This window comes from Paenibacillus sp. NPDC058177, assembly GCF_042883835.1.
Classification (GTDB): Bacteria; Bacillota; Bacilli; order Paenibacillales; family Paenibacillaceae; genus Paenibacillus_AQ; species Paenibacillus_AQ agri.
In genome coordinates this window covers 622,810-680,480 of record NZ_JBHVVB010000003.1, presented here as the reverse complement: position 1 = coordinate 680,480, position 57,671 = coordinate 622,810, and the positions used below count along the sequence as shown (strand labels likewise).

The 57,671-nt window shown below is 47.0% G+C and carries 49 protein-coding genes and 2 pseudogenes (2 of these 51 only partly in view); 37 read left to right on the top strand and 14 right to left on the bottom strand.

Annotated elements, in window-relative coordinates; all coding sequences use genetic code 11:
* Positions 1-6,298, top strand: partial view of a hemoblobin-interacting domain-containing protein gene (locus ACFVU8_RS16995; protein WP_387428670.1) — the 3' portion only. 3,029 nt of this gene lie to the left of the window's left edge; the window shows 6,298 of its 9,327 coding nt (coding positions 3,030-9,327); the start codon falls outside the window, past its left edge; it ends in the stop codon at positions 6,296-6,298.
* A gap of 211 nt (positions 6,299-6,509) precedes the next feature.
* Here ACFVU8_RS16995 and ACFVU8_RS16990 read toward each other — a convergent pair whose 3' ends face one another.
* The 4 genes from ACFVU8_RS16990 to ACFVU8_RS16975 all read right to left on the bottom strand — a co-directional run bounded on the left by ACFVU8_RS16990 (position 6,510) and on the right by ACFVU8_RS16975 (position 9,049).
* Entirely contained in the window at positions 6,510-6,818 is a 309-nt protein-coding gene (locus ACFVU8_RS16990) for a hypothetical protein (protein ID WP_387428668.1), read from the bottom strand.
* On the bottom strand, positions 6,818-7,471 hold the full coding sequence (locus ACFVU8_RS16985; RefSeq protein WP_387428665.1) for a hypothetical protein: 654 nt from the start codon (positions 7,469-7,471) through the stop codon (positions 6,818-6,820). Before ACFVU8_RS16985 ends, ACFVU8_RS16990 begins: the two co-directional genes overlap by 1 nt.
* Before the next feature lie 181 nt (positions 7,472-7,652).
* On the bottom strand, positions 7,653-8,072 hold the full coding sequence (locus ACFVU8_RS16980; protein ID WP_066377698.1) for a MarR family winged helix-turn-helix transcriptional regulator: 420 nt from the start codon (positions 8,070-8,072) through the stop codon (positions 7,653-7,655).
* Between the two features lie 80 nt (positions 8,073-8,152).
* Entirely contained in the window at positions 8,153-9,049 is an 897-nt protein-coding gene (locus ACFVU8_RS16975; RefSeq protein WP_387428664.1) for a LysR family transcriptional regulator, read from the bottom strand.
* 139 nt (positions 9,050-9,188) lie between these two features.
* Between ACFVU8_RS16975 and ACFVU8_RS16970 the strand changes: the two genes are divergently transcribed.
* Positions 9,189-9,860, top strand: a complete 672-nt coding sequence (locus ACFVU8_RS16970; RefSeq protein ID WP_387428661.1) for an O-methyltransferase — start codon at positions 9,189-9,191, stop codon at positions 9,858-9,860.
* Between the two features lie 773 nt (positions 9,861-10,633).
* Here the strand turns inward: ACFVU8_RS16970 and ACFVU8_RS16965 are convergent.
* Positions 10,634-11,536 carry an ABC transporter substrate-binding protein gene (locus ACFVU8_RS16965; protein WP_175370052.1) on the bottom strand — a complete coding sequence of 301 codons (903 nt, stop codon included), beginning with the start codon at positions 11,534-11,536 and terminating at the stop codon, positions 10,634-10,636.
* A 298-nt stretch (positions 11,537-11,834) separates the two neighbouring features.
* On the opposite strand from ACFVU8_RS16965, the gene ACFVU8_RS16960 reads away from it, so the two are divergent.
* Both ACFVU8_RS16960 and ACFVU8_RS16955 read left to right on the top strand, forming a co-directional pair.
* Complete coding sequence (locus ACFVU8_RS16960) at positions 11,835-13,295, top strand: aromatic amino acid lyase (RefSeq protein ID WP_387428659.1); 1,461 nt, start codon at positions 11,835-11,837, stop codon at positions 13,293-13,295.
* 11 nt (positions 13,296-13,306) lie between these two features.
* A complete protein-coding gene (locus ACFVU8_RS16955) occupies positions 13,307-14,641 on the top strand; it encodes an aromatic amino acid lyase (RefSeq protein ID WP_387428657.1) in 1,335 nt (444 codons plus the stop codon).
* Between the two features lie 121 nt (positions 14,642-14,762).
* Here ACFVU8_RS16955 and ACFVU8_RS16950 read toward each other — a convergent pair whose 3' ends face one another.
* Positions 14,763-15,299 (bottom strand): DoxX family protein, encoded by a 537-nt coding sequence (locus ACFVU8_RS16950; protein ID WP_379469783.1) that lies wholly within the window; start codon positions 15,297-15,299, stop codon positions 14,763-14,765.
* Positions 15,300-15,546: 247 nt separating this feature from the next.
* Here ACFVU8_RS16950 and ACFVU8_RS16945 point away from each other — a divergent pair, with 247 nt between their 5' ends.
* From ACFVU8_RS16945 to ACFVU8_RS16920, 6 genes are all read left to right on the top strand, one after another.
* On the top strand, positions 15,547-15,963 hold the full coding sequence (locus tag ACFVU8_RS16945) for a MarR family winged helix-turn-helix transcriptional regulator (RefSeq protein WP_387428654.1): 417 nt from the start codon (positions 15,547-15,549) through the stop codon (positions 15,961-15,963).
* Between the two features lie 70 nt (positions 15,964-16,033).
* Positions 16,034-16,483 (top strand): GNAT family N-acetyltransferase, encoded by a 450-nt coding sequence (locus tag ACFVU8_RS16940; protein ID WP_387428651.1) that lies wholly within the window; start codon positions 16,034-16,036, stop codon positions 16,481-16,483.
* A 138-nt stretch (positions 16,484-16,621) separates the two neighbouring features.
* Entirely contained in the window at positions 16,622-17,464 is an 843-nt protein-coding gene (locus ACFVU8_RS16935) for a protease complex subunit PrcB family protein (RefSeq protein WP_387428649.1), read from the top strand.
* Positions 17,465-17,640: 176 nt separating this feature from the next.
* Positions 17,641-18,186, top strand: coding sequence for a hypothetical protein (locus ACFVU8_RS16930; protein ID WP_379469812.1), 546 nt, complete (start codon positions 17,641-17,643; stop codon positions 18,184-18,186).
* A gap of 319 nt (positions 18,187-18,505) precedes the next feature.
* Positions 18,506-18,859 (top strand): hypothetical protein, encoded by a 354-nt coding sequence (locus ACFVU8_RS16925; protein ID WP_175370059.1) that lies wholly within the window; start codon positions 18,506-18,508, stop codon positions 18,857-18,859.
* Positions 18,860-19,075: 216 nt separating this feature from the next.
* Positions 19,076-19,450, top strand: a complete 375-nt coding sequence (locus ACFVU8_RS16920) for a hypothetical protein (RefSeq protein ID WP_387428647.1) — start codon at positions 19,076-19,078, stop codon at positions 19,448-19,450.
* 26 nt (positions 19,451-19,476) lie between these two features.
* Here ACFVU8_RS16920 and ACFVU8_RS16915 read toward each other — a convergent pair whose 3' ends face one another.
* Positions 19,477-21,678 (bottom strand): YhgE/Pip family protein, encoded by a 2,202-nt coding sequence (locus ACFVU8_RS16915; RefSeq protein ID WP_387428646.1) that lies wholly within the window; start codon positions 21,676-21,678, stop codon positions 19,477-19,479.
* Positions 21,679-21,876: 198 nt separating this feature from the next.
* On the bottom strand, positions 21,877-22,767 hold the full coding sequence (locus tag ACFVU8_RS16910; protein ID WP_387428643.1) for a LysR family transcriptional regulator: 891 nt from the start codon (positions 22,765-22,767) through the stop codon (positions 21,877-21,879).
* Between the two features lie 210 nt (positions 22,768-22,977).
* On the opposite strand from ACFVU8_RS16910, the gene ACFVU8_RS16905 reads away from it, so the two are divergent.
* The 15 genes and pseudogenes from ACFVU8_RS16905 to ACFVU8_RS16835 all read left to right on the top strand — a co-directional run bounded on the left by ACFVU8_RS16905 (position 22,978) and on the right by ACFVU8_RS16835 (position 38,409).
* Positions 22,978-23,550 carry a sigma-70 family RNA polymerase sigma factor gene (locus ACFVU8_RS16905; protein WP_379465511.1) on the top strand — a complete coding sequence of 191 codons (573 nt, stop codon included), beginning with the start codon at positions 22,978-22,980 and terminating at the stop codon, positions 23,548-23,550.
* The gene (locus ACFVU8_RS16900; protein WP_387428642.1) at positions 23,547-24,509 is read left to right on the top strand and encodes a DUF4367 domain-containing protein; all 963 of its coding nucleotides are present in this window, start codon (positions 23,547-23,549) and stop codon (positions 24,507-24,509) included. Before ACFVU8_RS16905 ends, ACFVU8_RS16900 begins: the two co-directional genes overlap by 4 nt.
* Positions 24,510-25,083: 574 nt before the next feature.
* Positions 25,084-26,169 carry an outer membrane lipoprotein-sorting protein gene (locus tag ACFVU8_RS16895; protein WP_387428639.1) on the top strand — a complete coding sequence of 362 codons (1,086 nt, stop codon included), beginning with the start codon at positions 25,084-25,086 and terminating at the stop codon, positions 26,167-26,169.
* A 214-nt stretch (positions 26,170-26,383) separates the two neighbouring features.
* Positions 26,384-27,565 carry an alanine racemase gene (gene alr, locus ACFVU8_RS16890; protein WP_379465508.1) on the top strand — a complete coding sequence of 394 codons (1,182 nt, stop codon included), beginning with the start codon at positions 26,384-26,386 and terminating at the stop codon, positions 27,563-27,565.
* A gap of 214 nt (positions 27,566-27,779) precedes the next feature.
* Positions 27,780-28,061 carry a CopG family ribbon-helix-helix protein gene (locus ACFVU8_RS16885; protein ID WP_066367449.1) on the top strand — a complete coding sequence of 94 codons (282 nt, stop codon included), beginning with the start codon at positions 27,780-27,782 and terminating at the stop codon, positions 28,059-28,061.
* A gap of 3 nt (positions 28,062-28,064) precedes the next feature.
* Positions 28,065-28,415 carry a type II toxin-antitoxin system PemK/MazF family toxin gene (locus ACFVU8_RS16880; RefSeq protein WP_066367250.1) on the top strand — a complete coding sequence of 117 codons (351 nt, stop codon included), beginning with the start codon at positions 28,065-28,067 and terminating at the stop codon, positions 28,413-28,415.
* 192 nt (positions 28,416-28,607) lie between these two features.
* Complete coding sequence (locus tag ACFVU8_RS16875) at positions 28,608-29,204, top strand: TetR/AcrR family transcriptional regulator (RefSeq protein WP_387428793.1); 597 nt, start codon at positions 28,608-28,610, stop codon at positions 29,202-29,204.
* Between the two features lie 184 nt (positions 29,205-29,388).
* Positions 29,389-30,591 (top strand): MFS transporter, encoded by a 1,203-nt coding sequence (locus ACFVU8_RS16870; RefSeq protein WP_379465507.1) that lies wholly within the window; start codon positions 29,389-29,391, stop codon positions 30,589-30,591.
* A gap of 162 nt (positions 30,592-30,753) precedes the next feature.
* On the top strand, positions 30,754-32,955 hold the full coding sequence (locus tag ACFVU8_RS16865; RefSeq protein ID WP_387428792.1) for a Tex family protein: 2,202 nt from the start codon (positions 30,754-30,756) through the stop codon (positions 32,953-32,955).
* Positions 32,956-33,351: 396 nt separating this feature from the next.
* On the top strand, positions 33,352-34,047 hold the full coding sequence (locus tag ACFVU8_RS16860; protein WP_379465506.1) for a response regulator transcription factor: 696 nt from the start codon (positions 33,352-33,354) through the stop codon (positions 34,045-34,047).
* Positions 34,040-35,140 (top strand): annotated as a pseudogene (locus ACFVU8_RS16855) (sensor histidine kinase). The gene ACFVU8_RS16860 and the pseudogene ACFVU8_RS16855 overlap by 8 nt, the downstream one beginning before the upstream one ends.
* Before the next feature lie 116 nt (positions 35,141-35,256).
* Complete coding sequence (locus ACFVU8_RS16850) at positions 35,257-36,102, top strand: M15 family metallopeptidase (RefSeq protein ID WP_379465504.1); 846 nt, start codon at positions 35,257-35,259, stop codon at positions 36,100-36,102.
* Between the two features lie 32 nt (positions 36,103-36,134).
* The gene (locus ACFVU8_RS16845; protein WP_387428636.1) at positions 36,135-36,710 is read left to right on the top strand and encodes a VanZ family protein; all 576 of its coding nucleotides are present in this window, start codon (positions 36,135-36,137) and stop codon (positions 36,708-36,710) included.
* Between the two features lie 18 nt (positions 36,711-36,728).
* Positions 36,729-37,715 (top strand): zinc-dependent alcohol dehydrogenase family protein, encoded by a 987-nt coding sequence (locus tag ACFVU8_RS16840; protein ID WP_387428634.1) that lies wholly within the window; start codon positions 36,729-36,731, stop codon positions 37,713-37,715.
* Positions 37,716-37,791: 76 nt separating this feature from the next.
* Positions 37,792-38,409 (top strand): histidine phosphatase family protein, encoded by a 618-nt coding sequence (locus tag ACFVU8_RS16835; RefSeq protein ID WP_387428631.1) that lies wholly within the window; start codon positions 37,792-37,794, stop codon positions 38,407-38,409.
* 139 nt (positions 38,410-38,548) lie between these two features.
* Here ACFVU8_RS16835 and ACFVU8_RS16830 read toward each other — a convergent pair whose 3' ends face one another.
* From ACFVU8_RS16830 to ACFVU8_RS16815, 4 genes are all read right to left on the bottom strand, one after another.
* Entirely contained in the window at positions 38,549-39,313 is a 765-nt protein-coding gene (locus ACFVU8_RS16830) for an amino acid ABC transporter ATP-binding protein (RefSeq protein WP_387428789.1), read from the bottom strand.
* A gap of 37 nt (positions 39,314-39,350) precedes the next feature.
* The gene (locus ACFVU8_RS16825; RefSeq protein ID WP_175370075.1) at positions 39,351-40,034 is read right to left on the bottom strand and encodes an amino acid ABC transporter permease; all 684 of its coding nucleotides are present in this window, start codon (positions 40,032-40,034) and stop codon (positions 39,351-39,353) included.
* 64 nt (positions 40,035-40,098) lie between these two features.
* Complete coding sequence (locus ACFVU8_RS16820; protein WP_387428628.1) at positions 40,099-40,968, bottom strand: substrate-binding periplasmic protein; 870 nt, start codon at positions 40,966-40,968, stop codon at positions 40,099-40,101.
* A gap of 258 nt (positions 40,969-41,226) precedes the next feature.
* A complete protein-coding gene (locus tag ACFVU8_RS16815) occupies positions 41,227-41,655 on the bottom strand; it encodes a MarR family winged helix-turn-helix transcriptional regulator (protein ID WP_387428625.1) in 429 nt (142 codons plus the stop codon).
* A gap of 133 nt (positions 41,656-41,788) precedes the next feature.
* Here ACFVU8_RS16815 and ACFVU8_RS16810 point away from each other — a divergent pair, with 133 nt between their 5' ends.
* Together ACFVU8_RS16810 and ACFVU8_RS16805 are read left to right on the top strand one after the other, a co-directional pair.
* Positions 41,789-42,376: an NAD(P)H-dependent oxidoreductase gene (locus ACFVU8_RS16810; RefSeq protein WP_387428623.1), complete on the top strand. Its 588-nt coding sequence runs from the start codon at positions 41,789-41,791 to the stop codon at positions 42,374-42,376.
* Positions 42,377-42,476: 100 nt separating this feature from the next.
* The gene (locus ACFVU8_RS16805; RefSeq protein ID WP_387428621.1) at positions 42,477-42,959 is read left to right on the top strand and encodes a MarR family winged helix-turn-helix transcriptional regulator; all 483 of its coding nucleotides are present in this window, start codon (positions 42,477-42,479) and stop codon (positions 42,957-42,959) included.
* A 426-nt stretch (positions 42,960-43,385) separates the two neighbouring features.
* Here the strand turns inward: ACFVU8_RS16805 and ACFVU8_RS16800 are convergent, their stop codons facing one another.
* The gene (locus ACFVU8_RS16800) at positions 43,386-44,342 is read right to left on the bottom strand and encodes an IS30 family transposase (RefSeq protein WP_387428618.1); all 957 of its coding nucleotides are present in this window, start codon (positions 44,340-44,342) and stop codon (positions 43,386-43,388) included.
* Positions 44,343-44,446: 104 nt separating this feature from the next.
* On the opposite strand from ACFVU8_RS16800, the pseudogene ACFVU8_RS29990 reads away from it, so the two are divergent.
* From ACFVU8_RS29990 to ACFVU8_RS16785, 4 genes and pseudogenes are all read left to right on the top strand, one after another.
* Positions 44,447-44,630, top strand: a pseudogene (locus ACFVU8_RS29990) (ISL3 family transposase); the annotation flags it as partial.
* 253 nt (positions 44,631-44,883) lie between these two features.
* Complete coding sequence (locus ACFVU8_RS16795) at positions 44,884-45,345, top strand: hypothetical protein (protein ID WP_387428615.1); 462 nt, start codon at positions 44,884-44,886, stop codon at positions 45,343-45,345.
* 828 nt (positions 45,346-46,173) lie between these two features.
* Positions 46,174-46,404, top strand: coding sequence for a hypothetical protein (locus ACFVU8_RS16790; protein ID WP_387428613.1), 231 nt, complete (start codon positions 46,174-46,176; stop codon positions 46,402-46,404).
* A gap of 263 nt (positions 46,405-46,667) precedes the next feature.
* Complete coding sequence (locus ACFVU8_RS16785; RefSeq protein WP_387428610.1) at positions 46,668-47,441, top strand: Cof-type HAD-IIB family hydrolase; 774 nt, start codon at positions 46,668-46,670, stop codon at positions 47,439-47,441.
* A gap of 100 nt (positions 47,442-47,541) precedes the next feature.
* Here the strand turns inward: ACFVU8_RS16785 and ACFVU8_RS16780 are convergent, their stop codons facing one another.
* Positions 47,542-48,513 carry an S-layer homology domain-containing protein gene (locus ACFVU8_RS16780; RefSeq protein ID WP_387428607.1) on the bottom strand — a complete coding sequence of 324 codons (972 nt, stop codon included), beginning with the start codon at positions 48,511-48,513 and terminating at the stop codon, positions 47,542-47,544.
* Between the two features lie 104 nt (positions 48,514-48,617).
* Here ACFVU8_RS16780 and ACFVU8_RS16775 point away from each other — a divergent pair, with 104 nt between their 5' ends.
* The 6 genes from ACFVU8_RS16775 to ACFVU8_RS16750 all read left to right on the top strand — a co-directional run.
* Positions 48,618-50,594 carry a GTP-binding protein gene (locus tag ACFVU8_RS16775; RefSeq protein ID WP_387428605.1) on the top strand — a complete coding sequence of 659 codons (1,977 nt, stop codon included), beginning with the start codon at positions 48,618-48,620 and terminating at the stop codon, positions 50,592-50,594.
* A gap of 818 nt (positions 50,595-51,412) precedes the next feature.
* Complete coding sequence (locus ACFVU8_RS16770) at positions 51,413-52,426, top strand: TIR domain-containing protein (protein ID WP_387428603.1); 1,014 nt, start codon at positions 51,413-51,415, stop codon at positions 52,424-52,426.
* A complete protein-coding gene (locus tag ACFVU8_RS16765) occupies positions 52,423-52,647 on the top strand; it encodes a hypothetical protein (protein WP_387428601.1) in 225 nt (74 codons plus the stop codon). Before ACFVU8_RS16770 ends, ACFVU8_RS16765 begins: the two co-directional genes overlap by 4 nt.
* A 159-nt stretch (positions 52,648-52,806) precedes the next feature.
* Entirely contained in the window at positions 52,807-54,393 is a 1,587-nt protein-coding gene (locus tag ACFVU8_RS16760) for a response regulator (protein ID WP_387428598.1), read from the top strand.
* Complete coding sequence (locus tag ACFVU8_RS16755; RefSeq protein ID WP_387428595.1) at positions 54,390-56,186, top strand: cache domain-containing sensor histidine kinase; 1,797 nt, start codon at positions 54,390-54,392, stop codon at positions 56,184-56,186. The genes ACFVU8_RS16760 and ACFVU8_RS16755 overlap by 4 nt, the downstream gene beginning before the upstream one ends.
* Before the next feature lie 233 nt (positions 56,187-56,419).
* A protein-coding gene (locus ACFVU8_RS16750) for an ABC transporter substrate-binding protein (RefSeq protein WP_387428593.1) crosses the window boundary here: on the top strand, positions 56,420-57,671 show its 5' portion. 35 nt of this gene lie beyond the right edge of the window; only the first 1,252 of its 1,287 coding nucleotides appear in the window; its start codon is at positions 56,420-56,422; the stop codon falls past the right edge of the window.

The window sequence follows — 57,671 nt, the reverse complement described above, 5'->3', positions numbered from 1 at the left end:
TTATGAGATGACTTTCCAGATGGATAAGGATTCAGATCCGTTAGCGAGATTGGAATTGAATATGGGCCTCAGCCCATCCACAGTCTGGATCGGCAATGTGAAGCTGGTGGAGACAGAAGCACCTGAAGCCTACCCTGATCAGGCTAAAGAGCCACTGGCCGATGGCAACCATGTATACAACGGTTCTTTTGATCTGGGACGTATGGATCGCATGACTTACTGGCATTTCAATGCTGATCAGGCCGTAGCATCCGCATCGGTAGATCCTGAAGCCCGTGAGTTGTCTGTAGCTATCAAGGGTGGTGGCGATAAACCGGAAGCGGTTACACTGAGCCAACCGGGTATAAATCTCGTGGCAGAGAACAAGTACCAGCTCACGTTCAAAGGAAGAGCGGATGTGCCGCATGAGATTCAGGTGGCTGTTCGCAGTAAAGATGGATTGAGAAGTTACTTGGAAGCTGAGAAGGTCTCTCTGACAGAGACGATGGCAGAGAAGACAGTAACCTTCGACATGCCGGAAGTCACCGATCCTGAAGGACAGTTGATTTTCCTGCTCGGCGGCAATAGCGGCAATCTTGTGTTGGATGATATCTCTTTGCTACGCCTGACCAATAACAACATGGGCGAACTGCCGCTGGAAGAGCAATTCCCGCTTAAAAACGGCGATTTCTCCAATGGTACAGCGAGCTGGAACGAGCATGTGCAAGGACGTTATGACGGTTGGGATAAGGTCACGAAGTTCTCCGTGGAAGGTGGAGAATTGAAATTCCATATCGCGGGCCAAGGCAATAACCCTTGGGATGTCATGCTGATGCAGAATGATTTCCCGCTGCGCAAAGGCAACACCTATACCGTCTCGGTTGATGCAAGATCAACCAAGAGCCGGGACGTTGAAATCGTGGTTGACGCAGCTAATGAGCGCTATATCAATCAGAAGGTGCGGCTGACACCGGAAAAGCAGACCTTTACTTACGAGCTTCCGGTTACCGCAGATCTGATAGCCTCCTTTAAAATGCTGCTAGGAAAAGTAGAGGGACTGGCCGTATCTGGAGAGCATGAAGTCTTCGTCGATAATGTGAGAGTAGAGCTGAAGGGCGCTCGGGCGAAAGCCTTCCTGCTGAACAACGGCGAATTCACCGATGGATTGAACGGATGGGATACCCATTGGCAGGGCAAGTATGATCCTGGCACCTCAGAGGCCGACTTTGACGGCAGCGGGCATGCAGCCCAAATCACCGTTGATAAGACGGGCGCTAATCCATGGGACATTATGTTGATGCAGGGTGACAAACCCCTCGAGAAAGGCAAAACCTACGTGCTGTCCTTCTTCGCGAGATCGACACTGCCGCGGAGTATTGAAGCAGTAGTCGAAAGTACAGACAACGTCCGTTTTCTGAATGAAAATGTGGCATTAGATGCATCGACTCAGCATTATACCCTGGAGTTCACAATGAAGGGCAACAGTATTGGAGCCCTCAAGTTCCTTCTTGGAAAAGTTAATGGAGAAGAACTTGCAGCACATAAAGTCTATTTGGATACGATTACCCTGGAGGTCAAAGGAGCGAAGGCCGCAACGGGGGAGAAAGCACAGGAAGGTAATGATATATCCTTGCCTAAAGGACCTGTGCTGTCCCCGGATGCATCAGCCAATCAGCCGGGAGCACCGGTTCAGCTTACTTTTGCTGATCTACCTGCCTGGAGAACGGCCGTCACTGAGGTGTTGGTGAACAACGTCCGTCTGCCGGATTCCGCGTACTCGTTGACAGCAGGAGTGCTGACATTGAATGCCAGTATCTTTGAGCACACAGGGGAATACACAGTGACTGTTAAGGCGGCAGGTTTTGAGCCTGTGTCCGTGACCCAGAGTATTGTGGGAGAAAGTGAGTGGAGCCTGGTCTGGAATGATGAATTTTCCGGCACGGGTACGCAGCTGGATACCAACGGCGTGGATTTGAGCAAATGGGCATACCAGAACGGAACTGGCCAAGAGTTCGGACTCGACGGCTGGGGTAACAATGAGAAGCAGTATTATCAAAGGGACAACATTAAGGTGAAGGATGGTCATTTGGTCATCGAGGCGAAGGAGCAGAATGTTGGCGGTAAGCCTTACACCTCGGGCCGGCTGTGGACCAATCCTACTTTCACCAAAGCTTATGGAAAATTCGAGGCCCGGATCAAGCTGCCGGAAGGCCAGGGACTGTGGCCGGCGTTCTGGATGATGCCAAAGGATCAGGCGTACGGCACTTGGGCGGCTTCCGGTGAGATTGATATTATGGAAGCGCGCGGCCGAGTTCCTAATGTCGTGGACGGCACTCTCCACTATGGAAAGAGTAGTCCCAACAACAAGGCCAGCGGGGGACATTACACTTTCCCTGAGGGGGAATCCTTTACGGATTTTCACACCTATGCGGTTGAATGGGAGCCGGGAGAAATCCGCTGGTATGTGGACGGTGTTCTTTTCTTCAAGGAAAGTAACTGGTACAGCTGGAGCACAGGACAACCGGAGAAAAATGCTTATCCGGCACCGTTCGACGAGCCATATTACATGATTCTCAATTTGGCTGTTGGGGGCAACTATGACGGTGGTTTGGAACCGCCTGCCTCGAAGCTGCCTGCACAGATGTTAGTCGATTATGTTCGTGTCTATGAGCTGACAGGACGTGAATACAAGACACCGGTGGAGCCTGAGCTGGTTAAGGAGCCAATTCCGGACAATGCGAAGAAAGCAATTAACGGAAACTATGTATACGATACTGCCTACGAGAAGGGATTCAAGGCGATTACACCTGACGATACTCTTGATCCTTTATATTGGAACGCGGTGACCGGAACAGGAGGGGCGGCAACTGCAAGTGTCGAGACCATCGATGGGACACCTTACGCGAAGATGAACATCACCGCCGGGGGCAACAACGATTATTCGGTACAGCTGATACAGAAGGTCTCTTTGGTCTCCGGCCACTATTACAAAGTGAGCTTCGATGCAAAGGCCGGCGCAGCCCGGAACCTGAACGTCAAGCTGTCCGGTGGAGCGGATAGAGCATGGGCGGCCTACTCGGATGTGTTCTCTGCGGCGCTGAAGGGGCAGCCGGAGAACTACAGCTTTATTTTCCAAATGACGGAGAATACGGATCTTGGGGCCCGCTTGGAATTCAACATGGGGCAGAGCACCCTTCCGGTATGGATTGGCAACGTCAAGGTGGAAGAGACAGAAATGCTGGTTGATCTGAATGCGCCTAAGGCGCCATTGGACAATGGAGATCATGTCTATAATGGCGGCTTCGAGCTTGGAACGATGGACCGGATGATTTTCTGGAATTTTGCAGCGAAGAATGATGCTTCTGCTGAGGCGTCGGTAGATCCTGCTACTAAAGAACTGGCGGTCTCGATCAGTAAACCGGGTTCGGGGCCAGATGATATCCAGCTCACGCAGAAGGGGATCAATCTGTTGCAGCGGGATAGCTATAAGCTGACCTTTGATGCCAAATCAGCAGCGGATAGAAGCTTGAAGACCTCACTGCTTAGTAAGGATGGCGGTACGGTCTATGCTGAACAGAGCTATACACTAACACCGGATATGAAGACTTACACGCTGGAATTCACGATGACTGCTGGAACAACGGATATAGAAGCGATACTGGCCTTTGGTCTTGGCGGGGAGCTGGGAAATATCACCCTCGACAATGTCCGCCTCATCCGTACGACCAATAATAATGTGGATTACTCGGGCGTGAAGCTGTTCCCGCTGGTCAACGGTGATTTCGCGCTCGGTCTGGAAGGCTGGGAGCCATTCGTTCAAGGCGGCGCAGCAACGTTCTCTGGTGAAGGTGGCAAGGCCAAGATCACAGTATCCAATCCCGGAGGCGAAGCCTGGAATGTAATGCTGAACCAATCCGGCTTGCCGCTGTCGAAGGGTTTCGAATATGTACTGTCCTTTGATGCCAGCTCCACGATTGCCCGTAATATAGAGGTATCGCTGGAGAATGCGGGCTACACCCGGCGTTTTGAGACCGGACCGATTGATCTGACTCCGGAAACGAAGCATTTTGCGTATACCTTCAGAGCTGGATCAGATGATTTGGTTGCGTTGAAGTTCATTCTGGGCAAGACCTCGTCCAGCCCGTCTGCTATTCATGATATTGTGATTAGTAACGTTGTGTTCGAGATCAAGGATGCACCAGTCAAACGTCCACCGACACTGGTACCGAGCCGGACCGGCAATGTTGTGGGCGCACCGGTGGTGATCACTTATACGGGAACAGAAGCTTGGAGCCAGGCTATTCAATCTGTGAAGATTGGAGAGAGCGTCGTTCCGGCAAGCAAGTATACGGCCTCTGGCGATCGTTTGACGCTGGCAGCGGAGCTTTTTGAAACGGATGGAACTTATACGATTACGGTAGAAGCGAACGGGTACGCTCCAGCTACTGTTAAGCAATCAATATTCAGCAGTGATGGCAACCTCGTTTACAATGGCTCCATGTCTAATGGAAAAGCAAACTGGGATGTCTGGAAAAATGCTGCCGATTGGTCCGACTGGAACGTTGTAGACGGAGTATCCAAGATTGATATTCATTATGATGGCGGCAACCAGAATGAATGGGGCGTTCCATTTAGCTGGTCAACCCAACTAATGCAGGAAGGTATCAAGCTGGAAGGCGGAAAGGCTTATGAACTTAGCTTCAAAGCATGGTCTACGCTAGATCGTCCAATTGTCGTTGAACTGAACGGCTATGCAGGTACGAATAAGCTAACTTACAACATTAACGGTGATCGTGAAGCAGTGTATAAGGCTGCGATTACTCCAGGTAATGCAACGACGCTGAAGCTGATTTATCTGCTAGGTAATGTGGATGGTACGACCAATGGCAAGGAGCATAGTATTTTTATCGACGATGTAGCGATTAGGGAAGTGAAGGCTTCGCCTGCACTCGCGGAAAATACAACAGATAACAAAGTGGGTAGTCCCATTACACTCCGTTTTGCGGACAACGCGGTATGGCGGGAGGCCATCCAAGGGGTGAAGATCAATAATGTTGTTGTCGCCAAGGATCAATACACAGTCAGTGCCGGGGCAATAGTGCTGAATGCTGGATTATTCCCTAGCGCGGGCAGCTATACAATTACAGTCTCGGCTACTAGCTATGCTGATGCCACTGTAGTGCAGAAAATCAAGACTGACGCAGAGAATTTGGCACTTCATAAACAAGCCACAGCCTCCAGTGCGAAGCAGCCGGCAAGTAATGCTTTTGACGGCAATGCGCAGTCCCGCTGGGAGTCGGATGCTACGGACCCGCAATGGATCGCCGTTGATCTTGGCGCTATCTCTAAACTGGAGAGCATTGTGCTGAGCTGGGAAGGTGCATTCGGCAAGGCATACCGGATTCAAACTTCTACGGCGGCGGTTCCCGGTGAAGGGGACTGGAAAGAGGTATACACGAAGGAGAATGGTCTCGGAGGTCTGGAAGAAATCACATTGAACGGTGTGGAAGCGCGTCATGTCAGACTGTATGGAATTACACGCGGGACGCCGTATGGGTATTCTTTATGGGAATTTGAAGTGTTTGGCACCCGTGATGGAAGCGGAGAACCAGAAGGGCCGGAAGGCCCCGGTCAGCCGGAATTGAAGACGGCCCCGGTCCTGACGGCGGATTCCTTGAGCAATATTGTCGGTCAGCACATTACGGTGAGTTTTGCCGACAATGTTACTTGGCGGGAGGCCATCTCATCGGTGAAAGTAGATGGTGTCACTCTGACTCAAGGGTACACGATTGCAGCAAGCACCCTTTCATTTGAGCCTACGGTATTTACCCAGGCCAAGGATTATACGATTAAAGTATCAGCGGCGGGTTACGCAGATGCAACTGTCGTTCAGACGCTCAAGGCAGCGCCTTCGACTGCCGTGAACGTGGCGCTTCACAAAACGGCGAGCTCATCTGCAGCTCTTACTCCTGCAGCTTTGGCTTTTGACGGTGATCCAGGTACCCGCTGGGAATCTGAACACTCTGAAGATCACTGGATCGCAGTAGATCTAGGGGCAATCTATCTTTTGAACGGAATTGAACTGAACTGGGAAGGGGCATACGCCAAAGGCTACCGGATTGAAGTCTCTACCGCGGCGGAGCCGGGGGATGGAGAATGGCAAACCGTGTTCTCCACGGACAACGGAGTTGGCGGATTGGAGAAACTCCCACTACAGGATGTTCAGGCTCGGCATGTACGCCTGGTAGGTACGAAGCGTGGTCTGCCTTACGGATATTCGTTATGGGAATTTGGAGTGTATGGTGTTCCACAGTCCTAGTGCTCTCTGCTACAGACTGTTTAGTTGAGTAAGTAGTATCTTTTTATAGAAGAAGGCCAATCAGCGATTTTGCTGGTTGGCCTTTTTTACAGCTAAATAAAACGTACTGAAAAGATATAAGAGATAAGAAATGGAGGGGGAATTTGGAACTGTAGAGTCGGTAGTGTCTGGCTGAAGGTGTTCCTAGTTAGGCCGCTGAGAGATCCTAAGCTCAGGATTTAATAAACTGTAGGGACTTTTTCAAGAAACGCCGAGTGTAATAGGAAGACAAGACCAGCAGAAAAGCGAGTAGCAAGCCCGCTGGAAAGCCGAGGATTCCAGGCAAGGCATACCCCGGGGAGATGTTCATAGCGATACCGTTCCAGCCGAAAAGCCCCAGCAGGGCAGCGATCAGAGAGATTGCTGCACATATTAGGCTCCCCACCGTCCAAACACTGAGGATGGGTACACAGAAGAGGATTAGGAAACTTTTAAACGTAAGTTTAAATAGGTTAGCTTTGGAATAGATACTGCTGTTCATCACGTTGCCTCCCTGTCAGGTAGGAATACCACTTTTTTAACTTTTGATTTAGATTCTACCGTCAGACTTTTACTGTAATGGAGTTCTTGAATAATACAGCCCGGCCCAATGGTGACATCCTCGCCGCAGACCAGATTAGCAGTGGTCCGTTCCAGCCTGATCGTGGTTCCTGTAATGGAACAGCAGTTCATTTTACGAAAGGGGCCCATCAGGAAGCTGAAAGGTGTGGATGATAGAAGGACCGATATTTCTCCGCCTGCGCTCATCTCATCAATGGAACACGCATTTCCCAGACGGATTTCGATGGAGTTTCTGGCTGTCAACCTCTTCATCCGCACAGCACCTTCGGCATAAAAAGATCCCGTCGTCGTCTCCTGCGTTGCAGACAAATAACCGGATGAACTAATGTTCTCAGCTTGAAGACTGCGAGTTCGCAGACTCCCGAGATTTTTGACTTGACGTGCAACACAGGCATTAGCAACAGAGCACTCGCCGGAGACCTTCAACCTTGCTGTTGTAATGCTCCCCCGGGCAGTCAGGACTCCCAGCACTTCCACCGAGGTAGCCACAATATCGTCTCTTCGTAAGAGTGAGCCTTTCACCTTTAGCGGAAGCTGACTAAATGCAGGTTCAGACGGCATGTCATCGTGCATCGTACAGTTCACCACCTCAACAGTATTTTATTTCAATGATTAAAATATATAACAATTATAATATATATTCAATATAACATTATTTTGACCGTGGGCATGCCAAAAAGCACTGCATTGTGACTTAAAGCCACACAGTGCAGTGCTTTGCTTGTAATGATCGATCTATGGGGGCTCAGAGAAGTTAATCTACAATGTTATTCATTAGCTTTTGGACCTTTTGAAGCGTTACGGCGATTCGATCCAGCTCTTCTGTTTCAAACCTGTCAAAAAGCTGCCGGATGCGCTGCTCTCCCTGAGCTGTAATCACAATATGGACCACTCTGCGATCTTCCTTGGTACGGACTCTTTCAATTAGGCCATCGTCTTCCAGCTTATTGCACATGAAGGAAGCTGCTCCAGGTGTAATAACGAATCGTTCTGCTATATCCGTAATATTCAGGCTTCCGGTTAGTTGAAGCTGAAACAGCAGCATGATTTGATTTTGTGTCAGCGACTCCGTTTGGATTATTTTTTCAACAAAAGCCTGGGAACTCCGCTGCACACTGGCCATGGTATCCATAACAGCATGGATGGCCTGGTCCTTGTTTGTTTTTGTACTCATAAGCCCACTCCAATTTGGCAATATTCCTATAATTCCTAAAATATATAGAAGCTATAACTTTGTTGTCAAGCCACTGTAGTCTAAACCTCCGTAGGATATTGCTTGCAGATCTCTATGAACTGCTGAACAATCGCCGATTGCTGTTCATTGCTGCGGGTACAGATCGCCAGATTGTTCGTGAGATGAATGTCCTCCACCCATACCCTTGCAAGCAGCCCGCGCTCTACGTATTCACGAACGACCAGTGAGGAGACAAAGTTCGCCCCGTATCCCGCCATCACCGATCGGATCGCCTCGTTGAGACCATTGAATTGCAGCGCCACCTGCGGTGGTTTCAGATCATAGGTCCTGCACAGGGAAAATAACCGCTCCCGCGTAGAACTTCCTTCTTCACGCATGATGAACGGTTCCTTCATCATCTCAGCCAGGGTCACCGAACGATTGGCAAAGGGATGAGAAGGAGACACAACAAACCACAGCTCATCTTCAAAAAGCTCCACCCAGTCCATGTTCTCCGGCCTGCCCTCCAAGCCACCCCCATAAATGGCAACGTCAGCTTCGTGCCGGTTCAGCTGTTCAAAAGCTTGCCGCGAATTCGTGGTCGTAATGACGACCTCAATCTGGTCATAGCGGGCTTTGAAGCGGGCGGCCCAGCTAGGAATCAGGAAATTCGCCGGAAGATACGTAGCGGCAATGCGGATTTTGCCGATTCGGCCCTGCCGGTAATCCTCAATGAATTCATCAATCTGTTCCTCATACGTAAAAAAGTTTCCGGCCTGCTTCGCCAGCTCCATGCCAAAGGGAGTCAAGGATACGCCTCGCCCGCTCGGCGTGAACAAGGGAAGTCCGAGGTCCTTCTCGAACTTCTTGATCTGACTTGTAACCGCAGGTTGGCTGATTCTGAGTTTGGCGGCCGCCTTCGTCACGCTGCCCGTCTCAGCAACATAGTAGAACAGCCTGAGTGCATGTATATTCATCCTGTCTGCTACTCCTTATATAACCAAAATATATGAATGGGTTAAAAACATATATTAGAATTATGATTCCTTTCATCATAAGCTGTAATCAGGAACAAGACAAATACTTGAGTCAACGATTATGAGGAGGAATGAAACGATGGAAAGAACACAGAGATGGAGCGAAGTGGATAATTATTTTAACAGCAAGCTGTTGCTCGAAGATCACGTGCTTGATGGCGTGCTGGCGGCCAATTCAGGAGCGGGTCTGCCCGCCATTGACGTTGCACCGAACCAGGGCAAACACCTGCATCTGCTGGCCCGCATGAAGGGAGCGAAGCATATTCTGGAGATCGGAACGCTGGGTGGTTACAGCACCATCTGGCTGGCTCGGGCGCTACCTGCAGAGGGGAAGCTGGTGTCACTAGAGTTTGAACACTTGCATGTGCAAATAGCGGAGGATAATCTGCGGGCGGCAGGACTGGCTGACAACGTACAGGTTATCGAAGGACCGGCACTGGAATCTCTGGCTGCTTTGGCGGATCAGGGTGTGGAGCCATTTGACTTTATTTTCATAGATGCCGACAAGCCGAACAATCCTCATTACTTGCAGTGGGCGCTGAAGCTGGCCAGCCCGGGCGCAGTTATCATTGCCGATAATGTGGTTCGTGACGGTGAAGTCGTGAATGGAGACAGCGGGGATGATCGGGTTCAGGGAATTCGCCAGTTCACCGATCTGCTAGCCGCCGAACCGCGAATCGATGCGACTGCGCTACAGACCGTAGGCAGCAAGGGATATGATGGATTTATACTCGGTGTGGTGAACGGCTAAAAGACGTCTCGTAACTAACAAATTAACTCACTAGCAACAAACAAACACAAACACAAACACAAACACAAACACAAACACAAACACAAACACAAACACAAACACAAACACAAACACAAACACAAACACAAACACAAACAAACTCACTAGCCAACAAACAAGCTATATAGAACGCATTAAAAACAAACGTAGCCATGAAAAAAGAAAGTTTATATAGGAAGGATCGAAGGATAATTAACGGCATTTTCGTACCTTAAATCCTCTGCAGCTGCTGGTTAATGGAGATTAGGTGCAATATTGTACCTTAAATCTTCCAGAATACCCGTCCGAGCGTGCTTTTTCGAAAAATAAGATACAATAATGCCCTTATATCCCTCATTTACCTAGAATAAAGAAAAATAAGGTACAGAAATGCACTTAGTTGAGGAGGGGGCCCCTATTATCACTGTTAAGACGACCGGTGAAGTGGAATATGCCGCCATAGGTTGCAATCTATCGGCACTCTATGTTACGTTGCTAGCTTTTTTCGTGGAAATTGCCGTCCAAAGAAATCAACACGGAAGCCAAAGAAGGCTTCCAGACCTAGCTTTCCTCCTGAATGTTTTCAGGCGAACGCTTTGCGCCTACAGTTCCAAACTTCCCCGTTCGATCATCTTCGCTGTTTGTTAATTTCTTTTGTTCGACATATATAACTTGCTTATGTGACTGGCTTATATAACTAAAAAACAGCAGCTTCTCCCGCTACTCGCACTTGGGGAAAAGCTGCTGTTTTTGTTTTATTTTATAAGACCAGAATCTTTAAGGAACTGCTTGGCTACATCTTTATATTCTTTCTTATTAATATCTACTTCGCCATTCAATTTCTGCATAGTTGCATCATCCAGCTTCGCGGATATCGCATCCAGGAGTGTGCTTATTTCCTTATCCTGATCTAAAGCTTCTTGACGGATAACCGGGGCAACATTATATGGAGGCCATAGATGCTTATCATCCTTCAGAACCACCAAATCCGGGTTAAGCAGTTCGCCGTCTGTTCCAAAGGCCATGGTAGCTTGAGCTTCATCATTCAATACTACGCGATATTTGACACCATAATCGAACAGCTTAAGGCTCTTGAATTTGAATTCACCATATACACGATTCATTCCAAGTAATCCATCTTCGCGCTCCTCGAACTCAGGTACACCGGCGAAGTTAATCTCGCCTGCTTTGGCTTGCAGCTCTGAGAGAGTTGTGATGCCATATTTCTCGGAAGCGGAGCGGGAAATGGCTATTGCCTGAGTGTTGTTGGCTTGGGAAGGCGCTAACCAGACGAGGTTAAATTCCTTCTTATAATAGTCCGAGACAAGATCAAACACTTGCTTAGGATCTGTGAGCGGCTTCTCATTCAGGATGTTTTGCAGGGCTGTGCCTGTGTATTCTGGATATACATCGATATCGCCTTTTTTGAGTGCTTCATGCGCGATCAACGTTCCGCCAAGGTTAAGCTTTCTATCTACTTTAATGCCGGCATTCTCAAGGACTAATGCATACATTTCGCCGAGAATCAGCGATTCGGTAAAGTTCTTGGAACCCACCACAATCTTCTTCTTGGAGGAGCCGTCTCCGCAACCGGCAGCAATACTCATTAAAGCAATGATTAGTGTGAGCAGCAGTAAGCTTGATTTCTTCTTTTTCATCTCAATTCCCCCTGCAATCATAATTAGACTTTACTCATTATTATCACTTGGTAATAATGGATTATTACTTTACAGGGCCAATAATAACATTACTTCCAAATAAATTCAATCACATTTGTTTACTGGGGATTAAAAAATTTTTTATGGGAATTTAAACCGTTTAACACCGCGAATTAATCCTTATAAGAATACTTAATATTTATTGACAATCAAAACGATGCCACTTACTATCTATTTAATAAATTGTTATCATTTTGTAATAATGAACTTCAATAAATACTTTGTGAGGAGTATGAACATGAGTGCCTCATTACAATTAGACGGATCAAGCTTGAAAATGGAGGATATGGCTGCAGTATTGGCGGGGAAGATTTTCAAAGTAAACATTGTTAAACAGCATCGCCAAACCTCAGAGCGCTCATTCCAACAGTCGGATCTCCCAACAAAGTCGTTTGTAGAACAGGGAGAGAGCTTCTTAGATTCATTAAGGGACTGGGTACAATCCGATGGCGAGTTATTGCCAAAAGAAGTAGGTCTTTTAAGTTTATATCTTCTATTGAATCATTCAGTTAAGCATAGTGATGTGCTGAGTGATGGATTGCTCCAAAGAGTTTTATTGTTCGTGAATCATGGGATCGAGCCTTGCTTACATAAAGAAAACAGAACTGAAACCTCCGCGATGAGTGAACTTGCCTTGATTCTCTATGGCGAAGAAGAATTGCTTTGTTATCACCAAGGACAATTTAAAGCTGTTGGATCATTGTTCGAGGAGCTAGGGCTCACCAAGCTTCAATATACTCGCGAAGATGCAGCGTTTATTACGGGGCTGTGCTGTGTGTCTACAGCGATGTCTATTTACGCAGCTGCTGAGGCTTCCAGGTTGACGAAAACTGCAGATATTTGTGTTGCAATGCAGCTTGAAGCCATACGGGGGGAGACTGGTGCTTTTGACCGGCGTCTGCATGAGCTTGGCAGGCCGTATAATAGCCAGATCGAAGTTGCGGAGAACGTACGAAGAATCATTAAAGATAGTGAATTTACCACTGAAAGAGGCCGGGAAGCTTATGGCGGAGACAATGGCCCCCGCTGCCAGGATGCCATCAGTATTCGGGCTGTACCCCAAACGCATGGGGGAGTCAGAGATACTGTGAAGTGGTTGAAGGAGCAGCTCGACAAGGATATCAATGATATCGCGGAGAAGTCGAACCCATTGTTAGGGTATTTGCTGGATTTGGTCATCGTCGGTTTAATAGATCTCGGCAATATCAGTGAAAGAAGAAGCTTCAGACTTTTGGACAGCAAAATGTCATATGGGCTGCCTATGAATCTTGTCGGAGAAAACCCGGGTTTCAATCATGGATTCCCGGTCATCCAGGCTGCTGCAACAGCTATATTGGCTGAAATGAAACTGCTGGCCCTTCCGAATACTGCTTTTTCAAAGATCGATCATATCACCCAAAAATATGTGTGCACGACACTGGAATCCTCGCTGAAGATGCTCGATGCGATATCGCTGCTTAACAAGATTTTGGGGATCGAGATGTACATGGCTGCTCAAGGGATGGATCTTGCTAAGAGTAAGCTGGTGGACTTTGAGTTTGGCGTGGGATCGAAAGAAGCACTCCATGTATTCAGAAACTTTGTGCAGACGGTGAAAGTGAATCGCTTTGCTTCCCCGGATATGGTTGCTGCGGAGAAAGTCGTCACAGATGGCATCGTGCTTCAGGCAGTAGAAGATATTGTCGGAAATTTAAAGTAAGGTGTGAGCCTATGAAGGATGCAAACTTATATATCGATGGTTATAGCTTAACTGTAGAACATATTATTGAAGCTGTGCGCGGGGAATGGAAAAGTGTACGCTTGGAGGCAGAAGCAAAAGCAAGATGTGAGAGCAGCAGGGCGCAAGTATCTCGCTGGCTCGGATCAGATGCTCCTGTTGTTTACGGTGTGAATACGGGGCTTGGTAATCTGAAGGATACGGCATTGTCCCCGGAAGAGCATCTGGATTGGAATAAAACGATCCCCTATCCTCATGCCGTAGGTGTGGGGGAGTATCTGAATCCCGTTATAACCAGAGCATCTATGCTTATTCGTGCCAATGTGCTGAGCAGGGGCTACTCTGGCGTAAGACCACAATTGATTGAAAGAATGCTGGAGATTTTTAACCATGGGATTGCTCCAGCGGTTCGTGAGTTAGGCTCTACTGGGTTAAGTGATCTTGGCCCGCTTGCTCACAACGCTATGGTCGTCGGGGGATTGGAAGAAGCAGAGGTGTTCTACAAAGGCAGACACATGAGTGCCCAGGCTTGTTTTCAAGAATTGGGCATGGAGGATGTATTTCCTCTGGAATGTAAAGAAGTGCTGTCGCAGATGAATGGTTCAACCATGACACAAGCGATCGCTATCTTTGCCTGCCATAATATGCAGCAGTTGCTGGAGATTGAAACAAGAATCGAAGCCATTCTAAATAACGGCCAACCGATCATCATTGATTCGAAAGAACGGGTGGATATGGCTGTTGAGAAAGCCTTCGACATTATCCTGAACACCGTGAACTTCGAGAATAACATCACCTGTGACAATCCGCTTCTATTCGAAGTGGAGGATGGCTACGAAGCTGTAATGGGATGCAATTGCAGTAATACGCAAGTAGGATATGTAATGGATCTGCTTAATTTTCTCATTGCCGATAAGGCAAACTATATTATGGAATTCATCAACAGGCTGGACTTGGAAGAAGGCGGAAGGCTGAAGGCAATCCGCGAAGCAGCTACGGCAAGAGTCAGACTCATTCATTCCTTAAGCCTCCCTGCTAGCGCCGATTCTATATCTACCAAGGCCAACCAGGAGGATCATGTTGAATTTAGTTTTGGGGCGGCAAGAAAGGCGCTTAAAGCGCTGACTGCCTACCAATCACTGTTGTCATATCTGCTTGCTGCGGCTACAAAGACAGATGCCGTTCGTAAGAACACAAGTAAGGTGCTGGAGGTATTCCCTGATTTGAATGTGAACACAACGGGTTCCTCTGCTAATCTGGCAGCTAGCATCAATCACTATTTGACTGGAAAATTCGATTTGGTTTCACTCGTTTTAAAGACGGATTGAGATCAAAGCTTAACTTCTGTCAAAGAAGTCATTCGTGCGATGTATCGTTCTGAAATCAAATAACCCGTAAGGAACGAAAGTGTTTCTCTCCATTCCTTACGGGTTATAGTATGCATTCATGTTATACAGTACGTTTCAGTGGCGTAGCGGCAGGGCGGATGACGTTCGTGTTGGTATCTTTTCTATGGAACAGCTTGCGCAGGTACGGAAGGACGAAGTAATCAAGGCCGATTTTACCAGCATTAGCGGCCGATACGATGATGATCACTTCCATGAGCAGTAATTGTACATTCGTGCTGACGGTACCCGAGAGCAGGTAAGCAGCGTTCATAACCAGACCCATAAGAGCAGCGAAGGTAGTGAATGTTCCTAGAATCAATCCCAAGCCAACCAGGAATTCACCAGCCGGTACCAGGAAGTTAAAGAAGTCTACGCCAGGGAGAGCTGCATGTTGGAGGAAGCTTCCCCACCAGGCTTGCACCGTCGCACCTTCACCAGCGCTCTTGGCAATAGCCCCTTTGATAAATCCCGAAGCATCAAACCCGCCGCCAGTCAGCTTATGCCATCCGGCAGTTAACCATTCATATCCCAGATATACCCGTACTATAGTGAGCAGCAGCATAGCGGCTTTATTTGTTCTGAACCAATTGTTAAACATATCTCTTCACTCCTTGTGTGTGGTCTTTCTTTTGTCTGTATCGGATGATCATCTTCGATAGCTTTATAATAAGTGATTTATTTCACAATAGGTGTGATAAATATCACAAAATACGAAGAAATTTTGATATCAAACTAAAATTGTGAATATTTTGTTTTGAAATATGTCGAAGGGGACATAAGTGAGGAACCGGTACCGCTTTCAAATGGTTCTTGACAGAGTTTTTGCATAAAATTAACATACAGATATGAATGAAAAAGCTATTGTAGCCGTTATAGGCCGAATCCATCGCAGAAGTAATCGATTTATCGAGAAGGAATTGAAGAAGCATCATATTCACGGAATTGCTCCATCGCATGGGGACATTCTGTTTCAGCTGTATGGACAGGAATCCATTACAATGAATCAGCTATCCTGCCTGATCGACAAGGACAAATCAACCATCACTGCATTAGTCGAGAAATTGGTGCGTCTGGAGTATGTTAAGAAGGAGCAGGACCTGAACGATGGCCGCATCTTCCGCTTATCCATTACAGATAAGGGAAGAGCGCTGAAGCCGATTTTTGAAGCGGTGTCCGAGTCTCTACTGGCTGCGGTGTATGAAGATTTTGCACCGGAAGAGAAGGAGCAGCTGCTTCGGTTGTTGGGGAAGATTAACATGTGAAAATGACTAAGACAGCCTGGTAGGAGCCGGGCTGTTTTTAGTATATAAGGGATTAGAAAGGAGCAAAGAAATGGACAATACTGCTGCTATAAGACACATCAAACAAGATGAGCTTCCTCAACTTTTGGAACTTTACATATGTTTGCATGAGGCTGATCCTGAACTTAACCCATGCGATGTAAATCCAATTTGGATAGAAATCTGTACAAGTAAAAACATGCATTACTTGGTAGTAGAGGTAGAAGGTCGATTAGTTGCATCCTGTGTGTTAGTGCTCATTGCTAATTTAACAAGAGGTGCCCGTCCCTATGGAATTATTGAAAATGTTATGACGCACAGTGGATTTCGCCGCAAGGGATATGGTACTGCAATCCTGAAAAAGGCATTGGAGATTGCTTGGGAACATCAGTGTTACAAAGTAATGCTGCTTACCGGATCGAAGAAAGAGAGTACCTTAAGGTTCTACGAACAAGCTGGTTTTAAAAGAGGAGTGAAAACAGGATTTATAGCCAAGCCCTAGTTTTCTAGTACCTTATTTGCATGATTTTTTTTGAACCCCGCAACCTTTTCGAACAATTCCCGTCTAGAGTGTACCAATTGGGAAATAAATCATGACAAACACAACCAGTAACCAAACACAATACACGGAGGAATGAAGATGAAGAAACGATTTTTAAAACCGCTGCTCCTAATAATGATGATTGCCGTTTTTAGTTTAAACGTTACGGGAGCGGCCTTTGCTAAGAGTGGCGGGTCCAAGAATCCCCCTAAGAATGGTATAGATATAGCGACTGCAGTAAGTATGATCGTAAAGGGGCTAGACCTGAACCTGAATGCCATCGATTTTATCAAAATGCCAGTGGCAAGCGATCACTATACAAAAGTGAAGGATAACGCTTCATATGCCAAGGATTTCATTAACGCTTATTACAATGGAGTACAGCTTCCGAAGGATATTAATCCTTCCGCCACAATCTCCAAGGAATACTTTGCTGAGCTTCTGTACCAGGCTATGAGTCATAAAGGCGATTTTGTCTGGATTGAAACATTCCAAAAGGTGGCAGACGGAAATCAAATCAAAAAAGAATACATGAACAGTATTCAGAAACTGATGCTCGCCAAGATCGTTACGCTCGACAGCAAACAAAAATTTTATCCGAAGAATAGTATCAGCCGTGACGAAGCAGCCAATATGATCAGCAAAACTGTGAAATTCATTAACAACTACAAACCAGTGCCTACACCTGCTCCAATCGAGGTTACATTAACCACGGGCAAGGAGACAGATGCTGTCACTAAGGTTACGCTTGCTGCTACGGTGCCGACTGGCGGTTATGGACTTGAAATTACGAGCATTCAATTCACGAAAGATCAGGCATTGATCAAATACAAGCTGGTGAAGCCGGCCCCAGGCTCCATGAGCGCCCAAGTCATTACCGAAATTAAAGCCGTAACCTACATTCCTTCGACATTCAAACCTGTTCTTCAGGCCAATAAATAATACGGATACTCGAATAAAAGCATTATTAGCAACGGATGGACTCGATAGGAGCCATCCGTTGTTTTTGTATGGACGGGTAGGGAGAGTGAAAAATAAAGAAGTGAAATGGAGGATTCTGTAATAATATCTCGAATATATAAGGGATGTACGTATGACTAGCTAAGGGGGATATCACTATGGCTCTTCAGGCAGAAACTCTTGTGGAAGAATGGCTGAACAAGAACGGGTATTTTACGATAAGAGGCATCAAGGAGAAGCTAAATGAGATTGATTTCCTCGCGGTACGGCGAAATGGCGAAGGCGAATGGGAGTATGTCCATTGTGAAGTTCAGGTTAGTGTGCGACCTGTGGCCTATATCAGCAAGTTGACCAAGCAGCAGATGGAGAAGCTAGGCGTAAAGTCGAAGACAAGTGCCAAACTGCGCAATTCTGAAAGTCTAAAGGACAGCGTAAAGGCCTGGGTAGAGATCAAGTATACCTCCGACAAAAAGAAGAAGCTGCGCAGCTCCGTGATTGACACCGACCAGTGGCAGTATTGGTTCGTACACGGAAGAGTGAAGGATCAGAATGAGTTGGAGCAAATCAGCAGCGAGGGTGTCAAGCTGGTAGCCATCAAGGATATTTTGCAGGAACTAACGGCCAATACGACGGAGCATAGTTTCTCTGCGGCTTCTGCGGGCGATTTGGTAGAGTTGATTAATCTGTTAAATGCGGAAGAGTAGAGCAGTCCGGATACCCTTTTCTTTTGTTCAGTCGTCCATATGAGTCTTGGAACCCAATGGCAATGATTGAGATAGAGGACCAACTCTTTGGAGAAGATGTTGGTCTTTTTTGCGTCCAATGGTAACATGTAGGTAATATTTCTTATTAAAAAACCGCGTATTTCGACAAATAAATACATATTTCTTATTAAATACCTTTACTATTTACAAAATTTTATTTAAGATTCTCTTATGTGTAATGGAATAGGAAATAATATGTAATACAAATTTTTCTTAATTTATTACAACAGATGATTATACATGATGGAGGAATGCACAAATGTTCACAATCGAATATAATGCCGCAAAAAACAGAGTTGTCGTTACCGCTCAAGAGGTTACACTGGACAATGCACAGCAATACATTGATGAGTTCACCGAGATTCTTAAAAAAGTAAAACCAGGGTTCACTGGAGTTACAATTCTGACTGGCGCTAAAGTATTGTCTCAAGAAGTAGCTAAGGAACTGGCACCTACTAGTGAACTGGCAACTCAAAAAGGCGTATCTACTGATAAGAAATGGGCCTATGTAACAGGTTCTTCCATTTACAAAATGCAAATGAGACGTATCTTCGGTGACTTCGTGGAGTACTTCGAAACCGTTGAGCAAGCAGATGCTTACCTGAGCAACTAATCTCAAATGGGATCATAAAGCAACAGCTCACATCTTTACAGATGTGGGCTGTTTTTGTTATGTAGTTATAGCTACGTGCTATAATCGAAGATATATCTGAGAGTATATCAGTACATAGGAGGCCTACTTATCTATATTATTTTGCAAGAGCCGACCGGTAAGACCTATGAGGCGTTCATTGAGATCGCCATGGAAGTATGCGATGAGTTCATTCTGGTGAAACGCGATCAGATGTCACTTGATCCGAGTGGAATTGAACTACTGGAGCAGCTAAAGCCTTTTTTTAAAGAGAAAAAAAGAGAAGATCATTGGCCAGGTACGCGGTTATTTGGTCATTATGCGGATATTTATTATTTTCATTGTTGTGCTGAAGCTACGAAAATCCTTCTCTCTTATTCCTCGGGTCTATACTCCTGGGTCCAACCGAAAGTCCCCGATGATCTTTGTTTTCTGAGAAATGGGGAGCCGTGGCTAATGAACACAGCGCATGAGGAGAACAGTTATTTAGATACAGATGTGGAAGAAGAAGTTATGCGTTTAGATCAAAGCGGATTGCTGTTTCATGACTTAAAAAGAGGAATTAGCCACTGATAATGTGGTTATTCCTCTTCTTTTATTTAACCTGCAATTTCTTTAGTTTTAATGGATTGTTTTCTTACCGTAATCGTTAAATAGAGGATAGTTAGTGTGATAAAAGTAACCCCAATAAGAGCTAAGATTAATGCTTGATTAAGAACATACGTATAGTCAACAGTGGTTGACATCAACTCTCTGAACCCTTTTATAGAATAGGTTAGTGGTAAAAAAGGATTGATATACTGGAAGAATGTTGGCGTTAATTCTTTCGGGAATGTTCCGGCACTTCCTCCAATCTGCAGCAGCATTAGAATGAAAATGATATACTGTCCGACTTTATCCATCGTTACTGTGAGAAATTGTATGATGGTATAAAGGGTTAAGCTTGTGAAAATAGTAAACAGATAAAAATATAGTTCATTTTGAACTTGTAAACCTAGTCCATGAATTAAAATTACATCTGCAAAGATGGACTGAAATACACCGACCACCAATAATACACTATATTTACTGATGAAATGCGAAAACCCGGAAGTTGTAATCTCCGTGGTAGTTCTCATCGAATAGGACGAGACAAACATTAGTCCACCTGCTAAAAGACCAAGGGATAGGATATAAGGTGCTAATCCAACTCCATAATCTTTCACATCATTTAACTTATGAGCGACAAGATTAATCGGACTGGCAAACATAGTATTCGTTTCATCATTCGTACTCACATCGTTTACCTTATTTGCTCCGTCCTGTAATGATTTATGCAGCGTACTTGTTCCCTGTGAAAGATCGTGTGTGCCTTTTAATAATTCATTAGCCCCATCTGCTAACTTACCTGAGCCAATATAAAGTTGATTCGAGCCATCGCTTAATTGATTTATACCTTCAACTATTTGATTCCCACCGGAATTTAATATAACTAGGCCTGAAGAAAGTGCAGAGCTTCCCTCGCTTACCTTCTTAGTGCCGTTAAATAAATCAATACTTCCCTGAGCAAGCTTTTGAGAGGCAACTGCAGCTTCACCGAGCTTCCCATTAAATAATGTTGAATTAGAGCTGAATTCCTTTTGACCAGCTACAAGACTATTTGCAGCCGAATATAGATTGTGTTGACCCGCTACAAGTTGAGAATAACTCGTACTGATTTGCTTTCCACCTTGATTCAGCTGGTCCATTGATGTTGAGATGGTTTGAAGCTGCGCAAGCACCTTCTTTATTTCTTCCTGACTAATGGACCCGGTACTGCTTACATCCGAGAATTCATTAGTCACGTCTTGTATGGCCGTATTCATAGTTGACATGTTGTTCGTAAATTGACCAAAACTATTTTGGAGTGCTACGGAGCCATCTGACGATTGCTTTAGTCCGGCAGCTAGTTGGTTATTCCCACGTAATAATTGATCGGAGCCGGCTACTAATTTTTTACTGGCTTCTGATAACTGCTGTAATCCGGAATTAAGGTCACCGGCACCTTTTTTCAGTGAATCAGCACCACCCAATACAGAATGGATACCAGTGTTCAACTGGTTGGCTCCATCGCTGGATTGTTTAATTCCATTGGCTACCTGAATTGCACCTGCTTGTAATTTAGCTGTTCCATCTTTAAGAACCAGGTTACTGTCCGTTAATTTCTTTAAATTTTCACTTAATGTGGTTGTTCCATTGGCAAGCTTATCTACACCTTCGTTGATCCGCTTTGAACCATCGCTAGCTTCCTGCATACCTTCTCCGACTTTGCTAAGGCTTTTAAATACGGAATCGGCATATTGCTCTGTAACCTTTTTTGAAAGGCTGGAGCTTATATCCTTAATAGCTGAAGAGCTGATCTGTGACCCAGAGTAGTTTTTTCCGGCATTCGTATAATAATTTAACTCCATTTTTTCCGGATGTTCCCCTAATAGAGATGAGGCGTGCTGTGAAAACTGGCTTGGAAGTTCGATTACCATGTAATAATCTTCATTCTTGAGTCCTTCCATCGCTTTTCTTTCTGTAGTAAATACCCACTTGAATTTGTCATCGTCCTTTAATCCATCCACGAAATCTTTACCAATATTAATGGTCTTCCCGTCTAGTACAGCCCCTCGATCATTATTAACTACGGCAACAGGGAGTTGATCCAATTTACCATAAGGGTTCCAATAGGCTGACAGGAATATCAAAGAGTAGAACATGGGGACAAGCATGATGGCAACAATCACCACAATTAAAAAAGGCTTTTTAATTATATTTTTCCATTCTTGTTTTATCATTCAGTGACCCTCCAATTAAATTCGATTTATATAAAAACCAAGATGTTTCGAATGACAAAACATATTCTATCAGCGTCATTATTAAAAATAAATTTAATTAAAATTAATAATACTTAAATTATTTTTAATTATGGAATATAAATAAGACCTTACCATTCCGGCAAGGTCTCACGTTTTTCTATTTAGACTCTACAAATTTTAAGTCAATTGTGATAAAAGGTGGTCCGTGAATTGTTCTATCAACTCAGAATTTTCCTGGTCTTTTCGCGTAATTCTCCATAAATAGTTAGGCACGGTAGTAAATTCGTTAATTGAAATCGAAATCAGCTCATCTTTTATATAAGGAGGCAATGAATTAAGCGTATATTCTGTAGCGATTGTTATGGCATTCCCTTTAGTAACCATTTGGAAAAGTCCATCAACGTTATTTGTGACTAAAGCAAGCCTATTCGACTCGTCGTTTAGAAGAAATTTTTCAGCAATCATTTTTATATAGGGGTCGTTGTACAGGACAATTGTTTCATCTTTTATCTCATTCCCAGGTATATTTCGTTTAAAACGCAATGCTGAACTTTTATGTACAACCAAGATCGCTTGATCTCTTATGATAGGTTGCCAATTAAGTGAAGGATCTTGTTGGTTCTTGGAGAAAGAGACGAAGCCCATATCCGCGATACCATTTTTAACCTGATTCACAACGGAAGTCGTTTCACCTTCAAACATTTGAACATTTATATAGGGATAATTTTTTTGAAACCCCAGCATGGTGTTGATGATTTTGGAGACGAGACCCGGAATGGTTGAAATCAAGATATTACCATAGTTTCTATGCTTTAAAGTAGCTATATCCTTTTTCATTTTATCGATGTTTCTGAGGATTGAGACCGCATGCTGTATAACTTTTTTGCCTTCGGGAGTTGGAGTTACACCTTTTCTGGAGCGATGAAATAGTGAAACCTCTAACTCCTCTTCTAACTGGCTGATAGAAATACTGATTGCCGGAACAGTCATGAGGTTTTTTTTAGCTGCTTCTGTAAAGGAACCTAGTTCTCCTACATCTACAAGATAATGAAGCTGGATAATATTCATAAAATCTACCCCATTAATTTTTATTAAAGTAATTTTATCATATGTAAATACTGAGATATATAATATTCTCCACAATACTGGAGAAGTAAGAGGAGCTCATTGTAGTATTAGTTAAATTTTCCTAGTGTATGTAATAGATTACGGCTGCTAGCGTATTAGCTTCTGTAAATCACTTGGCCGGTGAATATTGCAAGAAAGGAGAATAGAGGAATGCAAGAGCGCGCATTGCTACAGTCTTTTGGTCAAATTAAGCAAGAAAACGATACAGTCGTGGACAAAGATAAGCTCTTCACAACGATTTTTGAAACCTATTATTCAAGGATATTCAACTATACCGCTTATCGCGTCAATTGCCGATATACGGCGGAGGATTTGACCAGCCAGATTTTCGAGAAGACATTGTCCAAGCTGCACAGCTACTCTGGGGAAAAAGCACCATTCGAAGTATGGCTGTTCGCCATCGCAAGAAACGTAGTGAACGATTATTACCGGAGCCAAAAGAGAACTCGCTTGTTCTCACTGGATGCCATCCGTGAACTGGTATCAACAAGACAAGCCCCTGAGGAGCGTATGCTGGAGGGAGAACGCAGCAGCGGACTGAACCGTGCGCTGGATACGCTGGCGGCCAAAGAGCGGAATATCGTGGCACTTAAATTCGGGGCGGATCTGAAGAATAAGGAGATCGCCAGCATCACAGGAATGTCCGAAAGTAACATCGGCGTGATCCTGTACCGAAGTATGCGGAAATTAAAATCGGAGATAGGGAGCGTGGAACAACTGTGAATGCCAAGGATACGGTACAGAGGTTGTCCAGAGACATCGATGAGGGTCTTCACCAGAAAGATTCCACTGAGTGGAACGGTTCTCCGGAGTACCTTGAACTGCTGAGCTTAAGCAAGGCGCTGGCTCGACAGGATTTCAGTGAAACTTCCAATAAGTCGGACATTTTGGACAAGATACAGAGCCGGATTAAGATAAAGGAGGCAGATAGAAAGATGAAGGTTAAAAATAGCATCAGACGTCCAGCGATAATTATGGCTTCCCTTCTGGTTGCAGGTGCCCTTAGCGTAAGCTTCGTTAAGCCATCCTTTGCCCAGGAGATGCTGGGCAGAGTTCTGCAAAAGATCAATCTGGGAAACATTATTGCCAGTCAATACGATCCCGATCAAGAGCCGCCATTTCCAGAAAAGTGGAAGGGCAAGCTTTTTGACAAGGACGGAAATAAGATAGAATCGTATACAGAGAAGCTGGGCGAGGTCTATAACGCCAATGGTGAGCTTATCGTAGGCTTTGATGGGGATGAGCTGATTACGAAAAGCCAGCAGGAACAGCGCGACAAGGAGGCAGCGGCGAAAAAAGTAGTAGTAAAGGAACCGGCTGAACTGGAACAATACGCGCTCTTCACAGTAAAGCTTCCCAAGTATTTGCCGGAAGGATTCGCTTTTGACCATGGAGAATTTTATAAGGATGAGAACGGTGTTAACGGAAAATACCTCGACTTGTTCTTTACCAGTGAGAAGAAGGGGACGAAGATTTGGATGCAACAGCGCTTCTCCGATAAGGAGACCGCATACGAAATGTCTAGCACCGGTAAGATGGAGAAGGTCAGCGTAAGCGGCGTTGACGCCGTGATGTGGGACGATAGAAACCTTGACTGGGAAGCGGATGGGGTATTATATGGCCTCTCAACCAAGGGGCTGGATCGGGCTGAGGTCCTGAAAATCGCTGAATCTATCCGTTGAACATGCGCTAATAGTACGAATGAGAAGATCTCCCGTGCGGGGGATCTTTTTTTTAACACGACAGAACTCCAATGTAAATAAGGGCATTTTTGTACCCTAAATCGGATGTAACTGAGAAATGACGTAGATTAAGGGCAATTTTGTATGTTAAATCTTCAGTTTTCATGTCCTACACTACTTTCACAAGAAATAAGGTACAATAATGCTCTTATTTCCCTTTTTATCCTCAAAAAGAAAAATATAAGGTACAAAAATGCTCTTAATTGGGACTAGTGGTTTGAATCCTTTATTCGCTCTATATAGCATCTAAAAACTTACAATGTCTGTTGTATCAATGTTATTGTACCAGGTTATCTATTTTAAGAACCCGCCAGAGGGCGGTTTTTTTACGCAAATGTACAATTTCAGCATTTTTAATACAGGGTTGTGAGCTAAGGCTCATGAAAGTTCTTTATGATCACTTCTTTTCACCTTTCAAAAACCATGCTTGTCATGCCCGTCTGCATATTGTGGTCAAGTCTCTCATAGACATGTACTAATCAATGCATTCAAAACAGGTTAAGGGGATGATGTCATGCGCCGGATAACATGGGTACTCGCAATCATTATGAGCGTGGCCCTGGTGCTCACGGGGTGCGGGAAGAAGGATGCTGCGTCCGTAGTCAAGGATTTGAACGATGTAGCTGACAAGTTGGAGAGCAAGCAGGGAACATATCAAGGCTCGGGCACGATGACTCTGTATACCGGTGAGCAGCCGCAGGAATACAAGGTGGAGGTATGGTACAAGAATCCTTCCTATTACCGGATCAGCTTGTCTAATGTACAGAAGGATATCACGCAGATTGTGCTGCGCAATGATGAGGGCGTATTCGTACTGACGCCGAGTCTGAATAAGAGCTTCCGCTTCCAGAGCGATTGGCCGGATCATCAGGGGCAGGTCTACCTGTATCAGACGCTGGTGCAAGGCATTGTCTCCGATAACAACCGCCAGTTCGTAGCCGACGGAGATAACTTCGTGTTTGAGGTGGCGGCGAATTATCAAAGCAGTGCGTTGGTACGCCAGAAGATCTGGCTGGATAAGAAGTCATATGCGCCGAAGCAGGTGCAGGTGTCCGATTCAGAAGCCAAGGTTGTTGTGAATGTGAAGTTCGACAGCTTTACCTTTGATACGGACTTCACGAAGGATTCCTTCGATATGCAAAAGAATATGTCCACCGGAACGCCATCCAAGAGTACGGTGGCCGAGGTAGATGAGAACGGCAATCCGGTGTCGGCACCGGAAGATGGAGAGAATGCCCAGCCGCCGGTGGCTGCAGAGCTTGGCGACTTCGGTATTGTGGAGCCGAACTACGTTCCTGAGGGTGTGAGCCTGAAGGATTCCAATAAAATCGAAGGCAGCAAGGATCAGGCGGTGCTGCTCCGCTACGACGGAATTTATCAATATACGATCATGGAGGCCCGTCCGCTGGACCGTGCAGTGTCCCTCACTCCTGGCAAATTGTGGGATATGGGCTTCACCTTCGGGGTCCTGAGTGGTGACGATTTGCAGACGCTGACCTGGACGAATGAAGGGATCGAGTACCGGATTACAAGCGCAAATCTGCCAGTTGATGAAATGGTGAAAGTTGCCGCTTCTATGCAGGAACAATCGGGTAAGTAATAGGAGTAGGCGGATACTGCGTATTGTGGGAATCATTCCTCTACAGCGTAGTATCCGTTTTTTCTTTATTCGCTGGTTAATTTGGGTATATTATTTTTAGGCCGCCAAACACGCTTGTGTTACATTGACAGTCACCTTCCGTTAGCATTACCATTACCAGTAAGACATTACTAACAGATAACGTTTTACTACAACGTAAGAAGGTGACTTTGAAGTGCAAGCAAGCTATCGACCGACAGCAGCCGAGATCAATCTGGACGCTTTGCGCGCCAATTACGAAGCTTTCCGTACGGCTTTGCCCGCGGAGACCAAGTTTATGGGGTGCGTCAAAGCGAATGCGTACGGCCATGGAGCAGTGGAAATTACCCGGGAGCTCGAGACACTGGGTGCGGATTATGTCAGTGTGGCCTTCTTGGATGAGGCGCTTCAGCTGCGTCAAGCAGGGATCAAGCTCCCCATTCTGGTGCTAGGCTATACATCTCCGGATGGAATCGCTGCTGCCTGGGAGAATAACATAACCGTGACGCTGTTCACGAAAGAAGTACTGGAGGCTATAGGGCAGCTTCCTGTAGATCCGGAACATCGGCTGAAAGTACACATCAAGATGGATAGCGGGATGGGCAGGCTGGGACTGTTGCCGCCGGATGTACCTGCTTTTATCGCAGAAGTACAGCTTGTGGCGCAAGCGGAGCTGGAAGGCATGTTTACCCATTTTGCCAAAGCGGATGAAGAAGACAAAAGCTATACAATGGAGCAGTACCGACGATTCGCGGACGTGGCGGAAACGCTTCGGGAACAAGAGATTGATATCCCGATCATACATACGGGCAACAGTGCTACGGCCATTGATACACCTTATTTATCCACGGGCATGGTGCGTGTAGGCATCAGCTTGTACGGCTTCTATCCCTCAACCGAGGTGAACCGGCAGCTGATCGATCTGCACCCGATTATGACGCTGAAGACGCAGGTAGTTTATGTCAAGAGCCTGCCGCCCCACTGGGGCATCAGCTACGGCACCCGTTACGTCACAGACAGCGAAGAGATTATCGCAACTCTGCCTGTGGGGTACGCAGATGGATATTCCCGCATGCTTAGCGGCAAAGCGGAGGTGCTAATACGCGGCCGCCGGGTCCCCGTCGTCGGAACAATCTGCATGGACCAGTGTATGGTATCACTGAAATCTTTCGCTGAAGAAGCGGAACAAATCAAAGCAGGCGAGGAAGTTGTACTCATCGGCCGGCAGGCTGGCGTGTCGATCACGGCAGACGAGTTGGCGCTCCACCTGGGAACCATTCACTATGAAGTTGTTTGCATGCTGGCACACCGTGTACCACGCGTGTATATACGCGAAGGTTGCACTCCATACCTGGTGAATGCTTTGCTGCAGCCGTAATGCCCTGAAAGTTAACAATATACAGGTAGTTTCTGGGAATGGATTAAATCGTAAACAACTATGTCTTGTATAGTCTATACGAACCACCATTTCTAGTTTATAATGGGATGCAGCATACTTGATATACTGACAGCATATATTCCTTGTATAAAATTCCTTGTATATTGCTAAACTGAAAGACAAGGGCAGAAGGTTTGTGGGGGTGGAAGAGAAGGTGGCCAATTTGCAGAACACCAAAAGAATCATGATCAGCTTGCCCGATCATCTCTTGCAGGAAGTGGATGGAATCGCTCAACTGGAGAATTCCAACCGGAGTGAATTGATCAGGCAGGCCATGAAACTGTACCTGAGTGAACGGAGGAAACGTGCCATCCGGGAGTCCATGCAGCGTGGCTACATGGAAATGGCCAAGATTAACTTGACCATGGCATGCGAGGCGTTCCTCGCGGAGGAAGATGCAGACAGCACTCTTGGCCGCTTAGTAAGCGGGGTGTAGACATTGATCGTGAAACGCGGCGACGTTTTTTTTGCCGATCTTTCGCCTGTAGTAGGTTCCGAACAAGGCGGAGTTCGGCCGGTTTTGATCATTCAGAACGATATTGGCAATCGCTTTAGCCCCACAGTAATTGTGGCGGCGATCACAGCACAGATTCAGAAGGCGAAACTGCCGACGCATGTGGAGATTGATGCGTCTGCTCACGGATTTGACCGCGATTCGGTCATTCTGCTGGAGCAGGTTCGGACGATTGACAAACAGCGCTTAACGGATAAGATCACCCACCTGGATGATGATACAATGAAAAAGGTGGATGATTCGCTGCAAATCAGCCTTGGCCTGATTGATTTCTAAGCAGGGCAAGGATATAAACTGTACTTGAACAAAGGCGCCCGGGATATGTCCCGGGCGCCTTTTTGTTCTGGCGGCAACGGGTGAATGGGACCCTTTCCTACAGGAGAAAATGATATTTGCTGCAGCGGGGTTCTCTTTAAATTTTAACTCTGCTATAATTAGACCGGACAGTCGGTTTAGGAGGGATTTGTAATCAAAGGACGTTCAGATGGAGAAGAAACGAAGAAACGGATTGTACAGAACGCGGCCAAGTTGTTTGTCCAGAAGGGCTACGGCGCGGTAACCATGAATGAGGTATGTGTGGCGGCAGGTGTCAGCAAGGGCAGCCTGTATCACCATTTTCCCAGCAAGGATGAATTGTTCTTGTACGTGGTGGAAGAGGATACCGAGTTATGGCTCCAGAATTGGGATATCAAGCGGGCCGGGATCGCAGATCTTGAAGAACGCTTCTATGCCTATGCCGAGCACTGTGCCAATGATTTCCAGAACCCGCTGATCCGGGCGCTGGAGGAGTATGCAAGAATCAAGGATCATACCGCTGAAATCGAGGAACGGCTGTGGCATATGTATGATGATTCATTGCGGGCTTGCCGTGATCTGGTGAAGGAAGGGATAGATACCCATTATCTCAAGGCAGATGAGCCTGAGGATATTGTCGTTATTCTCAGTGGGCTGCTGGAAGGTGTCGGAAAGGTGTCGGAGATTTCGCGCTCGCCGATGGGGATAGAGGAAATTAAAGAATATTATCGGAAATCGCTCAGACTGTTGCTGCAGGGAATACGTACGTAGTGAGAAGCGCAAGCTTTCTCATGTCTTAAATTAGACCGGGTGGTCGGTCTCTATTGGTCGGTTGTTTATTTTTATGGTATGGGATTGCTCGTACCAGCAGATATTTAGAACAGAGAAAATTAGGCTTCACTGAATGCCTAAAAATATTATTCGAAACTGTGCAGGGAGCACACGGAGGTAAATCATGTCATTACTGCTTAGAAACCGGGGAGCTATACTGCTTGTCATGTTGACGATTTTTCTGACTTTTACCGGAATCGGTCTTGTTGTACCCATTATGCCTACTTTTATGAATGAGCTAAATATTAGCGGAAGTACGGTTGGTTTACTGGTGGCGGCGTTCTCACTTAGTCAGCTGCTCTTGTCTCCGATCGCGGGCAGGTTGTCCGATACAATGGGACGGAAGAATATAATTGTCGTCGGGTTAGTTGTTTTCGCCGTGTCAGAGCTAGTGTTCGGCTTGGCGAATATGTCTTGGATGCTGTTCATCTCCAGAATGCTGGGCGGAGCGGGAGCGGCCCTGATTATGCCCGCAGTTATGGCCTACGTTGCAGATACGACCTCCTTGGAGGAACGGGCCAGAGGAATGGGGCTGATCAATGCAGCCATCTCGACTGGTTTTATTATTGGACCCGGGATTGGCGGTTATCTTGCTGAGTTCGGCATCCGCGCGCCGTTCTTCGTGGCAGCCATCGCGGCAGGTCTTATTGCTGTGGTGACATTCGCGGTTCTGCCGGAATCTCTTACTGCGGAGCAGCGTAAAGAAGCTAAAACCTCTGGAAAGAACCAGGAAAGCCTGTTGTTACAGCTTGTGCAATCTTACCGCCAGCCTTATTTCTTCAGTCTGGTTATTGTATTCGTACTCGCTTTCGGCCTCGCCAATTACGAGACGGTATTCGGATTGTTCGTGGATCATAAATTCGGATTTACGCCGAAGGATATTGCCTTCGTCATTACGTTTGGTTCCATTGCCGGTGCAGTGGTTCAGGTATCGGCTTTTGGCTGGATTCTGAATCGCTTCGGAGAGAACAGAGTGATCGCCATTTGTCTCTTGGCCTCGGCCGTGTTTATTCTGTTGACGGTATTTGTGAGCAGCTACTGGGCGATCATTACAGTTACCTTTATCGTATTCTTGGCTATGGATATCCTGCGACCTGCGGTGAGCACGCAATTATCCAAAATGGCCGGGGATTCACAGGGGTTTGTCGCCGGTATGAACTCGGCATATACGAGCCTCGGCAACATTGCCGGACCGATCGTGGCCGGTTATCTGTTTGATATCAACATTAATTTCCCGTATGCGGTAGCGGCGCTGGTCCTTGCCGTGTCCTTTATCCTGTCACTCAGCTCCAGTAAACGGAGCATGAGAGGCCAGCAGACGTCATAGGATTTCCTTATGAAAATGCCCACGCTGCCACTTCTCCGTGTACTCCGGAGCGGTGTCCGGCGTGGGCATTTTGGTACCGGACCGAATCTGTGATACTATTTTAGCATGAAGGTTGTACAGAATTGCGAGGCGGAAAGAGGGATTGTATTGACTGCAGAGAACATGAATGCTGGAGCCGTGGCCGATGAAGCGGCTGCCCAGCGCGAGCAGGAAACGATTATTCTGGCGATTGCCAAAGAACTAAGCATTGCGCCCAAGCAAGTGCGGACCACAGTAGGATTATTGGATGAGGGTAACACGATTCCCTTTATTGCGAGATACCGGAAGGAAATGACGGGGGAACTGGACGAGAACGCGCTGCGCGATATCGAAGAGCGTCTCGGTTATCTTCGTAATCTGAGCGATCGGAAGAAAGATGTTCTCCGCAGTATTGAGGAGCAAGGAAAGCTGACTCCTGAGCTACAGGAGCAAATCGCCAAGGCGGTTAAGCTCCAGGAGGTGGAGGATCTGTACCGCCCATTCCGTCAGAAGCGGAAGACCCGGGCCAGCGTAGCCAAGGAGAAGGGGCTGGAGCCCCTGGCAGAGTGGATCATCGGGCAGCCGAGACAAGGCAGCCCCGAGGCGGAGGCAGCCCGTTACATCGATGCCGAGAAGGGCGTAGAGACGGCGGAGGCAGCGCTGCAAGGCGCGATGGACATTATCGCCGAGAATATCGCCGATGATCCGGCCATCCGTTCCTGGGTGCGCCAGTATACGGCCAGCCAGGGAATTCTGGTCTCGGAGGCCAAGGATGCCGAGCAGGAATCGGTATATGAGAACTATTACAGCTATCGTGAGCCGGTACATAAAATGCCGCCGCACCGTATTCTTGCGATCAACCGCGGAGAGCGGGAAAGTGTACTCAAGGTGGGCATTGAGATTGTGTCAGATAAGATTCATGCCTTCATCGGACGCAAGGTCATCAAGGGACCTTCTCCGGTCAAAGACCTGCTGGAAAGTGTTATCGAAGATGCTTACAAGCGTCTGATCGCTCCGTCTGTGGAGCGTGAGGTGCGCGGGGAAATGACGGAGAAGGGCGAGAATCAGGCGATCTCGATCTTCTCTGGCAATCTGCGGAGCCTGCTGCTGCAGCCGCCGGTCAAAGGCCGCTGCGTCCTCGGCGTGGACCCTGCCTACCGCACAGGCTGCAAGCTGGCCGTCGTAGACGATACTGGCAAGCTGCTGGAGGTGGCGGTGACCTATCCGACACCGCCGAATAACAAAAAGCGCGAAGCCGCTGCCAAGTTCAAGGAGCTGATCGCCAAGTATGGCATCCAGCTCATCGTAATCGGCAACGGGACCGGCTCCCGCGAGACGGAGCAGTTCACGGCCGAGGTGATTGCCGAGATCGGCAATCCCGACCTGGCCTACCTGATCGTCAATGAAGCGGGAGCCAGTGTCTACTCCGCCTCCAAGCTGGCGCAGGAGGAGTTCCCGGACCTTGATGTGGCGGAGCGCAGCGCCGCATCGATTGCCCGCCGCGTGCAGGACCCGCTCGCGGAGCTGGTCAAGATCGACCCCAAGGCGATCGGGGTCGGGCAATACCAGCATGACGTCTCGCAGAAGCATCTGGAAGAGAGCCTCAAGGCCGTCGTGGAATCGGCCGTTAACCATGTCGGCGTTGACGTGAATACAGCGTCGCCGTCGCTGTTGTCGTACGTCTCCGGCGTGAATGCGACGATTGCGAAGAACATCGTCAAATACCGCGAGGAGAACGGCAAATTCACCGCGCGGAAGCAGCTGCAGAAGGTGCCGCGCCTCGGTGCGAAATCCTATGAGCAGTGCATCGGATTCTTGCGGATTCCGGGAGGCGACAACACCCTCGACCGGACACCAATTCACCCCGAGTCCTACACGGTGGTGGACCGGTTGTTCAAGACGCTCGGACTGGATGTATCCAGTCTCGGCAGTAAGGAAGTGGCTTCTGAGCTGGCGGCACAGAAGCCGGAGGAGCTGGCTGCCCGGCTAGATGTCGGCGTGCCGACCCTGCGTGACATCCTGGAGAGTCTCCAGCGTCCGGGCCGTGACCCGCGCGAGGAGCTGCCGTTGCCGATCTTCCGCACCGATGTGCTGAAGATCGAGGACCTGGCGCCCGGCATGGAGATGCAGGGCACCGTCCGCAACGTGATCGACTTCGGCGCGTTCGTCGACATCGGGATCAAGAACGACGGGCTGGTCCATATTTCCCAGCTCAGCGGCAGCTTCGTGAAGCATCCCATGGACGTGGTCTCCGTCGGGGATAACGTGACGGTCTGGGTCATGGGTGTGGACCTTAAGAAAGGCCGGGTCAGCCTCACGATGCGCCCGCCGCGTACAGAAAATTAGGCAACGGCATACTGAATTTAGTAAAGCTACCTGCATGGTTACAATATGCAGGTAGCTTTTTTGTATAATGAGGGTATACAATCAGAGACGGTTCCTGACATATAAGATGAATGAAAGAAAGTAACAAAAAGCGAGAAGGAACGAAGGGGAAGGTTTGGAACTGTAGGAGCGTTAGCGCTCGCCTGAAAGCTTTCCACAGGAAAGCTCGCATCGGAAGCACAGACTGTTCCCAGATTTCAACCGCTAGAAGCGGTTTAATTGAAGAAATCTGGGGACAACAGCGACCGGAAGTCCAAACATTCACCGTAGTGACGACCAAGCAATACGTTTGATTCTTGAATTCATCTATAGAGCAACAACAGCCAGGAGCAGTGAACACGGGTGGGAGTGAATACAGTGAAACGAATAACGATTCTGATAGCAGATGATGAAGCAGAAATTGCCGATCTGGTCGAGCTGCACCTGACCAAAGAGGGATACCATATTATCAAGGCTTTTAACGGAAAAGAGGCGGTTCAAGCTGTACAGACTCAGACCGTGGATTTGGCAATTCTCGATATTATGATGCCGGAGCTGGACGGATACGAGGTTACCCGGCAGATCCGCGAGAAGCACCATATGCCGATTATTTTTCTGAGTGCCAAAACCTCTGATCTCGATAAAATCACAGGACTAGTCATCGGGGCGGATGACTATATGACAAAACCATTCAATCCGATGGAACTGGTAGCACGAGTGAATTCACAGCTGCGCCGGTCCATGCAGTTCAGCCAGCCAGCTGCGGCGGCCAGCGCTGTTCTGGAAGCGGGGGGACTCAGCATTAATTCCGAGCAGCATACGGTGATGCTGTACGGACAAGCCATCGATCTGACGCCGAAGGAGTTCGATATTCTGTATTTGCTGGCCAGCCATCCGAAGCAGGTCTTCAGCTCGGAAAATATTTTTCAGCAGGTATGGGGCGAAGCGTACTACGAAGGCGCCAACACCGTGATGGTGCATATCCGTACCCTGCGTAAGAAGTTGGGCGAGGACATGAACAAGACCAAATTTATTAAAACGATCTGGGGCGTGGGGTACACGTTCAATGGATAGAGGGCTGCTCAGTTTTCGGACGAGAATGATCACATTCCTGGGACTCAGCATGCTTCTGTCCGGCAGTATTACTTATGTCATTTACAGGCTTCTTCAGATGTATTATTCCGGAGTGAAACGTGAAGATCCCTTGGCTCATTACCGCCACATTATGTCCAACATTGGGGATATTTACTTTTTCCTGCTGATCTTTATCCCGCTCGCGATCTTCTTCTTCTACCTTTTCACGAAGCCGTATGCTTCCTACTTTAATGAAATCACCAAAGGCATTCACCATCTGGCAAGCGGCGATTTCAAGCACCGGGTCGATATCTCCTCCAAGGATGAGTTTCGCGCGATTGCCAAAGAACTAAATCTCGCCAGTGAGAAGCTGCAGGAGGCAGTGGAACGGGGGGCGTTTGCGGAGAGCAGCAAAGATCAGCTGATTGTGAATTTGGCCCATGATCTGCGCACACCGCTTACCTCGGTTCTGGGCTACCTGGACTGGATTCTGAAGGGGGACAAACTGACCGAGGAGCAGACCAGACATTTTACCGAGATTGCTTATACCAAATCCTAGCGCCTGGAGAAGCTTATTGATGAACTGTTCGAGATTACCCGGATGAATTATGGCATGCTGCCCCTCCAGAAGAACCAACTGGATCTCAGTGGTCTGTTGATGCAGCTCAGTGAGGAAATGTATCCGGTATTCGAAAAAAATCATCTCAGCGCAAGGCTGAACATCGTGCCCAAGCTGCAGATTCAGGGTGATGGAGAGCTATTAGCCCGTGTGTTTGAGAATCTGCTCAGCAATGCCGCCAGGTACGGGAAGGATGGTCAATTCGTTGATATCAACAGCTTCTCGGAAGGCAACGAGGTTGTTATACAGGTGTTGAATTACGGCGGATATATCACACCAGAGAAATTGCCGCATATCTTCGAGATGTATTACACCAGCGATGAGTCGCGCAGTCAACAGGAAGGCGGAACAGGTCTGGGTCTGTTTATTGCCAAAAATATCGTCGAGCAGCATCAGGGCACCATCACTGTAGAGAGCAGTGTGGTCCGTACCTGCTTTGAAGTGAGACTGCCGCAGGAGAGTCATCAAGTTTAAGAACTATGGAGAGGTTCACCCTTCTAATTTAAGGAAAACTTTATATTTAGCCCCGCTTTTTTTTAAACAGTGGTCTCTATTCTGAAGATAAGAGGAATCAGGGAGGTTAACTGTATATGAAAAAGTGGGGCTTTTTTGTAGTTGTTGTACTTATGCTGGGTGGGATAGCCATTAAATATGTTTCGAAGGGTCTTACCGAAGAGGGCGAGGCCATTGATCCCCAGCCGGGCAGTAATGCGTTCCAGATGGTCGCGGCATCCCAGATTTATCAGGGGGAGCTGCTGCTTGTTAACAAGGATAATCCGTTGCATGAGGCAAGCATCAAATCCGATATCGTGAAGCTGTCGGAGCATTCGGAGCTTACGCAGGGATATGCACTGATGGACACGAAGCTCCGTCTGTCGAGGTCGGTAGCTCAGGCCTTTGTGAAGATGGTTCAGGCTGCGGAGCAGGATGGGGTCAGTCGTTTTCTGATCAGTAGTGGTTACCGTGACTTTGCAGAACAGGAGGCGCTATACCGGGAAAAAGGATCGCAGGTTGCGCTTCCGCCGGGTCGTAGTGAACATAATCTGGGCTTGTCGCTGGACGTCGGATCTTCCCAAGCAGAGATGAAAAGGGCGCCGGAAGGGAAATGGTTGAAGAAAAATGCCTGGAAGTACGGTTTTGTACTTCGCTACCCGGAGGACAAGACGGCGATTACCGGAATTCAGTACGAGCCCTGGCATTTTCGTTATGTTGGCTTGCCGCACAGTGCAATAATGCAGGAGAAGGATATGGTGCTGGAGCAGTATCTGGACTATCTTCGGGAGAAAAAAAGCCTTACTGCTGAAGCTGAGGGCAGGACTTACGAAGTAACCTATTACCCGGTCACGGACAATGTGATGATCAGAATTCCAGTGAATCAGCGTTATGAAATATCAGGCAATAACGTCGATGGCGTCATCGTGACGAGCGAGAAGTGAAGACAACCTGAGATGAGAGAGGCGAGGACAACATGAAGAATTCCAAATCACCCGGTGTGCTAACACTCATATCATTCACCGCATATCTGTATCTATTGGTCAAGGTGATCCTGTTCAAAGGTGGGCATGTGGACGTACATATTCTACTACAGCAATTCCAGCGTACGTTGCAGGACCCGGGGAGGATTTTTCTTCGCCCCTACAATCTGGTACCCTTTAATGAGATTAAGAGAGATCTGCACCACCTGTCGCTATCGAACCCTTTTCTGAATATCAATCTGACTGGCAACGTACTGGCGTTCATCCCGCTTGGTCTGTTCTTGCCGGTCGTCTTCCGAAACGTTCAATGGTCAGTTGTCAAAGTGTTGATGTGTTCGCTGCTGCTTAGCCTGTGTTTCGAGTCCACCCAGCTTGTGCTGGCCATCGGAACGTTCGATGTGGATGATTTGCTCCTGAATACATTGGGCGGGTTAGTAGGTTATATTCTGTATAAAATGTTCTCGGGGCCTGCCCGCCGTAAGCCAGACAGTGAGGCTGACCGGGGAGGAGAGACGCCGAGGTCTCAGCAGCGCCTGAGTACACCGGAGTATCTATTTCTGGATAAATGAAGCATAGGAGTGATTGCCATGGAAGCCGGATGTGTAAGATTCTACGAATTTGGACGCCCAAGGGATAGTGTACAATATGAACTTAAACCGATTGGATTCCCGGGTGCCGGTAAGATTCTTGTGCGGATGCTGGCTTCTCCAGTCAATCCTTCTGATCTGATTCCGATTACCGGGGCTTACGCTCACCGCACCTCACTTCCTGCCATTCCCGGGTACGAAGGTGTAGGGAAAGTGATAGCAGTGGGACGAGACGTTTCCCCGGCACTTATGGGCAAGCGTGTGTTGCCCCTGCGCGGGGAAGGGACCTGGCAGGAATATGTGACGTCTCCCGCAGAATGGGCGGTTCCTGTTCCTGACGAGATGGATGATTATACGGCCGCACAACTTTACATAAATCCGGTCACAGCCTGGGTCATTTGTACGGAAACATTGAAGCTGGGTCCGGGAGACACGCTGGTGGTCAACGCCGCTGGTTCTGCGCTTGGACGTATCCTGGCCCAATTCTCCAAAATGCTCGGATTCCGCCTGATCGCCGTAACTCGCAATAATTACTATACAGACGAGCTGCTCCGACTGGGTGCGTCTCAAGTGATTGATACGGCAACCTCATCATTGTATGACACGGTGATGGAACTGACGGAGGGGGACGGCGCTACAGCTGGAATTGATTCGATCGGTGGACCCTCAGGCATGGAGTTGTCCATGTGTCTTCGCCGTGGCGAGAAGTTCGTAACGCTAGGACTGCTGTCAGGCATTCCGCTGAACGGGACGGAACTGAGTCGTAGGGGCATCGATGTGAAGCTGTTCCACCTGCGACACTGGAATCAGCAGGTCTCTGTGCAGACGTGGCAGGCAAGCTTTAACGCCATCATTTCCATGATCATGGAGGGGCACTTATCGTTGATGCCTCCCGCGGCGTGTTACCCGCTGACAGAGATTAGGGAGGCCGTTTATGCGGCGAGTTCTCCCGGGAGGAACACCGGGAAGATTATGTTGAGTGATTAGGCAGGAATGAACAGACAAGGAATAGTAAGTATGTTAATATTGGCTCATTCTAGAGGAATGGGAGCTGGATCTTGTCATGGGAAGTACGAAAATATATTTGACACGGCATGGAGAGACAGAGTGGAATCTCGTACATCGGATGCAGGGATCTGAGGATTCTCCCCTGACGCCACGGGGCCTGCAACAGGCGGAATGGCTTAGAAAGGGAATGCACACCGTACCGCTGGATGCCATCTACTCAAGCCCCAGCCCCCGGGCGGTGCGGACTGCAGAGCTTGTACGCGGGGAACGCAGCATCCCGCTGGAGACCTCGGAAGATTTCATGGAGATGGGCTTTGGTTTATGGGAAGGAAGCCTGCATTCTGAGGTAGCACCCCGCTATCCTGAGCAGTGGGACAACTTCTGGAAGGACCCCGAGAAGTTCGAGCTTGAGGGAAGTGAGACTTATGGACAGGTGCAGGCAAGGGCACTTCATAAATTGCAGGAAATTCTGGAGAAACATGAAGGGCAATCTGTGCTTATTGTCACGCATACGATAACGATTAAGCTGCTGATGGCTTATTTCGAAGGGAAGGCAATGAAGGAGCTTTGGGGGCTGCCCGAGATTCATCCGACAAGCCTTTGCCGTATTGATATTACGGATGGTGTCCCGGAAATTGTGTTACATGGGGACATTAGTCATTACGAAGAATAAATACAATGGGGCCGACTGACATGTAAGTGACAGTACGTTGTTCCCCTTGATGGAAAAAATGACCCCGAAAGAGGGTCATTTTTTGTTTTGAACGAACTCTTAGAGAATAGCGACAGTAATAATGCAGTTCTGTCCTACCCTACCCATGCAGACTGCTGAAGAATCGGGTCAGCCTTGGGTTATCTTTTGAATCAAAAATGTCCTCCGGCGTTCCCTCTACAACGATTCGTCCTTCTTCCATGTATAAGACCCGATCAGATACTTGCCGGGCAAAACGCATTTCATGCGTAACGACGATCATTGTCATTCCCTCCTCGGCTAGCTGGGTCATCATTTGCAACACCTCGCCTACCAATTCGGGGTCCAAAGACGAGGTTGGTTCGTCAAACAACAGCACGCTTGGCTCCATTGCGAGTGCCCGGGTAATCGCCACCCGCTGCTGTTGGCCTCCAGACAGGTTGCCGGGATATTCATTTCTTTTCTCCAGCAAGCCTACCCGTGCCAGGAGCTCCTCGGCGTGACGGATTGCGTCCCGTTTTGATTTTTTATTAACGTTGACCGGCCCTTCGATAATATTCTCCAGAACCGTCTTATGCTCCCACAGATTGAAATGCTGAAAGACCATTCCGACCTTGCCTCTGACCTTGCTCAGTTTAAACTTCGATAGGAAGGTAAGCTGGCTGGCGCGATTGAGCTTGTACTCCACGGGCTGACGATCGATGACGATTACACCGGAGGATGGAACCTCCAGCAGATTAATCATGCGCAGCAGAGAGCTTTTCCCGGCTCCGCTGGGCCCGATGATAGAGACTACCTCTCCTTTTTGAATGGAGAAGTTTGTCTTCTGCACTACGGTCTTCGTGCCAAAAGTCTTGCTGATATCCACCAGTTCCAGAACCGGCATGGCTGTAACCTCCTCATTGGCGTGTGCCAGCTTCTGCTTATCTGCGGCCGGCATGCAATTTTAGTTTCCGTTCGGTATAGATTTGCAGGGTCATTAGCACACTGGTCATGCACAAGTACAGTGCAGCTGCGACACCAAGCGTTTCAAATGGCATATAGGTACTGCTGAATTGGCTCTGTGCGTTAAGCATAAGATCGGGGACGGTAATGACTGACACTTGGGCCGATTCCTTGAGTAACGCCACCGAGTTGCTGATATACGTTGGGAGAATGAAGCGAATGATCTGTGGAATCCGAATGCGAATCAGAATTTGCCACGGGGTCATCCCGATCGCTTCCGCAGCTTCAATCTGTCCCTTGGGGATAGCCAATAACCCTGTTCTGATAATTTCAGCCTTATAGGCCGCAGCATTAAAGGAGAGACCCAGTAGTCCGGCCGCGAAGGCGGATAAGGTGATCCCGAAGGGGGGCGTGTAATAGATGAACACAAGAACCATCAAGATCGGAACGCCGCGGAATACCCATATATATGTAGTAGCCAGGAAGCGCACCAGCTTATTATGCGATAAGCGTAGTACGGCCAAAAAGAAACCAAGCACCGTACCGATAATAATGGCCAATATTGAAATTTCAAAGGTAACAAGAGCGCCTTTTAGCAGGAAGGGAAAAACCTGAACCACTGTTTCCAGATTCAATCGTGCTGCTCCTTTCTTTATGCCCATAAGTTAACGGCCCCCGTACCGGCAGCTTACATTACCGATGCGGAGGGCCGAAAGCGTTAATTATTTACTTATCAAATTGAAGTCCAAAATGTTCCTGTGCAAGCTTCTGATACGTACCGTCCTGCTTCTTCTCCAGAATGATCTTATCGATCGCTTCCTTCAGCAAGGCATTATTTTTGCGTAAAGGAATGGCTACGTCTACGATGGTGTAGGGCTCTCCGGCAATCTCCAGCTTGGAGCCGTCAGGAGAGTTCTTCAGATAATCCCCGGCAGCATCACGGCCAATGGAGACCAAATCCACACGTTTGTTGACCAGATCTTTGAAGACTTCCGTTTCGCCCGGATATTCCTTGATCTCCTTGTAGCCGCCAATACTCTTAACAACGGCCTGTGCGGTAGCGCCTCCGATTACTCCAACTACTTTGCCTTCAAGATCTTTAATATCTGCAGGGTTGTTGCTACCTTCCTTATTGATCACAGCTACAACACCGTCACGGCCATACGGTTCAGTGAAATCTACCGATTTCTTCCGCTCATCCGTCACATTCACTCCCGCCAGCAAAATATCGAATTTGCCTGCCAATAGCCCTGGTGTTAATCCCGAGAATTGTCCGGTAACGAATTCAGGCTTTACGCCCAATCCCTCGGCAATAATTTTGCCCCATTCAATATCGAAGCCGACCAGCTCATTTTTCTCATTCATGTAGTTAAAAGGACGATAATTGCCTCCGGTACCGATAACGATTTTTCCGGCTTTTTTAATTTTGTCTAATGTATTTTCGTCGGTGCTTCCGTCCTTGCTGCTGTTTTGCTCCGCAGAGGAGGTTTGAGTCTCTGTACCGGAGCTAGCAGGTGCGCTGGAATTCTGGCTGCAGCCTGCCAAGAGGAGAAGCAGTACGAATGTTAAAGAGAATAATGAGGTGAGCCTTTTCATTGGAAAACCTTCCTTCATTCATAGGGTAGTGTGTAATAGATTATCAATATTCAATAATCTATTATCAAAAATGGTGATTTTTACAATAATATAGTCCCATTAATCATAGTTGTCAAGTAGGTTTTAAAGGTCTTATTCAAATTGATTATATTTACCCTTGAGGAAGGATATGTATGAGAAAGAGGCCATCCTCAAAGGATCGCCTCTTTCTCATGTTTTATATATATCTTGGTGTCCAAACGGCAAATGACCAATGAATCAATAAAACACTTTCGTATGCAGCAGATCTATAGCCTGCTCTAACTCCTTCAGCTCGTCTTCGGAGATGTTCTGTAAGCGCTCATCGAACTGGGCTTCAATTCGGCCGAACACTTCATTCATCAACGCTTCCCCTTTGGCCGACAGCCGGATGTATTGTTTGCGCCGGTCCTCCGGATCAGTAACCTTCTCACAGAACTGCTTCTCGCTTAGCTTCTTAAGTTCCCTGCTCGTATTTGGCATGGACATATGCATGCATTCACTGATACTGCTGAGTGTAGAAGGCTGACTGACAGCAATGTATTCCAGGATCTTATATTGAACGGTGGTAATATCACCCGGTCTGACGTCTTTAGTGAAATCATTCGAGATTTGATGCACAGCAGCTGTAAAAGTCAAAAATTTTTGAAAAATAGCACTCTTGTCCACAGAATCCCCTCCCTTGACAACATAGCAAATTAATTATCAAAAAACAATTATCAAATGAAAGTTATCAATTGACAACTAAATAATGACCGTGCTACCATTTTGTTATCAAATGATAAGTAAAGGGGTTCAAATTATGAAAATGCTCGTCATCTATACGCATCCTAACCATCGAAGCTTGAGCTACGCCTTCTTACAGGAAGTTATTAAGGGAGGCAACGAGAACGACAGGATTGAGGAAATCAAGGTGCTGGATCTTTACGAAGAAGGTTTTGATCCCGTTCTGGTGTTTAATGAGCACAAGCGCAGACGGGATATGTACAAAGAACCCGCGCTTGCCGAGTACCGGGAACAGCTTCTATGGGCAGACAAAATTGTATTCGTGTATCCGATCTGGTGGGGGCGGCCACCGGCGATGCTTATGGGCTATATTGACCAAATGTTCGCCTCGGGATTTGCTTATAAGGATACAGGCAAGATGCTGCCGGAGGGGTTGTTGAAGGGTAAATCGGTCGTCTGCATTTCGGTTATGAAAGGGCCTGCGAACTATATGCTTTTATTGCTGAACAACGCGCACAAGGCTTTAATGCGCAAAGCATTATTCAATTATGTCGGTATCAAGAAGGTGAAATTCTTCGAGTTTGGCAGCATGGAGAGTCCGCGTGGACGGCATAAGGCGAAGCTGAACAAGATCCATCGTTATTTTCAGGCAGTGGGACGGTAATGCCATCTTATTTTATTGCGTTTACAACAATTTTGAAGTAAGGTAATGTTGTAAATGCAACAAAAATAATGAGTGTCATTACACGCTAGGAGCTACCCCTATGAAAGAAATACTGAGAGAAGTCGGTATGATTGCTAGATGTTTTGAATCGATAAGCAATATCGAATTTAAAGAATTTCACCTTGCGAAGGGGCAATATTTATATCTTGTGCGGATATGTGAGAACCCTGGCATCATTCAGGAGCGGGTTGCAGATATGCTGAAGGTGGATCGGACAACGGCTTCGCGTTCCATTAAGAATCTTGTGTCTGACGGACTGATAGAGAAGCAAAGTGATCCAGACAACAAGAAGATCTTGAAGCTGTATCCAACAGAAGAAGGAGAACGAATCTATCAGTTTTTGAAAAGAGAAGAAGAGTACTCCAATTCTGTAGCCTTGCAGGGCTTTTCCGAAGCGGAACTGGAAGTTGCCTTAAACCTATTGCACAGGATAAGAACTAACATAGAAACGGATTGGGAATTGGTTAAAAAAGGCGGCAAGCGCGGGTTTTGTGGAATAATGATAGAGGAAGGGTTACTATGAACCAAGAGGATACAACAAAAAAATTACACCAGTTATACTAATCAGATCAAGAATTTCAACGTACGATATGCGGTAAGAGGGGGCCAGCTTCAGCTCCACAGTCCAGTGTGCTTTCAGGTACGGCGGCGGGACTGACGTTCCTCTCGGGCTACAGCACCCTACTCCGAATGCTGCTAGTATACGAAGAACGGGGAAGAGATCCGGATGCAGCTCCATACTCCAGCGTGTTTTAAGGAGCTGGGGAGCGGGACCGATAGCCGGGCTTAGCTTAACGAACCCGTTAAGTAGAGTGGTCCTTGCTGAAACGGCATGGTCAAAAGCATCCTGCAGCCCATTCCGATGCTCACAGGCATTTTGCATAGAACGCCGGCGTGTTCATAGAGCTATGTGTTTAAAGGGTTGGGCTTCTTTTTAAACGACGGTTTGTCAAGCTAAGTGCGACAGCTGTTCCATAAAAGATTCGTGAGCAGACTTCCAGCCTAGGCATTTTCGAGGACGGTCGTTAATGAGATGGATGGCATGAGCGAGTTCCTCATCAGTAACCTGTGCAAAGTCATAACCTTTGGGAAAGAACTCCCCAAGAAGTCCGTTCCCATTTTCGTTAGATCCTCGTTGCCAGGACGAATAGGGATCGGCAAAGTAGATATCCAGTCCATGAAAGGTCTCTAGGGCGGCATAGCAGGCGAATTCTTTCCCTCGATCAGCTGTGGCGGTTAGAAAGGTTTTGTGAGGGTACTGGCTAGCGATCACTCCGAAAGCGATCTCCATCGAATGAGCCGTGCGGTCTGGCATTTTCAAGGCTAGATACATCCGTGTCTTGCGCTCAATAAATGTTGCGGCACAGGCTCGGCTTTTTCCTCGGCTGGATACAAACGTATCCAGTTCCCAGTGTCCGAAAGACTCTCGTTTGCGCACTTCTTTAGGACGGTGGCCAATGGGTTTCCCGATGAGAAAGCGTCCGCGTGTCTCCATGGGCTTACGCCGTTTACCCTTATGTCTCAGTACGTTTAACTCACCTGCAGCAAGGCGTCCAGCATAGAGCCAACGATAGATGGTCTTGAAACAAACGAACGATTTACCGTTGATTCTTCTATGCTCGGCAATTTGCTCAGGTGACCAAGTCTGCTGTAGGTTTGCTTCCAGTTCGCTGGCTAACTCAAGGGTGAACCGACCCTTTGGTTTACACGATGCTCGCCGCTCCGTGTAACTAGCCTGTGCAATCTCTGCGGCGTACGTCTCACTGCGACTCCCTCTGTTTCGCTCTCTAGCAATGGTGGAGTGATGTCTGCCTAGTTCCTTGCCAATCTCTCGATCAGACCATCCCAAGCGAAGTGAGATTTCTAGCTGACTGCGTTCAGTTATGTTAAGATGTGTGTAGCCCATGGTTTGATTCTCCTGTGTAATGGTTGTTGTGGTGACTCCATTTTACACGAATCTTCCATGGGTGTTTTTATCTGTCGCACTTCATATTACAATCCGTCGATTAAATAAATCGCTTAGATGAAACGTTGCAATTTGAAACTCTCCAATGGCTCGGCATTGATGAAGTTCATTTTATCAAGCCTCGTTGTGTATTAACTAACATCGAGGAGCGAACTCTTTTAGATGTTTTCCCGAACCTCAATAAGGATACCGTAATACGCTACCTCTCACGCCTCCCAACTAAGGGGCGGTTGCCGCTGTTTTGTACGTTTCCACATGTACTAAAACAGGCTTGGAAAAATAAAAAGGCAGTTGCTGCAGCGATAAATAGCTGCGGATGGCGTTGGATTCAGATACGATAACGGTATGAGCATAGTGATTTCTCCTTCGTTAAAAGTTTGTTATTGTGACTACTTTTCCATCTAGAAATACACAAATTAAAAGAAATGAGGGAAGATAGCAGACATACTCAAAAACATCTTATGAGGAGCGTGATCATTCAATGAAACGTCGTTCGCCTATTGCATACGGAATCCTGATTGTTCTAATCGCAATACTAGTTATGCAATTTGATTTCACGGGGTTAAAGAATCGTCTGTATCCTAATACAACGTTTACGAAAGAAGTTATTGAAAAGATGGGGGATAAGGAAGTCACTGCTTTGCTATTAATGCAATTCCCTGGAAATACATTGGTTCTAGAAAATAAAGAAGATATAGATCAAGTTTTAGATTCTTTAGCTCCTTTAAAATTGAAAAAAGTGAACAAAATTCCTGATACTTCTAAAGAAGAATCATATGATATTATAATGAGGAACCAAGGAGAAAACATTTTCGGAGTTAGTCTATATGATGTAAAGGATATGGTGATCACTGATTTTAAAAATTCTTCTACTCAACGATATAAAATAACAAATGATATTGATCTCGATAAAATCAAGAAGTATCTGGAAAACAAAAACTAAAATGCGAATTCGTTTAAATGAACACTGATAACGATACTAATATGTCACTCGCATAATACCCTTCAAGGTTGCATCCACTCGCTTTTGTACTATAAAGAGATGTTAAAAAGGTCGCTTGCTCTTTCGAGAGTATGCGACCTTTTTTATTAGATTAAAAAATGAACAGATACACTGGTATTGTAGTAGCTGAAGTATATCGAAGAGATGTCAGAAGAAAATAAAGTATTAGACTGATAGTCCGCAATGGATTTGAACGATCGGCACCAGCGGTGTGCACAGCTCCTGCAGCACCGCGCACCTGGTTGCTTCCGGACCAAGCCGGGCGGGTCGATCGGCACCGGCGGTCTGCACAGCTCCTACAGCAGCGCGCGCTTGATTGCTTCTGGACGAAGTCGAGGGAACGATCGGTACCGGTGACGTATCCAAGAATGTTTGATTTGATTTCCACAGTAAATAAAAAAAGTTTGGGAAATGGGTTGTTATTAAAAGAAGTTATTTCTCTTTATATATATGTAAGCGAGAAAAGAGGTTGAAACACTAAACTTCTTCTCTCAAAAATGCCAAGCTGATTAGCTGATTAGCTGATTAAATTGAGGGATACAATTTATTTCTGCTACATATCCCATCAGTAAGGTGTTAAATAATTCAAATAAAAAGGAGAAATAAATTATGGCTTATAATTCTAGAGAATACACTCAAACGGTTACTTTAACATTGCAACAAGCAAAAGATGCATATCAAGTACAAGGCGCCCTTATTAACAATAGTTTCCAAAATAGTAATAACTAGGAGTTTGTTGCGAGCATTACCGGTGTAGGCCTTGGGCTTTTGTCACTGATCTTCGCATTGCCTACTGTTGTAACCTTCGCAGCAGGAGTAACGAGTACTGTACTGGGCTTGCTTCCAAATGAAAAAGCCGCTCTAACGGACATGGCCAATCAAGGTAAAAGTGGACTATCAGATATCATTTATTTAATGGCTGGTACTCAATATGATATGGTAGAAGTTGTGTTGCCAAAACTCGAGTTCGTGTATAATGACAGCAGCAAAAACTGGTAAATGGTTTCTGGTAAAGGAAGAGTAACCCGTATGCATAGTACCTCTGGTGGTTGGGTTCTAGCATAAAAAAAGTCGAATTCGTTTATTTTAATAGTCACTCTATTTGTAAACGATTTGAAAAGGAGACCATTATTTTAGCGGCCTAAAGATGATTCCTGAATCGAAGACTATTGATGTTTATTACATAAACGATTATTGTATAATTTTGGGATTTTGTTACAATTATCATGGATAGACAGAATGCTTCAAGGTGGGTGATGAGGATGGATTGTAAAATGGTTTTCTTCGACGTAGACGGAACGCTTACGAGCCATGAGGATGGCAGGATTCCAGAGGATACCCGGGCAGCGATTCGGGCCTTGCAGAGGAACGGCATCAAGGTGGGGGCAGCCACCGGACGACCGCTATCCATGTGCCGGGAACTTAAGCAGCTTGGCATCGAAACTGTGATTACCGCGAACGGCGGGTATGCGAAGCATAAGGATGAAGTGATTCATAAGCTGCCGATGAAGCCGGATTATCTCAGGGAAGTTGTTGAGTTCGCAAGTATGCAGAATCATGGCTTGTCCTTTTACACGGAGGATTTCTGTATGAACGGAGTGCAGGATGCGGAGATACTGCGGGCCTTGAAGGAGACGCTGTTCCTTAGTGAGTACCCTGCAGTTAATCCGCTGATTTATAACGAGGAAGTCTACTTAATGTGTCTGTATGGGACGGATGATATGGTCAGTACATATATAGAGACGTTCCCACACCTGAGCTTCAGACGCTGGCATCCTTATGTGCTCAGTGTACTGCAAGAGGAGGTCTCTAAGTCAGTTGCCATACTGAAAGTGCTTCAGCATCTGGAGATAGAGGCATCCGAGATCGTGGCCTTCGGAGACGGAGGGAATGATATCGACATGCTGGAGATGGCCGGCCTTGGCATTGCCATGGGCAATGCAGGGGACAGACTCAAGCAATCCGCAGACTTTGTGACGAGATCATCCAGCGAGGGCGGAATTGATTACGCGCTGAGGAAATACGGACTCATATAATCGATGCTTTGCGAAAGTTGAAAAAAACAGGCCATGCTTCCCGTAGGAAATCATGGCCTGTTTGTATTGTTCGCTAGTGGTTACTTGTCTTCAACGTGTATTACTTGATACCTGGAGCTGGAGAACTGGTACCTTTCAAGGATTTTGCTACGGCTGTGTAGCCTTCCGGAAGGTACGTAACTGCTGAACCTTTGGTAATGACCTGCGGATACATTTTTCCAGGCTCAGGGTCTGTTACATTGAAATAGATCGTAGCTGTCTTGTCTTTGCCGAACTCGATCTTCTCAATAACCAGTCCATACCCCGGGTTGGGCAGGTTGTTCACGGTCAATGTCACTTTATTAACGCCTTCTGCAGCTTTGGTCACGTTGATATCTGTCTCGTAGTTGTAGCCTGGTGCATTGGCGCTATCATCTGGTGCTTCAATGTTCTTCGCGAATTGGGCCGCATCGTAGATCCAGGCAGCGGCTTCTGAACGGGTTACAGAATCATTTGGCCGGAATTTCCCGTTCTTGTCTAGCTGTACGAGATGTGTGTTGAGCAGAATTTGCAGGTTATTCATAACATCTTTGGAGAGTTTGTCCCCGTCTGTAATATTAAAAAACATCATAGTCACTGGGAAATTACCTTTTGTCTTGAGCGCTTCAGCGAGCAGGTGTGCGAACTGTGCGCGTGACATCGCTGCGTTAGGGTCCACATTCTTGTCGAGTGGAAGTCCGTTCTGCTTTGCGGTCAGGAAAGCAGAGGCATACCAGGCTTTATCGTTTACATGAGTAAAATGACTGCTCACAGTGCCCGTGCTACCGGCATCGGGCTTCGGCGACAGCTTCAGACCACTGACGATGAATTGAATGCCTTGTGCAAAGGTTACACTGCTCTTCGGCGCGAACTTGTCACTCGTAACACCGTTAATAATGCCATCCTTATGCAGGGCATTGATTTTGGTCTCCGCTGGATCGCCCTTCAGATCGGAGAATGCAAATGCCGATGCCCCGAAGGATACACTTGCTGCCAGAATGCTACACGCTATTGTTATTTTTTTAGCGCTGTTCATGAATGATGTTGTCTTCATTGTGCCTCACCTCTTATCTTCTTAGATGGGGGATTGTCTCAAAATGTTGCAGGAACTTATAATAAACTTAAAACTTTTAAGTGATTGACAGGAGATCAATAGATATGGGGCAGCAGAGGATGGAACGGATTAATGTCGGAATTTTTGCCCATGTTGATGCCGGAAAGACGACAACAACGGAGCATATTTTATATGAGAGCGGTCGCATCCGTTCGCTGGGCAGCGTAGATACTGGCACGGCGCTGACCGATTCGCTCGATGTGGAACGTCAGCGGGGCATTTCGGTACGGGCGGCGCTGGCTTCCTTTGCCTGGAAAGGGGTACAGGTGAATCTGGTGGATACCCCCGGCCACGTTGATTTTCTCTCAGAGGTAGAACGCTCGCTTCGCGTGATGGACTGCGCGGTGCTGATTCTCTCTGCAGTCGAGGGCGTGCAAGCACAAAGCGAGATGATTTGGAGCGCACTGCGTAAGCTGAAGATTCCCACAATTATCTTTATGAACAAAATGGACCGGACCGGCGCGGACCCGGAAGCGGTGCTGGCTCAGACTCATACGTATCTATCCGGGGATATTATTCCGGTTCAGCAGCCTCTTGGCAGGGAGCAGGATTATGCTGGTACTGCCGATCTATGGGAGCAGGGCGCGGATTCCGCTGCACAGACTGAACTACTGGAAGCCTTGGCCGAGCGGGATGAGGCTTTGCTGGAGACCTATATGGCTGGCGATTCACTTGATCTTGCCATATGGCGGAACCATCTTGCGGATCGTGCAGCTGCTGCGGAGCTGTTTCCGCTGGTCTATGGCGCCGCTGCCAAGGGAATGGGAATTCCTGCCCTGCTGGACGCTATGATTCAGTATTTCCCAAGAGCGGGCGGAGATGCAGAGCTTCCCGTATCCGGCATTGTGTACAACATTCAGCGGGATAAGAGTATGGGGCGAATGGCTTTTGTCCGTTTGTACGAAGGGACGATTCGCAATCGTGATGCTGTTCAGAACTACTCGCAAGATATCCAGGGCAAGATTACCCAAGTCCGCAAGGTTGAGGGTGGACGTACCGAGGATGTCGGCGCTCTGGAGGCCGGAGATATTGGCGTGGTGTACGGCCTGTCCGGGGTACGGATCGGCGATGTACTAGGCCGGCCGGATGCCATTCCGCAGGAAGCCAAGCTCGCGGTGCCACTGCTGACGGTGCGGGTGCACTGGGAAGAAGCAGCCGACGATCATAAAGTGATTGCCGCGATGCAGGAGCTGGCCGACGAAGATCCGCTGCTGGATGCGCAGTGGCTTCCGGAGGAACGCGAGCTGCACATCAAGGTGATGGGCCCGATCCAGCTGGAGATTATTGGCAGCGTGATGGCGAGTCGATACGGCCTTGCGGTCACCTTCGGCCAGCCGTCCGTGATCTATAAAGAGACGCCTGCCCGTGCGGGCGGAGGCTTCATCGCCTATACGATGCCTAAGCCATGCTGGGCGATCCTGCGGTTCCAGATTGAACCAGGGCCGCTGGGCAGCGGCCTGGTCTACGACTCGGTCGTGCGCAGCTCCGACCTGCTGCCGCAATACCAGAATGAGACGGCCCGGCGGGTGCCGGAGGCCTTGCAGCAGGGCTTGTACGGTTGGGAGGTCACCGACCTGAAGGTGACATTGGTGGAAGGGCAGCACCATGTGTGGCATACCCATCCGCTGGATTTTGCCGTGGCGACGCCAATGGGCATTATGGACGGGCTAGCCCGTGTTGGCACCAAGCTGCTGGAGCCGGTGCTTCAGGTACGGATAGTAGTGCCCGAGGAGAACGGTGGGCGTGTCATGAACGATCTTGTGCAGATGCGCGGCACCTTCGAGCCGCCGGTGCTGCTGGGTGACCGGATGGTCATCGAAGGCCGTCTGCCGCTGGCAACGTCACTCGATTATCCGGTCACGCTAAGCTCCTTCACGAAGGGGCGCAGCACGTTCACTTCTTTTTTTGCCGGATACGAAGAATGCCCGCCCGATGTTACCGCCGAGCGCACCCGCCGTGGTGTGAATCCGCTGGATCAGTCGAAGTATATTCTCAGCGTGCGTAAGGCGCTGCAGGGGTAGGGGAGTATTTTCTGGATTCAAGCGTGGTGAGTGAGCAGATATAGCTTGCAAAAGTAGGTGTGAATGCAAGGTAGTGTGAAGCAAGATTAAGTGTGAATGTAAGTGCGGGTGTGAAAGTAAGAGTAAGTGTGAACGTAAGTGTAGGTGTGGAAGTAAGAGTAAGTGTGAATGTAAGTGCAGGTGCAGGTGTGAATGTAAGAGTAAGTGTGAATGTAAGAGAAAGTGTAGGCGTAGATGTAAGCGTAAGTTGTAGTTGTATGTTCAGTTTTAGGTATGAGCATAGTGTAACTGTCCGGTTGAATAACTGGAAAAATGGGCGTTAATTAGGCGGAATTGCGGCTTCTCTCTAAAATAACTGGAAAAACTCCTGTTAATTTCACTGATTAGCTTCAATTTCGCATGAATGGAGGAATTAACGGGAGGATTTCCCGTTATTCTGGAGATGAGGCCTAAAAAGCCAGGATTAACGGTATATTTTCCTGTTAAATAATTCTTTAGTCTTAGCATCCAGTGATACTGGGATATCCTTCATCGGATTCATCAATTGGCCTAATGAGGCAGTTTTATGAAGCAATTAAAGAATAGATAAATATCCATGCTTAAATCTTTAAATCTATACGTATTACATTTATCACCATTTATATTGATAACGCTTAAAATTTATATTGGATATGGAATCTTTCTTTATTAAAAGTATATATATGTAAATATGAGCGTGATATAATTCTAGTTATTTGTCATATTAAGATAAATTCCAAGCACCAAAGGCCAGCAATCTTTTGTTATCTTCATAAAATAACAAAGAGAGGGTCATTGTCGTGAACAAACCCAAAGTATTTATAGGATCATCGCTAGAGGCGAAGCATTACGTGGATGCGATCAACGAAAATTTGAGCTATGTGGCTACGGTGACACCGTGGACTGCTGGCGTTTTTAATGAAAACCGTTACACGATGGAAGATCTGGACGAGCAGCTCACGCAGAGCAGCTTTGCTGTCTTTGTGCTGGCGCCCGATGACATTGTGACGTTGCGCGGGAAAGTGTATCTCGCACCGCGGGACAACACCATTTTCGAGTTGGGAATGTTCTGGGGTAAATTAAAGCGTGAACGGGTCTTCTTCATATTGCCGCGCTCGGTGCCGCAAGAAGTAGCTGGGCAAGGGATCGATGGATTCCGTTTGCCTTCTGATCTGCTGGGACTTACTTTGCTGTATTACGAACTGCGTGATGATAATAATTATACGGCTGCTGTAAGTGTGGCTTGTGCGAAGATTACCCGGCAAATCGAGGAAAAGCAGCATTTTGCTGATCCCTATGTTAAGATTCAGACCCTGGAGCGCGAAATTCGGATGAAGGATATGCTGCTGATGTTCTTCATCAATTATGTCCGGCCCTCGAACCTCTCAGCTGGCGGGGAATATGATAAATTATATGAGGCTGTCAGAACCAGCTATGACATCTCGTCACTGGAACAGTTCCGGATCCGGGGAGCGGCCATTTGGCGTGCTGAAGGTAATGACGGGATCAGGCAGGTGGCCGGCAATGTCGGCAAAGACCGCTTCTATGCATTCGAGGACAACGACGGCCGTAATGGTAAGGACCGGATTCTGGTGCTGGATGCTTTTTTGCAGGGGACGGTTCAATTTTTTCTGTACCGGGTGCATGTTGCCGCTGAATATATTGTGTGTTATCCTCTAGGTAAGGAATTGGTAATTACGATCCATTTGATTGGCCCTCTGGAACTGACAGCGAAGCACTTCGAGCAGATCTCCGAGGATAACAAGGAATTTATGAACGTACTCAACTATTTGTTCGGAGGGGATTTGAAATGAGCAAACCGCGCGGTAATGAGGGCAGCCTTGAGAAAGCGGGGCAAGCCTATAAAGTCTCATCCATCTCCCGTAAGAATCGGGACAGGCTAAGAACAATAGCCCTGAGTAACGAGTCGGGCAGAGTCGTCAAGGGACCTTCCGTTAGTAGCGATAACGACGTGAACTATATTTTGGTGTACCAAATGGATGCCAATTATGAGAAGCCGTTTTTTGCACGATAACATATGAAGCAGGCCGAAAGCAGGAGGATCTTGGGGCACCAGGATCAGCTTGCTTTTTTTGTTGTGGGATGGAGTTAGTTGTCTTTTAAAAGGTTATAAGATAATTTAGTATAGTATTCGTCATTAGTGAGCATGGGTTTTCAATAAGGGGTGAACAGCATGAGTGAGCTATACAGAGTGTTGGTTGTTGATGATGAACTGTTGGTTAGACAAGGCGTCAAACATATACTGAATTGGGAACAGCATGGCTTCTGTATCGTGGGCGAGGCTTCCAATGGCAAAGAAGCTTTGGAAATGATTGCAGAGCTATCTCCACATATCGTGCTTACCGATGTCGTCATGCCGGTGATGGACGGCGAAGAGTTGACTCGTCTGATAAAGCATAGCTGGCCGGATATTGAAGTGATCGTGCTTAGCAGCTTCAGTGAATTTGATTATGTCCGTTCCACCTTCCAAAGTGGTGTGTCTGATTATATTCTTAAGCCACACTTGGAGACGAAGATGCTGCTGAGTGTGCTCGAGAGAACAGTAGAAAGACTTCCTGCCGGTCTGAAAAGGAAACCGCAAGCCGATTACACGATCACATTGAACCAGGTACTGGAGAAGCTCATTGATCGTTATGAGGTGGAAATAGACCAGACCATGCTGGCAGAATGGTTCCCTTATCAGAAGTACTACATAATGGGCACTGCGGTGGATGAGGGAGAGCAACTGCTGGAATCTTTGCAAGCGCTTATTTCCGAGATGACCATCTATCCATTGCCAGTGAATTCTATCCCAAGACACCCGGAACTGAGGACTTATGTTGTGAATATCGGACAAAATGCTGAGGCAGAGAACATTCTTTTGTCCAAGCTGAAGCTATTGTACCCTTCTTCGGTTACAGAAAGTGGAGACTTCGTTTGGGCGCTTAGCGGGCCTTTTCATTCACTGGATCAATTGGGGGGCACCTTTCATCGCAGCTTCTTGCCATTGCTATCCTATCGCTTTTTCCTGCCAGTGCCGATGGTACTTGCACCGTCTGAGCTGCCGCACTTTGAAAAGGTTATCAGAGCCTCAGCATCCTTAAATGACACCGCGCTGCACGCCTTAATGGAGCATATTCGTAGATTACAGCTGGAGGAAGGCTTCGGGGTGCTCTACCAATTCATTGCACAGCAATCTGAGTCGTATAATACGGATGTATTTGAATTCAAATCCTTAATCGGTAATCTGATCTTCAATGTCATTCAGTTGCTTGGCACAATGAACATGAGCTCAGACGCGCTGAATGAGGCAAAATATAGCTATTTCAAAGCCATAGAAGAAGCCGGGCATGTAACAGATATCATTACGTTGCTTGAGCAGTTCCGGACGCAACTCGATCGCAGCATTCATGAGGCTACGTCTTCTTTTCATGATGGCAATCCCAATATGAAGCTGCTGCTTGATTACATTGACAAAAATTATACAGAGCCGATCACTTTAACAGAGATGGCTAAGCAATTTCATTTCAATCCTTCGTATTTATCCAGCTTCTTCGCTGCCCATCATCACGAGGGCTTCAAGGAGCATTTGAATCGGGTCCGTATCGATAAGGCTGCTGATTTATTACGGGGCAGTGACCACTCGATCTCCGAGATCGGCAGCATGGTGGGCTACGCGGATCATAGTTATTTCTGCAAAGTCTTTAAGAAGAATACAGGCATTTCTCCGAGCCAATACAGACGACAATATCATACACGAGTGGAGAAGGAGCAGGGATGAAGGAGCGACTTGAACGATTACGGTTTCAGGGACTGTTTATTAAAATATTTCTGGTCATGGTGGCTTGTATCATTGCGATTGCGGTATCCGTGGTATGGACCAATCTGCGTATGACGCAGCAGCTATTTCTGAAAACCTTCAGCATTACGAACTCTAAAGTGTTGGATCAGATTCATAATAACTTCGAGTCCTTTCACTACTCGGTTGTACTCGCAGCCAATCAAGCCCAGCAGAGCGTTACGCTAAAGAGCTATCTGACAGAGAAAGAATCGGACGAGTTGTACCGTGTGATGAATTCCTATTACAACATGACCCAGCAAATGAACCGAATTCAATCCGGGATCACTAGCTATTCGGTGGGTCTGTCGGTCATCGGTAAGAATGGCCGGGATTATACGGGCGTAGTGAATTATGATAAGCCGACGGCGCGGGAGCTGAACAGCAGTGCTATAACTGCCAATGCGGCAGCACAGCCTGGCAGAATGATGTATCAATATTATCAGGATGAGCAGGGGAAACATGCCATTGTCGCTACAAAAGTGTTGCGGGAGCGTACGACAGAACAGCAATATGGCATGTTGTATATCGCTATTGATGAGAGCAGCTTCAAGCCGTTTTATAATAATTTCTCCAGTGAAGGCAACGACTTCATTGTGCTTGATACCAACGGAACGGTGGTAACAAGCAACCTGTCTGACCTTGAGGGACAGAAGAATGATGAATTGCTGCATCAGGCCAAGTTGGTTCAGGAGCAAGGACAACAAGCCAAGAAGGTCCATATCATGGATCGTGATAAGCTGATGCTCGTGCAATATTTGCCTTCGTATGACTTTTATCTGGTGAATATGATTGACCAGCAAAAGGTGCTCGGACAGATGGTAAACACACGCAGTGTGGTACTTATCTGTCTCTTTATTGTGCTTATAGCTCTGGTTGGTGTCTTCCTGATCTCGCGGAAAATGACCCGGTCGATTACGTTGCTGGCCCGTCAGATGTCCAAAGTGACGCGCCGCAATTTTCATAACTATGTCAAGGTCTCCGGGGGTTATGAGATTCGGGAGCTGGGGCGGGCATACAACTATATGCTGGATGAGATCAATGATTATGTGGACAGGCTGGTGGAGACGCAAAAAGGCCAGCGAAAGGCGGAACTCGCAGCTCTTCAGCAGCAGATTAATCCCCATTTTCTATACAACACATTGGCTTCGGTCAAATTCCTTGTGCAGCAGGGTAGTAAGGATAAGGCTGAACAGACCATTCATGCGTTAATTTCACTTTTGCAAAATACGATCAGTAACGTGTACGAGACGGTGTCCGTAGAGCAGGAGCTTGTGAATCTGAGAAGTTATGTGTTCATCAATCATATCCGTTATGGGGAACGGATTCGGGTTCATTTCTTTGTTGCGCCGGATTGCGTGCAGTATCAGGTTCCCAAGCTGATTATTCAGCCATTCATCGAAAATGCATTTTTCCATGCTTTTAACCGCAAAACAGAAGGCGTTATCCATGTCTTGATTGCCAGAGAGGGGCAAAGGCTCGTCTGCGAGGTGATTGATAACGGAGATGGCATGGAACTGACGAGTGGGGAGGAGGGTATGCCCATGAACTCAGCTCAGAACAAGGTGCCTAAGCATTCCAGTAAGCTGTTCTCAGGTATCGGGGTTGCCAATGTGAATGATCGGATCCGGCTGCTGTATGGTGAAGAGTTCCAAGTGAACATTACAAGCACGGTTGGTGAAGGGACCAGAGTGAAGATAACGCTTCCTTTAATCGAAAAGACGGAAAATGAGTGATGTAAGCGGTACAAAATCTAATGAAATTACTATAATCCAAAAATAATACATGCCGGTATTAAGCGTAATGTGCATTCGGGCAACAAAAGAACAAATCTATATAAAGGATGTTCTAACGTTGTATTGTTGCCCGGTGATATCATTAATTCATGCCTAGTAAGCGTTTTCAGTAATTTTCATGAAATCGCTTTAAAGCGAATCTTACACAATAAACAGTCAAAGGGGCGGAACAAATGAAAAAAGCACTACTCTTGGTATTGGCCTGTATGGTATTGCTGGTGGGTTGCTCTTCCGGTGGATCTAATAAAGAAGCTGCATCCGGGGATGGTCAGAAAGAAATTACAATCTGGGCATGGGACCCTGCCTTTAACATCGCAGCATTGAACATTGCCAAAGAGACTTACAATAAGAAACATCCTGATGTCAAAATTAACATTGTTGAATACGCCCAAGGCGACATTATTCAAAAAATGAATACAGGACTTAACTCCGGCACTACGAAAGGTCTTCCTAACATCGTATTGATCGAAGACTATCGTTCCAAAGGTTTCCTGCAATCGTATCCAGAGTCCTTCTATGATTTGAGCAACAAGATCAAACCAACCGATTACGCAGACTACAAAGTCGGACCGACCAGCATGGACGGTAAGCAATACGGTGTTCCTTTTGACTCCGGTGTAACCGGCCTGTATGTCCGTAAAGATATTATCGAGCAAGCCGGATTCACAATTGACGATCTGAAAGACATCGATTGGAACAGATATATTGAAATCGGTAAAGTGGTCAAAGAAAAAACAGGCAAAGACATGATTACCTTCTCTCCAAGTGACCTGGGCTTCGTGCGTGTCATGATTCAATCCGGTCATTCCTGGTATATGAAAGAGGATGGCAAAACGCCTGATTTGGCCGATAACAGTACATTGAAAGAAGCTTTCGCCCTGTACAAAGAAATGCTGGATTCCAAGATCGTGAAGATCAATGCCGACTGGAGTCAATTCATCTCCTTCATCAACAATGGCGATGTGGTCACTGTACCTTCGGGGAACTGGTTGACGCCTTCCGTGAAAGCTGAAGTTTCTCAATCTGGTAAATGGGCCGTACTTCCTTTGCCGAAATTGCCTAATACACCGAATGCAACACATGCGTCCAACTTGGGCGGAAGCTCGTGGTACGTCATGAATGTTCCTGGTGCTGAATTGGCTGAAGACTTCCTCGCAGAAACGTTTGGTTCTGATGTAGGAATGTACGAAGAACTGCTCAACAAAATCGGGGCTATTGGTACGTTGAAAGCGGCTGCTGAAAGTGAAGCTTACAAGAAAACCGATGAGTTCTTTGGCGGTCAGCAAATTGTAAAAGACTTCTCCGAATGGACAGCGCAAATTCCTAACGTGAACTACGGTGTGTCTACCTATGCCATCGAAGATATTCTGGTAGTTGAAATGAACAACTATCTTAATGGCAAGAACCTGGATCAAGTCATGAAGG

Bases quoted from the DNA above. Each gene is read 5' to 3' on its own strand.
- ACFVU8_RS16990 (WP_387428668.1), bottom strand. From the start codon at position 6,818: ATGAACAGCAGTATCTATTCCAAAGCTAACCTATTTAAACTTACGTTT.
- ACFVU8_RS16925 (WP_175370059.1), top strand. From the start codon at position 18,506: ATGTTCACAATCGAATATAATGCCGCAAAAAACAGAGTTGTCGTTACC.
- ACFVU8_RS16775 (WP_387428605.1), top strand. From the start codon at position 48,618: ATGGGGCAGCAGAGGATGGAACGGATTAATGTCGGAATTTTTGCCCAT.
- ACFVU8_RS16940 (WP_387428651.1), top strand. From the start codon at position 16,034: ATGGACAATACTGCTGCTATAAGACACATCAAACAAGATGAGCTTCCT.
- ACFVU8_RS16845 (WP_387428636.1), top strand. From the start codon at position 36,135: ATGAAGAATTCCAAATCACCCGGTGTGCTAACACTCATATCATTCACC.
- ACFVU8_RS16935 (WP_387428649.1), top strand. From the start codon at position 16,622: ATGAAGAAACGATTTTTAAAACCGCTGCTCCTAATAATGATGATTGCC.
- ACFVU8_RS16865 (WP_387428792.1), top strand. From the start codon at position 30,754: ATGAATGCTGGAGCCGTGGCCGATGAAGCGGCTGCCCAGCGCGAGCAG.
- ACFVU8_RS16805 (WP_387428621.1), top strand. From the start codon at position 42,477: ATGAAAGAAATACTGAGAGAAGTCGGTATGATTGCTAGATGTTTTGAA.
- ACFVU8_RS16810 (WP_387428623.1), top strand. From the start codon at position 41,789: ATGAAAATGCTCGTCATCTATACGCATCCTAACCATCGAAGCTTGAGC.
- ACFVU8_RS16820 (WP_387428628.1), bottom strand. From the start codon at position 40,968: ATGAAAAGGCTCACCTCATTATTCTCTTTAACATTCGTACTGCTTCTC.
- ACFVU8_RS16960 (WP_387428659.1), top strand. From the start codon at position 11,835: ATGAGTGCCTCATTACAATTAGACGGATCAAGCTTGAAAATGGAGGAT.
- ACFVU8_RS16835 (WP_387428631.1), top strand. From the start codon at position 37,792: ATGGGAAGTACGAAAATATATTTGACACGGCATGGAGAGACAGAGTGG.
- ACFVU8_RS16850 (WP_379465504.1), top strand. From the start codon at position 35,257: ATGAAAAAGTGGGGCTTTTTTGTAGTTGTTGTACTTATGCTGGGTGGG.
- ACFVU8_RS16795 (WP_387428615.1), top strand. From the start codon at position 44,884: ATGAAACGTCGTTCGCCTATTGCATACGGAATCCTGATTGTTCTAATC.
- ACFVU8_RS16945 (WP_387428654.1), top strand. From the start codon at position 15,547: ATGAATGAAAAAGCTATTGTAGCCGTTATAGGCCGAATCCATCGCAGA.
- ACFVU8_RS16910 (WP_387428643.1), bottom strand. From the start codon at position 22,767: ATGAATATTATCCAGCTTCATTATCTTGTAGATGTAGGAGAACTAGGT.
- ACFVU8_RS16955 (WP_387428657.1), top strand. From the start codon at position 13,307: ATGAAGGATGCAAACTTATATATCGATGGTTATAGCTTAACTGTAGAA.
- ACFVU8_RS16825 (WP_175370075.1), bottom strand. From the start codon at position 40,034: ATGGGCATAAAGAAAGGAGCAGCACGATTGAATCTGGAAACAGTGGTT.
- ACFVU8_RS16780 (WP_387428607.1), bottom strand. From the start codon at position 48,513: ATGAAGACAACATCATTCATGAACAGCGCTAAAAAAATAACAATAGCG.
- ACFVU8_RS16905 (WP_379465511.1), top strand. From the start codon at position 22,978: ATGCAAGAGCGCGCATTGCTACAGTCTTTTGGTCAAATTAAGCAAGAA.
- ACFVU8_RS16765 (WP_387428601.1), top strand. From the start codon at position 52,423: ATGAGCAAACCGCGCGGTAATGAGGGCAGCCTTGAGAAAGCGGGGCAA.
- ACFVU8_RS16930 (WP_379469812.1), top strand. From the start codon at position 17,641: ATGGCTCTTCAGGCAGAAACTCTTGTGGAAGAATGGCTGAACAAGAAC.
- ACFVU8_RS16895 (WP_387428639.1), top strand. From the start codon at position 25,084: ATGCGCCGGATAACATGGGTACTCGCAATCATTATGAGCGTGGCCCTG.
- ACFVU8_RS16970 (WP_387428661.1), top strand. From the start codon at position 9,189: ATGGAAAGAACACAGAGATGGAGCGAAGTGGATAATTATTTTAACAGC.
- ACFVU8_RS16950 (WP_379469783.1), bottom strand. From the start codon at position 15,299: ATGTTTAACAATTGGTTCAGAACAAATAAAGCCGCTATGCTGCTGCTC.
- ACFVU8_RS16985 (WP_387428665.1), bottom strand. From the start codon at position 7,471: ATGCACGATGACATGCCGTCTGAACCTGCATTTAGTCAGCTTCCGCTA.
- ACFVU8_RS16785 (WP_387428610.1), top strand. From the start codon at position 46,668: ATGGATTGTAAAATGGTTTTCTTCGACGTAGACGGAACGCTTACGAGC.
- ACFVU8_RS16800 (WP_387428618.1), bottom strand. From the start codon at position 44,342: ATGGGCTACACACATCTTAACATAACTGAACGCAGTCAGCTAGAAATC.
- ACFVU8_RS16980 (WP_066377698.1), bottom strand. From the start codon at position 8,072: ATGAGTACAAAAACAAACAAGGACCAGGCCATCCATGCTGTTATGGAT.
- ACFVU8_RS16755 (WP_387428595.1), top strand. From the start codon at position 54,390: ATGAAGGAGCGACTTGAACGATTACGGTTTCAGGGACTGTTTATTAAA.
- ACFVU8_RS16975 (WP_387428664.1), bottom strand. From the start codon at position 9,049: ATGAATATACATGCACTCAGGCTGTTCTACTATGTTGCTGAGACGGGC.
- ACFVU8_RS16915 (WP_387428646.1), bottom strand. From the start codon at position 21,678: ATGATAAAACAAGAATGGAAAAATATAATTAAAAAGCCTTTTTTAATT.
- ACFVU8_RS16840 (WP_387428634.1), top strand. From the start codon at position 36,729: ATGGAAGCCGGATGTGTAAGATTCTACGAATTTGGACGCCCAAGGGAT.
- ACFVU8_RS16870 (WP_379465507.1), top strand. From the start codon at position 29,389: ATGTCATTACTGCTTAGAAACCGGGGAGCTATACTGCTTGTCATGTTG.
- ACFVU8_RS16760 (WP_387428598.1), top strand. From the start codon at position 52,807: ATGAGTGAGCTATACAGAGTGTTGGTTGTTGATGATGAACTGTTGGTT.
- ACFVU8_RS16830 (WP_387428789.1), bottom strand. From the start codon at position 39,313: ATGCCGGTTCTGGAACTGGTGGATATCAGCAAGACTTTTGGCACGAAG.
- ACFVU8_RS16965 (WP_175370052.1), bottom strand. From the start codon at position 11,536: ATGAAAAAGAAGAAATCAAGCTTACTGCTGCTCACACTAATCATTGCT.